At 63.3% G+C, this 47,639-nt stretch carries 50 protein-coding genes, 1 tRNA gene and 1 rRNA gene; 20 read left to right on the forward strand and 32 right to left on the reverse strand.

What is annotated here, in order from left to right; genetic code table 11:
- The 5 genes from AB4Y77_RS21375 to AB4Y77_RS21395 all read right to left on the reverse strand — a co-directional run.
- The coding region (locus AB4Y77_RS21375) for a hypothetical protein (RefSeq protein ID WP_442015274.1) at positions 1-185 on the reverse strand (185 nt) is incomplete at its 3' end.
- Positions 186-374: 189 nt separating this feature from the next.
- A complete protein-coding gene (locus tag AB4Y77_RS21380) occupies positions 375-722 on the reverse strand; it encodes a hypothetical protein (RefSeq protein ID WP_442015275.1) in 348 nt (115 codons plus the stop codon).
- A gap of 198 nt (positions 723-920) precedes the next feature.
- The gene (locus AB4Y77_RS21385; RefSeq protein WP_442015276.1) at positions 921-1,475 is read right to left on the reverse strand and encodes a hypothetical protein; all 555 of its coding nucleotides are present in this window, start codon (positions 1,473-1,475) and stop codon (positions 921-923) included.
- Positions 1,476-1,537: 62 nt separating this feature from the next.
- Complete coding sequence (locus AB4Y77_RS21390) at positions 1,538-3,556, reverse strand: alpha/beta hydrolase (RefSeq protein WP_442015277.1); 2,019 nt, start codon at positions 3,554-3,556, stop codon at positions 1,538-1,540.
- A gap of 126 nt (positions 3,557-3,682) precedes the next feature.
- Positions 3,683-3,755 (reverse strand) — tRNA-Lys (locus tag AB4Y77_RS21395).
- A 238-nt stretch (positions 3,756-3,993) separates the two neighbouring features.
- Between AB4Y77_RS21395 and AB4Y77_RS21400 the strand changes: the two genes are divergently transcribed.
- A complete protein-coding gene (locus tag AB4Y77_RS21400) occupies positions 3,994-4,653 on the forward strand; it encodes a hypothetical protein (RefSeq protein ID WP_442015278.1) in 660 nt (219 codons plus the stop codon).
- Positions 4,654-4,888: 235 nt separating this feature from the next.
- Here the strand turns inward: AB4Y77_RS21400 and AB4Y77_RS21405 are convergent, their stop codons facing one another.
- Positions 4,889-5,617 (reverse strand): hypothetical protein, encoded by a 729-nt coding sequence (locus AB4Y77_RS21405; protein WP_442015279.1) that lies wholly within the window; start codon positions 5,615-5,617, stop codon positions 4,889-4,891.
- A 213-nt stretch (positions 5,618-5,830) separates the two neighbouring features.
- Here AB4Y77_RS21405 and AB4Y77_RS21410 point away from each other — a divergent pair, with 213 nt between their 5' ends.
- Positions 5,831-6,448, forward strand: coding sequence for a DUF47 domain-containing protein (locus AB4Y77_RS21410; protein ID WP_089593243.1), 618 nt, complete (start codon positions 5,831-5,833; stop codon positions 6,446-6,448).
- 1 nt (position 6,449) lies between these two features.
- Positions 6,450-7,466: an inorganic phosphate transporter gene (locus tag AB4Y77_RS21415; protein ID WP_311211737.1), complete on the forward strand. Its 1,017-nt coding sequence runs from the start codon at positions 6,450-6,452 to the stop codon at positions 7,464-7,466.
- 173 nt (positions 7,467-7,639) lie between these two features.
- On the opposite strand, the gene pstB is transcribed toward AB4Y77_RS21415, so the two are convergent.
- From pstB to pstS, 4 genes are all read right to left on the reverse strand, one after another.
- Positions 7,640-8,419, reverse strand: a complete 780-nt coding sequence (gene pstB / locus AB4Y77_RS21420; RefSeq protein ID WP_011772968.1) for a phosphate ABC transporter ATP-binding protein PstB — start codon at positions 8,417-8,419, stop codon at positions 7,640-7,642.
- Positions 8,420-8,490: 71 nt separating this feature from the next.
- Positions 8,491-9,594 carry a phosphate ABC transporter permease PstA gene (gene pstA, locus AB4Y77_RS21425; protein WP_442015280.1) on the reverse strand — a complete coding sequence of 368 codons (1,104 nt, stop codon included), beginning with the start codon at positions 9,592-9,594 and terminating at the stop codon, positions 8,491-8,493.
- Positions 9,595-10,527 carry a phosphate ABC transporter permease subunit PstC gene (gene pstC, locus AB4Y77_RS21430; RefSeq protein ID WP_442015281.1) on the reverse strand — a complete coding sequence of 311 codons (933 nt, stop codon included), beginning with the start codon at positions 10,525-10,527 and terminating at the stop codon, positions 9,595-9,597.
- 138 nt (positions 10,528-10,665) lie between these two features.
- Positions 10,666-11,787, reverse strand: a complete 1,122-nt coding sequence (gene pstS / locus AB4Y77_RS21435; protein ID WP_311211739.1) for a phosphate ABC transporter substrate-binding protein PstS — start codon at positions 11,785-11,787, stop codon at positions 10,666-10,668.
- A gap of 247 nt (positions 11,788-12,034) precedes the next feature.
- Here pstS and AB4Y77_RS21440 point away from each other — a divergent pair, with 247 nt between their 5' ends.
- The 5 genes from AB4Y77_RS21440 to disA all read left to right on the forward strand — a co-directional run bounded on the left by AB4Y77_RS21440 (position 12,035) and on the right by disA (position 17,339).
- On the forward strand, positions 12,035-13,162 hold the full coding sequence (locus AB4Y77_RS21440) for an FUSC family protein (RefSeq protein WP_311211740.1): 1,128 nt from the start codon (positions 12,035-12,037) through the stop codon (positions 13,160-13,162).
- A gap of 39 nt (positions 13,163-13,201) precedes the next feature.
- On the forward strand, positions 13,202-13,900 hold the full coding sequence (locus AB4Y77_RS21445) for a phosphatase PAP2 family protein (RefSeq protein ID WP_442015282.1): 699 nt from the start codon (positions 13,202-13,204) through the stop codon (positions 13,898-13,900).
- A gap of 32 nt (positions 13,901-13,932) precedes the next feature.
- Entirely contained in the window at positions 13,933-15,306 is a 1,374-nt protein-coding gene (gene radA / locus AB4Y77_RS21450; RefSeq protein ID WP_442015283.1) for a DNA repair protein RadA, read from the forward strand.
- A gap of 54 nt (positions 15,307-15,360) precedes the next feature.
- On the forward strand, positions 15,361-15,984 hold the full coding sequence (locus tag AB4Y77_RS21455) for a Pr6Pr family membrane protein (protein WP_442015284.1): 624 nt from the start codon (positions 15,361-15,363) through the stop codon (positions 15,982-15,984).
- Between the two features lie 278 nt (positions 15,985-16,262).
- Complete coding sequence (gene disA, locus AB4Y77_RS21460; protein WP_024819020.1) at positions 16,263-17,339, forward strand: DNA integrity scanning diadenylate cyclase DisA; 1,077 nt, start codon at positions 16,263-16,265, stop codon at positions 17,337-17,339.
- A gap of 37 nt (positions 17,340-17,376) precedes the next feature.
- Here disA and AB4Y77_RS21465 read toward each other — a convergent pair whose 3' ends face one another.
- Positions 17,377-18,099: a hypothetical protein gene (locus AB4Y77_RS21465; protein WP_442015285.1), complete on the reverse strand. Its 723-nt coding sequence runs from the start codon at positions 18,097-18,099 to the stop codon at positions 17,377-17,379.
- Positions 18,100-18,214: 115 nt separating this feature from the next.
- On the opposite strand from AB4Y77_RS21465, the gene AB4Y77_RS21470 reads away from it, so the two are divergent.
- From AB4Y77_RS21470 to AB4Y77_RS21480, 3 genes are all read left to right on the forward strand, one after another.
- Positions 18,215-19,165: an A/G-specific adenine glycosylase gene (locus AB4Y77_RS21470; RefSeq protein WP_442015286.1), complete on the forward strand. Its 951-nt coding sequence runs from the start codon at positions 18,215-18,217 to the stop codon at positions 19,163-19,165.
- Positions 19,166-19,278: 113 nt separating this feature from the next.
- Positions 19,279-19,761 carry a hypothetical protein gene (locus AB4Y77_RS21475; RefSeq protein WP_442015287.1) on the forward strand — a complete coding sequence of 161 codons (483 nt, stop codon included), beginning with the start codon at positions 19,279-19,281 and terminating at the stop codon, positions 19,759-19,761.
- Positions 19,762-19,977: 216 nt separating this feature from the next.
- Complete coding sequence (locus AB4Y77_RS21480) at positions 19,978-21,354, forward strand: cation:dicarboxylate symporter family transporter (protein ID WP_442015288.1); 1,377 nt, start codon at positions 19,978-19,980, stop codon at positions 21,352-21,354.
- Here the strand turns inward: AB4Y77_RS21480 and AB4Y77_RS21485 are convergent.
- On the reverse strand, positions 21,314-22,156 hold the full coding sequence (locus AB4Y77_RS21485) for a helix-turn-helix domain-containing protein (protein WP_442015289.1): 843 nt from the start codon (positions 22,154-22,156) through the stop codon (positions 21,314-21,316). The genes AB4Y77_RS21480 and AB4Y77_RS21485 overlap by 41 nt on opposite strands.
- Before the next feature lie 78 nt (positions 22,157-22,234).
- On the opposite strand from AB4Y77_RS21485, the gene AB4Y77_RS21490 reads away from it, so the two are divergent.
- Positions 22,235-22,747, forward strand: a complete 513-nt coding sequence (locus tag AB4Y77_RS21490; protein WP_311211748.1) for a VOC family protein — start codon at positions 22,235-22,237, stop codon at positions 22,745-22,747.
- A gap of 45 nt (positions 22,748-22,792) precedes the next feature.
- Here AB4Y77_RS21490 and AB4Y77_RS21495 read toward each other — a convergent pair whose 3' ends face one another.
- The 7 genes from AB4Y77_RS21495 to AB4Y77_RS21525 all read right to left on the reverse strand — a co-directional run bounded on the left by AB4Y77_RS21495 (position 22,793) and on the right by AB4Y77_RS21525 (position 26,866).
- Positions 22,793-23,152, reverse strand: coding sequence for a VOC family protein (locus AB4Y77_RS21495; RefSeq protein WP_442015290.1), 360 nt, complete (start codon positions 23,150-23,152; stop codon positions 22,793-22,795).
- A gap of 4 nt (positions 23,153-23,156) precedes the next feature.
- Positions 23,157-23,417: a DUF4235 domain-containing protein gene (locus AB4Y77_RS21500; protein ID WP_311211749.1), complete on the reverse strand. Its 261-nt coding sequence runs from the start codon at positions 23,415-23,417 to the stop codon at positions 23,157-23,159.
- 105 nt (positions 23,418-23,522) lie between these two features.
- Positions 23,523-23,699, reverse strand: coding sequence for a CsbD family protein (locus AB4Y77_RS21505; protein WP_035760998.1), 177 nt, complete (start codon positions 23,697-23,699; stop codon positions 23,523-23,525).
- A 90-nt stretch (positions 23,700-23,789) separates the two neighbouring features.
- Complete coding sequence (dhaM, locus tag AB4Y77_RS21510) at positions 23,790-24,476, reverse strand: dihydroxyacetone kinase phosphoryl donor subunit DhaM (RefSeq protein WP_442015291.1); 687 nt, start codon at positions 24,474-24,476, stop codon at positions 23,790-23,792.
- Positions 24,473-25,135 (reverse strand): dihydroxyacetone kinase subunit DhaL, encoded by a 663-nt coding sequence (dhaL, locus tag AB4Y77_RS21515; RefSeq protein ID WP_442015292.1) that lies wholly within the window; start codon positions 25,133-25,135, stop codon positions 24,473-24,475. The genes dhaM and dhaL overlap by 4 nt, the downstream gene beginning before the upstream one ends.
- Before the next feature lie 2 nt (positions 25,136-25,137).
- Positions 25,138-26,139, reverse strand: a complete 1,002-nt coding sequence (gene dhaK, locus AB4Y77_RS21520; RefSeq protein WP_442015293.1) for a dihydroxyacetone kinase subunit DhaK — start codon at positions 26,137-26,139, stop codon at positions 25,138-25,140.
- A gap of 100 nt (positions 26,140-26,239) precedes the next feature.
- Entirely contained in the window at positions 26,240-26,866 is a 627-nt protein-coding gene (locus AB4Y77_RS21525; protein ID WP_442015294.1) for an isochorismatase family protein, read from the reverse strand.
- Positions 26,867-27,002: 136 nt separating this feature from the next.
- Here AB4Y77_RS21525 and AB4Y77_RS21530 point away from each other — a divergent pair, with 136 nt between their 5' ends.
- Entirely contained in the window at positions 27,003-27,962 is a 960-nt protein-coding gene (locus tag AB4Y77_RS21530) for a GlxA family transcriptional regulator (protein WP_442015295.1), read from the forward strand.
- Here AB4Y77_RS21530 and AB4Y77_RS21535 read toward each other — a convergent pair.
- Positions 27,959-28,348: a winged helix-turn-helix transcriptional regulator gene (locus tag AB4Y77_RS21535; RefSeq protein ID WP_311211755.1), complete on the reverse strand. Its 390-nt coding sequence runs from the start codon at positions 28,346-28,348 to the stop codon at positions 27,959-27,961. The two genes, AB4Y77_RS21530 and AB4Y77_RS21535, sit on opposite strands and share 4 nt — an antisense overlap.
- A gap of 91 nt (positions 28,349-28,439) precedes the next feature.
- Between AB4Y77_RS21535 and AB4Y77_RS21540 the strand changes: the two genes are divergently transcribed.
- Positions 28,440-28,850, forward strand: coding sequence for a nuclear transport factor 2 family protein (locus AB4Y77_RS21540; RefSeq protein ID WP_442015296.1), 411 nt, complete (start codon positions 28,440-28,442; stop codon positions 28,848-28,850).
- Between the two features lie 98 nt (positions 28,851-28,948).
- Here AB4Y77_RS21540 and AB4Y77_RS21545 read toward each other — a convergent pair whose 3' ends face one another.
- From AB4Y77_RS21545 to AB4Y77_RS21555, 3 genes are all read right to left on the reverse strand, one after another.
- The gene (locus AB4Y77_RS21545; RefSeq protein WP_311211757.1) at positions 28,949-29,137 is read right to left on the reverse strand and encodes a hypothetical protein; all 189 of its coding nucleotides are present in this window, start codon (positions 29,135-29,137) and stop codon (positions 28,949-28,951) included.
- A gap of 12 nt (positions 29,138-29,149) precedes the next feature.
- Positions 29,150-30,598, reverse strand: coding sequence for an FAD-binding oxidoreductase (locus AB4Y77_RS21550; protein ID WP_442015297.1), 1,449 nt, complete (start codon positions 30,596-30,598; stop codon positions 29,150-29,152).
- A gap of 169 nt (positions 30,599-30,767) precedes the next feature.
- Positions 30,768-31,277 (reverse strand): amino-acid N-acetyltransferase, encoded by a 510-nt coding sequence (locus AB4Y77_RS21555; RefSeq protein WP_311211759.1) that lies wholly within the window; start codon positions 31,275-31,277, stop codon positions 30,768-30,770.
- Between the two features lie 184 nt (positions 31,278-31,461).
- Here AB4Y77_RS21555 and AB4Y77_RS21560 point away from each other — a divergent pair, with 184 nt between their 5' ends.
- Entirely contained in the window at positions 31,462-32,712 is a 1,251-nt protein-coding gene (locus AB4Y77_RS21560; protein ID WP_442015298.1) for a Fic family protein, read from the forward strand.
- On the opposite strand, the gene AB4Y77_RS21565 is transcribed toward AB4Y77_RS21560, so the two are convergent.
- Together AB4Y77_RS21565 and AB4Y77_RS21570 are read right to left on the reverse strand one after the other, a co-directional pair.
- On the reverse strand, positions 32,709-34,811 hold the full coding sequence (locus AB4Y77_RS21565; protein ID WP_442015299.1) for a prolyl oligopeptidase family serine peptidase: 2,103 nt from the start codon (positions 34,809-34,811) through the stop codon (positions 32,709-32,711). The genes AB4Y77_RS21560 and AB4Y77_RS21565 overlap by 4 nt on opposite strands.
- Before the next feature lie 132 nt (positions 34,812-34,943).
- Entirely contained in the window at positions 34,944-36,161 is a 1,218-nt protein-coding gene (locus tag AB4Y77_RS21570; protein WP_442015300.1) for a glycosyltransferase, read from the reverse strand.
- 105 nt (positions 36,162-36,266) lie between these two features.
- Between AB4Y77_RS21570 and AB4Y77_RS21575 the strand changes: the two genes are divergently transcribed.
- Positions 36,267-36,962, forward strand: a complete 696-nt coding sequence (locus AB4Y77_RS21575) for a TetR/AcrR family transcriptional regulator (RefSeq protein ID WP_442015301.1) — start codon at positions 36,267-36,269, stop codon at positions 36,960-36,962.
- Between the two features lie 87 nt (positions 36,963-37,049).
- On the opposite strand, the gene AB4Y77_RS21580 is transcribed toward AB4Y77_RS21575, so the two are convergent.
- The 4 genes from AB4Y77_RS21580 to lysS all read right to left on the reverse strand — a co-directional run bounded on the left by AB4Y77_RS21580 (position 37,050) and on the right by lysS (position 42,072).
- Positions 37,050-39,542 (reverse strand): ATP-dependent Clp protease ATP-binding subunit, encoded by a 2,493-nt coding sequence (locus AB4Y77_RS21580; RefSeq protein ID WP_311211764.1) that lies wholly within the window; start codon positions 39,540-39,542, stop codon positions 37,050-37,052.
- Between the two features lie 368 nt (positions 39,543-39,910).
- Positions 39,911-40,237 carry a histone-like nucleoid-structuring protein Lsr2 gene (locus tag AB4Y77_RS21585; RefSeq protein ID WP_311211765.1) on the reverse strand — a complete coding sequence of 109 codons (327 nt, stop codon included), beginning with the start codon at positions 40,235-40,237 and terminating at the stop codon, positions 39,911-39,913.
- A gap of 129 nt (positions 40,238-40,366) precedes the next feature.
- Entirely contained in the window at positions 40,367-40,540 is a 174-nt protein-coding gene (locus AB4Y77_RS21590) for a hypothetical protein (RefSeq protein WP_311211766.1), read from the reverse strand.
- Between the two features lie 2 nt (positions 40,541-40,542).
- Positions 40,543-42,072 (reverse strand): lysine--tRNA ligase, encoded by a 1,530-nt coding sequence (gene lysS / locus AB4Y77_RS21595; RefSeq protein ID WP_311211767.1) that lies wholly within the window; start codon positions 42,070-42,072, stop codon positions 40,543-40,545.
- Positions 42,073-42,148: 76 nt separating this feature from the next.
- Between lysS and AB4Y77_RS21600 the strand changes: the two genes are divergently transcribed.
- The 3 genes from AB4Y77_RS21600 to AB4Y77_RS21610 all read left to right on the forward strand — a co-directional run bounded on the left by AB4Y77_RS21600 (position 42,149) and on the right by AB4Y77_RS21610 (position 44,823).
- Positions 42,149-43,045 carry an alpha/beta fold hydrolase gene (locus tag AB4Y77_RS21600; RefSeq protein WP_442015302.1) on the forward strand — a complete coding sequence of 299 codons (897 nt, stop codon included), beginning with the start codon at positions 42,149-42,151 and terminating at the stop codon, positions 43,043-43,045.
- A gap of 9 nt (positions 43,046-43,054) precedes the next feature.
- Positions 43,055-43,909 carry an alpha/beta fold hydrolase gene (locus tag AB4Y77_RS21605; RefSeq protein ID WP_442015303.1) on the forward strand — a complete coding sequence of 285 codons (855 nt, stop codon included), beginning with the start codon at positions 43,055-43,057 and terminating at the stop codon, positions 43,907-43,909.
- Positions 43,910-43,989: 80 nt separating this feature from the next.
- Positions 43,990-44,823 (forward strand): alpha/beta fold hydrolase, encoded by an 834-nt coding sequence (locus AB4Y77_RS21610; protein WP_442015304.1) that lies wholly within the window; start codon positions 43,990-43,992, stop codon positions 44,821-44,823.
- Here AB4Y77_RS21610 and AB4Y77_RS21615 read toward each other — a convergent pair.
- Both AB4Y77_RS21615 and AB4Y77_RS21620 read right to left on the reverse strand, forming a co-directional pair.
- Positions 44,820-45,665, reverse strand: coding sequence for an EamA family transporter (locus AB4Y77_RS21615; protein ID WP_442015305.1), 846 nt, complete (start codon positions 45,663-45,665; stop codon positions 44,820-44,822). The genes AB4Y77_RS21610 and AB4Y77_RS21615 overlap by 4 nt on opposite strands.
- An 8-nt stretch (positions 45,666-45,673) precedes the next feature.
- On the reverse strand, positions 45,674-46,558 hold the full coding sequence (locus AB4Y77_RS21620; protein WP_442015306.1) for an alkaline phosphatase family protein: 885 nt from the start codon (positions 46,556-46,558) through the stop codon (positions 45,674-45,676).
- A 65-nt stretch (positions 46,559-46,623) separates the two neighbouring features.
- Here AB4Y77_RS21620 and AB4Y77_RS21625 point away from each other — a divergent pair, with 65 nt between their 5' ends.
- Entirely contained in the window at positions 46,624-47,382 is a 759-nt protein-coding gene (locus tag AB4Y77_RS21625) for a LysR substrate-binding domain-containing protein (protein WP_442015307.1), read from the forward strand.
- Positions 47,383-47,553: 171 nt separating this feature from the next.
- Here the strand turns inward: AB4Y77_RS21625 and rrf are convergent.
- Positions 47,554-47,639: ribosomal RNA gene (gene rrf, locus AB4Y77_RS21630) — 5S ribosomal RNA — on the reverse strand; the annotation flags it as partial.

Consider the following 47,639-nt stretch of genomic DNA (forward strand, 5'->3'; position numbering starts at 1 on the left):
ACGCCGTCTTGCCCGTCGGAGGTTCTGCAATCCATGTTACGAGTGCCCTTATCGACCCATTTTTGGGGTCCGATGGCTTGTTGGGTTTCGGTTTTGAAGGCGTGGAGATCCGCGAGGGCTTGTTTGAGCTCTTCAACCTGGGCTTTGACAGTGTCGGGATCGCTGGAACTGTTTGAGCCGGTCATAGGGTTCTCCRTGGTGGGTGTGCAGGCGCTCAGCGCAAGGGCGGCGCAGAACAGTCCGGCGAGTATGCGGCTTGTCTTTATCCGGGACTTGGATTCATAGGACATGCGGCTCACTCTTCCGGAAACTGTTCCACAGCCCACAAGCCAGCACGAGGCGACATAGGCGGCTCCTTTGGCGCATCAGACAGCCTAATTAGCAGACGGAGAGGAGCCGGGGCTAGAAGGGGTCCCGTAAATTTCGGGATACAGCTCCTTGTAGATTTCGTGCTGGTCTCCGGCGACGCAGACAGTGTCCATTTCCAGGCCGGAGCCTTTGACATTCGCGGTGAAGGATATGAGGTTTCCGCCGTTCTGATTGGCGTAGAGGCGGATGAGACCAGGGTCCAACGGGTTGGTTTCGACGCGGGTGGTAAAGCCCTTCGATTCCCAGAACGCTCTGACCACGCTTACTGATGCTTCCAGGTCCACGGGGTCAGGCGTTTGGGTCAGGATGCTGTAGTTCACGCCGTCTTGCCCGTCGGAGGTTCTGCAATCCATGTTACGAGTGCCCTTATCGACCCATTTTTGGGGGTGCAACGGCCGCGCAGACTAACGCGGCGAGTATGCGGCTGGTCTTTATGCGGGCCTTGGGTTCATGGGGCATATGGTTCACTCTTCCGGAAACTGTTCCACAGCCCACAAGTCAGCACGAGGCAGGAAAAGGACACCCCCAGAAGCCAGCACCCCGTGTCAGCTCTACTTGGTACTCGGCGTGGGACTGGCACTCGCTTCCTGCCTGTCCAATTCCTTGTAAATTTCATGCTGATTCCCAGCGACGCAGGCGCTGTTCATCTCGAGGCTGAAGCCATTGGTGGTAGCCGTGAAGGATACGAGATGTCCGCCGTTCTTATTGGCATAGAGACGGATGTTTGCTGGGTCCTTTGGGTTTGATTCAACGCGGGTGGTGAAGCCTTTGGATTCCCAAAACGTCTTGACAACGTTGACCGACGATTCCATGTCGAGGGTTTCAAGCGTCTGACTCATGACGCTGTAGTTCACGCCCTCTTCTCCCTTAGGGGTGCTGCAGTCCATGTTTCGAAGGCTCTTATCCGCCCATGTCTGGGGCCCGACAGCGTTTTCAGTTTCGGTTTTGAAGGCGCGGAGATCCGAGAGAGCTTGCTTGAGTTCTTCGACCTGGGCATTGACAGTTGCAGGGTCACTGGAGCTACTTGAGCCGATCATGGGGTTCTCCGTGGTCGTGGGCGTGCAGGCGCTCAGCGCAAAGAGCATAACCAGCAAGCTGGCAAGCATACAGCGGGTCCTGCGAGGGGCCTTGGATTCATAGGACATGAGGATCACTCTTTCGGACTTGTTCATCGGCCAGCAAATCCGGCCGGTTGCGTGACAGGCCGCGCGCCCGGCAGGATGCGGTCTCCATTGCCGGTTGTTGTCAGGGCAGCTTCATACAGGGCCGTGGTGTCCTGATCGAGGTATCCGTAGCCGTCGCCGTCTTTTCTGTGAACCAGCGTGTTGTGTTCCGTGGCGCCTTGATAGTGGGTCCCGTCAATAGTGGCCTCTTCTGAGGAGAACACTTTCGCTCCGAAAGACTCGACACGAGGATCCTGGCGCAGGAAGCGGCCCATTTGGGCCAATCCGTCAYCACTGGCTTGGCTGGTGTAAACCTGACCGGCAGGAACATGGAGCTCGCTGGCGGTCCGAATCTCCTTTTCCACCCCGGCGGAGCCGAGCATCGTGAAGGAAGCGACGTTCAGTTCCGCGGCGGCAAGGGCGTTGGACGTCACGGTGGTGCCGTAGGAGTGGCCCAAGATGTTTAAGGTCTCCGGCGTCCTGTTGCCCAAGCTCTCCCTGACGGCGTTGAAGCCCTGGAGATCAGCGACGAAGCGGGTGGCACCGGCCCGGGCTGCATCGCCACTGTTCACGGTCGGAACAACGGGCGGTTCGTAGTTGATCCACGCCACCACGGCGAAAGATTCACCAACGTTGTCCTGGCTTTGCCGCAGTTGGAGGTTCGCGGCGTTCTTTGCCCAGTCGTTGAATCCGCTTTGAGGGGTAATGAGCATGCCGGACACAGCGTAGGTAACGTTGTCAGCCGTATCGGGATTACCCGCAGAGACCTGTGCCTTCGGTGAGCCGGGAGTCAGATCGAAACCCAGCAGGACAGCGTTGATTCCGCCCGCGTTCCTCAGTGCGTCGGTGATGCCATCCAGCGCTTTCTGCTGCGTTTGCAGCCGTGTCCAAGCCGGGTTGGTCATGGACATGCCTTGGCTGGCGGGCAGTAGTTGAGGCGTCCTGGCCAGTTCAGCGTTGATGCGGTCCTGCTCGGTGAAGAGGCGCTTGCGGTTGGCGAGGTTCCGGGCGGTCGCGGTGATTCCGTTCAGATTCCCGATGACTCCGGGGATGGCCTCGATCAGGAGCAACTGAGCCTCGCCGGGTTCAATTGCCCCGTCGACGATCGTGTGGCCGAGACCGCCCCACCACTCGGCTATCACCACGGGGTCCTGCCCTGGCTGTTCAAGCAGCCCCTGAAGTCGGTCCTTGTTGGCAGGTACGGCGAGCCAGGCTTTCAGTTGTGCGGCGTTCAGTGCCCCGATATCGTTCAAACCGACTTGCCCCGGTGGTGCGTACATTATGAGAGCGCTATTGAGCATGGTGTCGGCCATGGGCCCGCTGCCGGCTGCTTCGAATGCCGCGGCGATCTGCTCAAGCCACGTCGCGTCGGCGGCGTTCTCAGTCAGCAGTTCCTCGAACCCCGACACAAACGTGACACTGCCGCTATTCACCCACGAACACGCTGAGGTGAAACCGCTCCACGCGTTCCGGATTCTCCCCAGCTCCGCGTCCATGATGTTGGTGTAGGCGCGGGTTTGGGACACAAATTCGCGCAGCTTTCCAGGATCGGCGGAGCTGATAGCGCCCCCCGCTCCGCCGGCGAACCGGTCCCGGGCCCCCGCCGAAAACACCGCTGAAATCGTCGGAGCAGCCACCGGCCATTCCGCGGGCATCGGATCGCTCGCCACACCCTGGAAAGTTTGAAAGTGTTGTTCACGGAAATCGGCGCGTTGCTGCCAGGCAGCAAGTTCCTTCAGCCGGGACTTCTCTTCCCGTGCCTTGACCTTTGCTTGCGTGACGTCCTCCGCCAACGCCGCGAGGACACCGGCAAGCCGGCCACGGTCATCGGCCCGGACGGCCAAAGCGCTGGCGAACAAGGTCGCATAGCCGCCCTTGAAGTCCTCCATCGCATAACCTGTGGCGACACCCAGGAAGCTACCTTCGGAGCGCAGGGCCTGATCCGCGGAATCAGCAGCGCTGATCAAAGCGTCGGCGGCGCCGTCGTCGAACGCAATCTCCACCGCCGTATCAAAGATCCCCACGCCGAGCCTCCTCACGTGAATAGTTAATCCATCGAATAGCATAACTGACGGAACCAGAGTGTGGGACGTGACCGGGAAAATAAAAAACAGGCCGGAGACTCAAGGTCTCCGGCCTGTCTTGGAGGGTGGGCCCTGTGGGGATCGAACCCACGACCCACGGATTAAAAGTCCGATGCTCTACCAACTGAGCTAAAGGCCCCTCCAGCTGTAGAAACAGCCATGAATACTGTACCCCAACGTCACGGCAGACGAGGAACTCAAGGTGACGTACGCCGTCGTCACCTTCTTTGGGTCAACGCTCGACGGCGGCGCGCGGCAGCCGCGGCGTGTCGGGCCCTGGGCGGGGGCAAAGTGGGTGGTGAAGGCACAGCGCCGGCAAGGGCGCAGCCCGGCAACCGTTACTCGACCCCACCAGAGCACAGGAGTACGGTGAACTCATGAGCGAACAGCCAGGACCACGCGCGTACGGCGGAGCAAACAGGCACCACAAGCCCAAGCCTTTTGCTCCGATCGATTTTGAACCGTTCGCCGGCGGGGCAGACCCCGCGCGGGTTTCCGAGGCTGCCCACCTTGCTGCGCAGGCCTTGGTGAGGCGGGGCCGCGACAGCGACGACCCCAAAGTCACCCACCGCCTGGTGAAACTGGCCGACGAACAGGGCCTGGAAGCCATCGCCGAGATGTGGGCCGAAAGCCCCGCCCGCAGCCTTCCCGGCGCACTGTGGCGGCTCTACGCCCTCCGCGCCGCCACCATCCAGAACCCCGAGAAGATCTCCGTCTACTTCCGGGCCGGCCGCGATACCGCGCAGGTTTCCAACGTGGTGGCCGGCGCCGCGGAGCCGCCCGGAGCCGATGAAATGAAAACCATGGCTGACGCCATTTTGTCCGGCGCATTCGACGGCGAGTTCGACGTCGCGCTGGAACGTTCCGCCGCTTTCTGCCGCGTAGTAGCACTCGGCCAAGCCACCCTCGCCGACGGCGCAGAGCACAGCAATGAAGGCCACGCGAGCAAGCTGACCCGCAACTCGCACCAGCTGATGAAGACCGCCGAGGACCTTGAGCACGCCGCCAACGCGTGGCGCCTGGGCGAGCTGGACTAGCCGGAAAACAGGGCGAAACGTACCCACGCCGGCGCCGGACTGTCAATGTTGACTTAGACCGCCGGACGGTGAAAACTAAAACTGGTGTCGAACCGCGAAACCCCCGGGCTTCAACTTATAGCCGCTTCGAGCGGCCTACCGCCGAGAGGCGTATCCGGTTCGGCACCATTTTTATGCCCGAACGCAGTTTGCCCGGACCGGCGATAAATCCAGCCCAGGCAAACACGGGTCGGAGCTACTTCAGCGTGACCGTGGTGTCCGCTGTTTCCTTCTTGTCGTGATCGAGATCGCCGGCAGCGTCCTGGGGCGTCAAGGTCGCCTTGATCTCCGTTTCCTTACCGGCTGTGTAGGCGAAGTTCTCCGCAATGTTGAACGACTCCCCCGGCTTTAGCACGAACGGGGCCTTTTCCTTGAGCTTGGTCCCGCTGCTGGAAAGCCCATGCTTCTTGTAGCCGTCACTGCTGGAGTCCGACGGCATGCCGCCGAGGTATTTCCAGTCCGTGTACTTGGCCGAAGGGGTGACCARGGAGTGGCTCAGGGGAATGTCTGCCGACGAGGTGTTGGTGACCACGTAGTTCAGGTAAACCACAGGCGCACCCTTCTTCAGCAGGTTCTCCTTGGTTTCCTTGTCCACGAACATGCTGTCCTTGGACGCCACATCCGTGGCCACCTGGTAGATGTCCACGCTGAAGCTATCGCCCTTGAGGTTCCCGAGCTTGTCCCCTGCATCTGAGATAGGAAGCGCCCAGGCCGCCGCGGTGTAAGCACCGGACGAGGTCCCGGCTCCTTGGGAAGTGGCAGCGGACGGCGACGCCGACGTCGACGTCGACGTCGACGCCGAAGCGGACGCAGAAGGAGACGAGGACGACGACGATTCGGAACCACCCGTCGTTGAGCCCGCCGTGGTGGTGCCGCAGGCACTGAGCGCGAGCATTCCAGCTGCCGCGAGGCTGGTGATTTTCACAACATTATTGAGTCGCATAATTCCCCCATTGAGTGGATTAATCCGGAGCTTGCCCAGTCTTTCACAGTGCCGGAGGCGCTGCGATGGGGACATCTCCCCGCCTCGTCCCGTGTACTGAGCGGACGCCCCCAACGGACCGGTAAAGTTGGGACCGAAATGGGCTGCGTCAAGTCAAGCCGCCCGAGCCCATCAGTCCCCAGCCCGGAAAGCGATATGAAGCTGCGCCTTTTCCCCCAGGAACCTGCCGGGCTCGTCCTCCTCGCGCAGATGGCCAGTGTGATCGTGGCCGGCACCGGGACGCTCTCCGAAATTCTTGGAGCCCCCGCCAGCGAGCACGAGCGCCTCGCCGAAGAACTGCACGAGCACGAGTCCAAATCCTTGGACCTGCACTTCGCCCTGCTGACCCACATGCGCACCAGCTTTGTGAACCCGCTCCCCCGCGAGGACATGTACACCCTGTCCCGCCACCTCACCGAGGCCATGGAGAAACTCGACGCCGCCGGTGACCTGGTGGCCATCTACAAACTGGACCGGCTCCCCAAACGGGCAGCAGACCAACTGGAGATCATCAGCCGGCAGGCCGAGCTCACTGTTGATGCCATGCGGAAACTCGAGGACCTGGACGAGCTTGAGGACTACTGGATCGAGATCCTCCGGCTGGCCAAACGCGCAGAGCGGACCCACCGGATCTGGGTGGCCGAGATGCTCAAGGACATGAAGTCCACGCAATACGCGCGGCACCGGGACATCGCCAACCAGTTGGTGGAAGTTACCAAGGACATGCGGAAGGTCGCCACCCAGGTAGGCAGCATCATCGTCAAGGAATCATGACGTGACCATCGCCATCCTGGTCCTGGTAGTTGGCCTGGCTTCCGGGTTCGCATTCCTGAACGGCTTCCGCGACGTCTCCAACGCCGTCGCGCTGTCCACGCGGACCCGCGCACTCACTCCCTCAATTGCGGTGCTCCTGGCCGCCATCTTCAACTTTGTGGGTGCCATGCTCAGCGGCACTTTCATCCTTGCCTTCACCCAGTCCTGGATCACACTGCCGAGCGGCACCAGCGGCCTGACCATCCTCGCCTCGGCCCTCACGGCAGCCATCCTGTGGGGTGTGTACGCGTGGTGGCGCGGCATCCCGCTGTCCTCCACCAACTCACTGGTGGGCGGCCTGATTGGTGCAGGTGCAGCAAGCGTACTGGTGGGCGGCAACGCGGTAGGCGGCATGGACAACGTCCTACTGACCCAAGTGGCGCTGCCGTTGGTCTTGTCGCCTGTCATCGCGTTCGTGGCGGCGTACCTGTTGGTGTGGCCGGTGACGTGGGCCGCCCGCTACACGCAGCCAAACGTGGTCAACCGGCGGTTCCGCCGGGCGCAGGCCATCTCCGCCGCCGCCGTGGCGTTCGGCCACGGGCTCCAGGACGGCCAGCGCACAGCGGCGGTCATTCTGCTGGCCATGGTGGCTGCGGGATTGTCCGGCGGCAACGATGTGCCGCTCTGGATCCTGTTGGTCACAGCCATCATGCTGACCGCGGGGACCATGTTCGGCGGCTGGCGGATCTCCCACACTCTTGGCCACAAGCTGATCAGGGTGGATCCGCTGCGAGGCTTCGTATCGCAAACACTGACCTCCGTGATGCTGTTCATCGGCGCTATCGCCTTCCATCTGCCGCTCTCAACCACCCATACGCTGACGGCGTCCGTGCTGGGTGCGGGAGTCAACCAACGGTTCCACACCGTCAACAGGCGCTTGGTCCGGCGGATCCTGTTGTTCTGGGTTGCCACGCCCCTGATCACAGCCGCAGCCGCCTTCATCCTTGAGCTGGCGTTCTCGCCCCTCGCGGACCTCTAACCTTCACGCACGCACCCAACTAAGGGACAGCAAACGTCGCAATGAGCGCCCATTGCGACGTTTGCTGTCCCCCAGTTGGGTAAGAAAAAACGACGGCGACCGTACCCCCAAGGCGACGGTCGCCGTCGTTCTGTGCCGACTCCCCCCAAAGAAGCCGGAACCTGCAAGAACCCTTATCCGAAGCGGCCGGAGACGTAGTCTTCCGTTGCCTTCTGGCCGGGGTTGTTGAAGATGCTGGTGGTGTCAGCGAACTCGATCAGCTTGCCCGGCTTGCCGGTGCCTGCGATGTTGAAGAACGCGGTCTTGTCGGACACACGCGCCGCCTGCTGCATGTTGTGGGTCACGATCACCACGGTGTACTGGTCCTTGAGCTCGTTGATGAGGTCCTCAACGGCCAGGGTGGAGATGGGGTCCAGTGCGGAGCAGGGCTCATCCATGAGGATCACCTGGGGCTCGACGGCGATGGCGCGGGCAATGCACAGACGCTGCTGCTGGCCGCCGGAAAGGCCGGAGCCTGGCTTGTCCAAGCGGTCCTTGACCTCGTTCCACAGGTTGGCGCCCACCAGGGACTTCTCCACGAGTGCATCTGCTGCACCCTTGGAGATCTTCTTGTTGTTCAGCTTCACGCCCGCCAGCACGTTGTCGCGGATGGACATGGTGGGGAACGGGTTAGGACGCTGGAAGACCATGCCCACCTGGGTGCGGACGGTCACGGGGTCCACGCCAGGGCCGTAGAGGTTGTCGCCGTCCAGGAGGACTTCACCTTCGACGCGCGCGCCGGGGAGGACCTCGTGCATGCGGTTCAGCGTCCGCAGGAAGGTGGACTTGCCGCAGCCGGACGGGCCGATGAAGGCCGTCACGGACTTGGCCTGGATGTTGATGTTGACGTCCTCGACGGCCAGGAAGTTGCCGTAGTAGACATTCAGGTCTTTGACGTCGATGCGCTTAGACATGGTGTTCCTTTGTTCCTTGGGGGTTTGGAAGTGTGAAGGGTGGGCCGCATGAAGACGGGCGGCCGGCCCGGCTAGCGTCCCGTTTTGGGCGCAAACAGACGGGCGATGAGGCGGGCTCCGAGGTTCAGGAGCATCACCAGGATGATCAGCACCAGCGCGGCGCCCCAAGCACGCTGGTCAGAGGGACCAGGGTTGGACGGCGACGTCGGGTTGAGGATCTGCGTGTAAATGAACGTGGGCAGCGAGGCCATCCAGCCACCGAACACGTTGTTGTTGATGGTGGTGGCGAAACCGGCAGTCACCAGGATCGGTGCGGTTTCGCCGATGACGCGCGCGATCGCCAAGGTGACACCGGACGCGATGCCGGAGATCGCCGTCGGGATGACCACCTTGGTGATGGTGCGCCACTTACGGACGCCCAGCGCGTAGGACGCCTCGCGGAGCTCGTTCGGGACGATCTTGAGCATTTCCTCGCTGGAGCGAACCACAACAGGGATCATCAGGACTGAAAGCGCGACGGCGGCTACCGCACCGGTCTTGGTGCCGGGGCCAACGATGGCGAAGAAGAACGCTGCCGCGAAGAGGCCGGCCACGATCGACGGGATGCCGGTCATGACATCCACGAAGAACGTGATGGCGCGGGCCAGCGGACGGTCGTTGCCGTATTCCACCAGGTAGATCGAGGTGAGGAGGCCCACGGGGACGGAGATGACTGTGGCAAGGAGCGTGATCTGGATGGTGCCCAGCAGTGCGTGGTAGATGCCGCCGAGGACCGGGGCGCCTTCCTCTACTGCCTTGTTGTCGAACGCGCCGGTAACGCCATTCATGGACGTGCCCAGGAAGCCGGGAGTGATGAGGCCGGGGATGCCGTTGACCAGCACGGTAAAGATCACCGAAATCAAGGGCAGGAGTGCAACCAGGAACGAGCCGACCACCAGGCACGTGGCGAGCTTGTCCTTGGCTTTGCGGGCACCTTCAACAGCGCCGCTCCAGGAGACCAGGCCCACGGCGAACAGGATGGCGGAGACGATGCCCCACCCGAAGGCGTTGAAGCCGATGAGCGCCATGATGGCCGCGCCCACAATGAGCGCGACGGCCAGGACAATGTAGGGCGCGAACTTGGGCAGCTGGCCCTTGGTGAGCGCTGAGCGCTTGCGGACTACTGTGGCGGTCATTTAGTTGGCTCCCGAGAATTCTTTGTGCCGGGTGATGATCCAGCGGGCGATCATGTTCACGCCCAGGGTGATGACGAACAGCACCAAGCCGGCGGCGATCAGCGTATTGACCTTGAGGCCGCTGGCTTCGGGGAAGTTCAGGGCAATTTCCGCTGCGATGGTCTGGTTGCCGGACTGGATGAGGCTGGCTGTCAGGACACCGGAGGAGAGCACCAGGGCAACGGCCATGGTCTCGCCGAGTGCCCGGCCGAGCCCCAGCATGATGGCGCTGATAATGCCGGGGCGGCCGAAGGGCAGCACAGCCATCTTGATCATTTCCCAGCGGGTGGCTCCCAGTGCAAGCGCTGCTTCCTCGTGCAGCTTGGGGGTCTGCAGGAAGATTTCGCGGGACAGGGAGGTAATGATGGGCAGGACCATGACGGAGAGGACAATGCCGGCGGTCAGGATGGTCTTGCCGGTGGCCGATGCCGGTCCTTCGAAGATGGGGATCCAGCCGAGGTAGGTGGCCAGCCAGTCGTAGGCAGGCGAGATTTCCTTGGCCAGGAAAGAGGCACCCCAGGCGCCGTAAACAACGGAGGGGATGGCTGCGAGCAGGTCCACCACGTAGCCCAGGCCAGCGGCGAGCCGGCGGGGGGCGTAGTGCGAGATGAACAGTGCCACACCGATGGCCACGGGGGTGGCGATGACGAGTGCGATGACTGCGGCGATGAGGGTGCCCACCACGATCGGGGCAATGTAGGCGAAGAAGCCGTTGCCGCCCTGGATGTCTTCAGCGGGGGCGGTGAGCGCGGGGATTGCCTGCACCACAAGGAACAACGCGACTCCGAAGAGAACCGCAAGAATCAGGCACCCTGCGGCCATGGCGGCCCCGGAGAAAACCTTGTCCCCGGCGCGTCCTGCGCCTTGGGAGGTTGTCAGGGAGTTGGTGGTCACTTCACGTTCCTTCAGTCTGGAGTGAACTGGTCTTACATGGCTAAGTTCCCTGTCCCGCGCCGGTGCCGCGGCGGCCACCGGAGAGCGGGACAGGGAACTTCAGTGTTCAGCCGGGTTCAGGAAACCCGCGGGGAAACCCTAGGACTTGGCCTTGATGGTTTCGATAGCGGCCGTGGCCTTGTCCTGCAGCGTCTTGGAGAGCGGCGCGGACTTTGCGGCATCGGCTGCGGTCTTCTGTCCTTCGTCGGAAACGACGTAGCTTTCGAAGGCCTTGACCAGGTCAGCAACTTCCTTGGTCTCGTAGGTGGTGCAGACTACGTGGTACGAGACGAGGACTACGGGGTAGGCGCCCGATGCGGTGGTCTTGCGGTCCAGCTTGATGGCGACATCGTTGGCGGCGCGGCCGTCAACGGGCTTGCCGGCTTCGACGGCCTTGGCAGCAGCTTCGGCGGAGATCTTGACGAACTCCTCGCCCACCTTGATGGAGGCGGTGCCCAGCTTGCCGGAGACAGCAGAGTCGTCAGCGTAGGTCACCGCGCCGGGGGTGTCGGTGACGGTCTTGACGACGCCGGAGGTGCCCTTGGCGTTTTCGCCGGCCAGGGTTGCGGGCCAGATGCCGGCAGCCTTGTCCGTCCAGACCTCGGGAGCAGCTGCTGCGAGGTAGTCGGTGAAGTTGGTGGTGGTGCCGGAGTCGTCAGAGCGGTTCACCGGGGTGACCTTGAGGTCCGGCAGGGTGACGCCTTCGTTGAGGGCGGTGATGGCGGGATCGTTCCAGTTGGCGATTTCGCCGCGGAAGATCTTGGCGACCGTCGCGGCGTCGAGCTTCAATTCCTTGACGTCCGGAATGTTGAAGGCAACAGCGATCGGGGAGATGTACACCGGGATGTTGATGGCGCCGTCGGGGCCGCACTTGGCCTTGGAGCTCTCGAGCTCCTCGTCCTTCAGGTAGGCGTCCGAGCCGGCGAACTGTGCCGAGCCGTCGATGATGGCCTTGCGGCCTGCGCCGGAACCGTCCGGGGAGTACTGGACCGTGGCACCGGAGTTGGCGGTAGAGAAACCGGCCTTCCAAGCGTCCATGGCTGCCCCGGTGGAGGAGGCGCCGATGCCGGTCAGGGTGCCGGTCACCTTGGTGCCGGATGCTGAAGTCTGGGTGCCGCCAGTGGTGCCCGTTGCGTTGTCTGAACCGCAAGCAGTGAGCGCGAGAGCGCCGGCTGCGATGACCGCAATTGCCGCGTTGCGGCCGAAGTGAGTTGCCTTCACTTGGATGTGCCCCTTCCAGGGATTCTTCGATGCTGGCCGAACGGAGATTTCGGCGTGCGCGAGCTGAGGACCTTTTGTTCCTTTACTGAAGGTAAGGAGCGCAGGTAACGGGACCTGCGGTGAAAGGTGAACAGAAGGTGAACGACGGCGGACCATTGGGTAATGTGGCGCGCGCCACCTTGAGCGGCACCCGGCTTGCGGTTTGTGCCTTCGTCGGAACCCGAGCCGGGCAAATAGACTGGACGACATGGCTGCCGCGAAAGGATTTTCTGCAAGCAAGAGGTTCCTGCGCGCCAGAGTCCGGACAGGTTTGGTCCGCAGCCGGAATTCGTTGACGCCGGCCATCCAGATGACCGTGTGCGCCGTGGGTGCCTACGCTTTTGCTGAGTATGTGCTGGGCCACCAGGGCCCGCTGTTTGCCGCGACGTCTTCTTTGATTGCCCTCGGATTTTCCCGTGATCCTCGTCTTCGCCGGGTGATTGAGGTGGGCCTCGGCTGCACCCTGGGCATCGTGGTTGGCGACCTGCTGCTCCACTGGCTGGGGGCCGGGATCTGGCAGGCCGCCATCGTCCTGCTTTTTTCCATCCTGCTGGCCCGGTTCCTGGACAGCGGAACCATTTTCACCACCCAACTGGGCCTGCAGTCCTTGCTGGTGGTGCTGCTCCCGGCGCCGGCCGGGGGGCCCTTTACGCGCAGCCTCGACGCCGTGATCGGTGGCGTGTTTGCGCTGCTGGTGACCATCCTGGTGCCGAAGGATCCGCGCCGGGAGCCCAGGAAAGACGTCCAGAAAATCCTGCATGAACTCGCTGAGGTGCTGCGCGAATGCGGCAAGGCCCTGATCGAAAGCGACTCCACCATCGCCTGGCACGCCCTGATCCGCGGCCGCAACTGCCAGCCTTTGGTGGACCGGATGCGGCAGACGCTGCGCGCTTCGGGCGAGGTGGCAACCCTGGCACCCGCGCACCGGAGGCACCGCGACGAACTGGCCGGTCTGGAGCACTCCCTGGAGTACATCGACCTCGCGCTGCGTAACAGCCGCGTGTTTGCGCGGCGGCTCACCAGCGCCATCAACCATGCCGCACTGTCCGATGAAGCGATCGACAGTATCTCCGAAGTCCTGCAGGAAACCGCGGCGGCAATCGACGAGATGACCATCGGTTTGTCGGAGCAGAGCGAAGGAACACGACGGGTTCACCTGCGCCGTGCCCGAAACGAACTCTCCGACATCGCCGCCCGCCTGCACCCCAAGATGCTGGACGTCCAGCGACTTGAAGGCGAAACCGTGGTCATGCTGTTCCGGCCCCTCATGGTGGACCTGCTGGAAGCCAGCGGGATGGAACCGGATGAGGCCCGCGCGGTGCTTCCGGCGCTGTAGCCTCAGAGAAGTCCCAGACCCGTTTGGCAGAATGAACCGATGACCCCTGCCCTTTCCACGCGCTTCCGGGCTGCACCGACGCTCAAGCTTCGGCAGCGGCCCCTGTTCCTGTGGGCAGGCATCTTGCTGGTGGCCGGGGACGCCATCTTCTGGCTCATGTTCGCCGCCGTGTTGTCCCAGACCGGGCTGGCAACCATGGACGGCACGGTCCACAGCTTCATGGTGGATTCGCGCAACCCCTTGCTCACCGCCCTCCTTACGGCAGTAACCACCGTGACCTCACCTGTGTGGATAGCCATTATTGGTGTGGCGGTGTCCGCGGCATGGACGGTATGGAAGAAGGAACTCTGGCGACCGGCCGTCCTCTTAGGTGCCATGGCGTTTGCCGTCATCCTGTCCGCGGTGGTGAGACAGGATGTGGGGCGATCAGGCCCGCCGTCGTCCGATGTCCTCCTGGGCCCTGACGACGCACTTTCCTTTCCCTCCGGCCACACGCTCGGCGCCGGGATCTTCGCGCTTGTCCTCACCTACCTGATCGTCTCGCGTTCGGGCACGCGAACGACGGCGGTGCTCGCCTTCACTGGCGCCGCCTTGCTGACGCTGGTGGTTGCCTGCAGCCGGATCTACCTTGGGTACCACTGGCTCACGGACGTAGTTGCCTCTCTTGGGCTTGCGCTTGGCGTGACGGGCATTGCGGTGTTTGTGGACGCAGCGCGGCACGGCGGACGGCGCGGCTAATACTGTCAGTCCCCGCCACTACGCTTGAACCCATGGCTTCCAAGACGTCCCGCGCATCCAAAACACCCGCTTACAAGTGTGCCGAATGCGGCTGGACCGCCATCAAGTGGGTGGGCCGCTGCGGCGAGTGCCAGGCGTGGGGAACCGTTGAGGAGTACGGCGCCACGGTAGCGCGTACGACGGCGGCCGCTACAGTTTTGGAGCCGGCCCGCCGTATCGCTGAGGTGGACGGCACCACCGCGGCATTCCTGCCCACGGGAGTGGACGAATTGGACCGCGTCCTCGGAGGAGGGCTCGTCCCGGGTGCCGTCATCCTGCTCGCGGGGGAACCCGGCGTCGGGAAGTCCACGCTGCTGCTGGACGTCGCGGCGAAGTTCGCGCGCACCGGCCAGGACGTCCTCTACATCACCGGCGAAGAGTCTGCGGCGCAGGTCAAGCTCCGCGCGGAGCGGATCGACGCGGTAGCGCACACCCTTTATCTTTCTGCGGAAACCGATCTTGGCCAGTCACTGGGACAGGTGGAGAAGCTTGAACCCAAGCTGCTGATCGTGGACTCGGTACAAACGCTGAGCAGTGCCGACGTGGAGGGCAGCGCAGGCGGAGTCTCGCAGGTGCGTGAAGTTGCTGCGTCGATCATTGCCGCGGCCAAGCGGCGCAACATGACCACGTTGTTGGTAGGCCACGTGACCAAGGAAGGCACCATCGCCGGGCCGCGGCTGCTGGAACACCTGGTGGACGTCGTGTGCCAGTTTGAAGGCGAACGCCATTCCCGCCTGCGCCTGCTCCGGGCAGTGAAGAACCGCTATGGCGCCACGGACGACGTCGGCTGCTTTGACCTGAACGAGGCCGGTATCGAGGGACTGGCTGATCCCAGCGGGCTGTTCGTTTCGCGGACCCGTGAGCCCGTTTCAGGCACCTGCATCACGGTGACCATGGAGGGTCGCCGCCCGCTGCTGGCAGAGGTTCAATCCCTTCTGGCCGAGAGCGCCAACTCGCAGCCGCGCCGGGCTACCAGCGGGCTGGAAAGCTCCAGGGTGGCCATGCTGTTGGCAGTCCTTCAGCAACGTGCCGGCTGCATGCTGCACAAGGACGACTCCTATGTGGCAACAGTGGGCGGTGTGAAGCTCACGGAACCAGCAACGGACCTCGCTGTTGCCCTGGCTGTAGCGTCGGCCAAGGCCCGGAAGGCTCTCCCCCAGCGCCTGATTGCCTTTGGCGAGGTGGGCCTGGCTGGTGAAGTCCGCCCTGTTCCCGGCATCAACCAGCGCATCCAGGAAGCACACCGGCTCGGGTTCACGCACGCTATTGTTCCGGCCAGTCCTGCAGGTGCCGGCGTTATTCCGGACGGCTTCTCGGTGCGGGAGGTTGGCCATCTTGCCGAGGCACTGGAATTGCTGATCACGTAGCTGTTCCGGGGTGTCGGGGCCGTTCGAGGCATACGGTCGGCAAGGATGGGAAGCATGACCAAACGGAATGTGCTTATCGGGGGACGCTTTTTCTTTGGACTTTTGACGTTGGTGGCGGTGGGAACCCAGCTGACGGTCCATCTGGGCATGGGGTATGACCTCTGGAACTTCTTCAGCTATTTCACTAATTTGTCCAACATCTTCGCCGCACTGGTGCTGCTGATCAGCGGATACCGGGTACTGATCCGGAAGCGGCCTACAGAAGCTGACGATGTCACGCGCGGCACTGCCACCATCGCCATGGCCGTGGTGGGCCTGGTTTTTGGTGCTTTGCTGGCCGGCGAGGACCTCGGTTCGCTGTTGCCGTGGGTCAACTTTGTGGTCCACTACCTGATCCCTGTGGTGATGGTGGCTGACTGGCTCTTCCAACCGCCGCGGGCAACGCTGCAGCTCAAGCACGTTTGGTACTGGCTGCTCTACCCCGTTGGCTACCTGGTCTACAGCCTGGTCCGTGGCGCCTTCGTGAACTGGTATCCCTACTGGTTCATTGACCCGGCCCGCGCCGGCGGTTGGGGCGGCGTGGTGGTGTTTGCCCTCGCCATTTCCGTTGGCTTCCTGGTGGTGAGCCTGGCGATGCTGTGGCTGGGGAACAAGCTGAAGCGGCAAGTGGATTACTAGCTCATGGCATGCGGTTAACTACACCGACTTGCCATACTGGCCCACGTCCAAGGCGCAAACTTCCCAAAGTGCACCTGTAGGACAGGTCGTGAAAGACACCTGCCGAGGCCCTTCGAACATCACGAAATGACCCACTTTGGGGCTTGCTGGTGCGGTTAACGGTCCCCGGAAGCCCTATCATTGTGCTTGTCGTCATTGGGGCATTTTTTGTGAGTGCCCACTGACGCCGGATTCAGCTTGTCTGTGAGCCGAGGCTTGCACCTTCGAAGGGAAACCCTATGGCCCGGAGCCCGGAAGAGTCGCTTAAGGCGACCCTGGCCAGAGTCGCACCCGGAACCCCGTTGCGCGATGGCCTGGAACGCATCCTCCGCGGACGGACCGGCGCCCTGATTGTGTTGGGCTACGACCGCACCATCGACTCCATCTGCTCCGGCGGATTCGACATCGGCATCGACTTCTCCCCCACGCGCCTGCGTGAGCTGGCCAAAATGGACGGCGCCATCATCTGTGACAAGGACGCCAGCAACATCGTCCGCGCCGCAGTCCAACTGGTTCCTGACTCGAGCATCGAAACCCAGGAATCGGGCACCAGGCACCGCACCGCTGAGCGTGTAGCCATCCAGACCGGCGTTCCCGTGATCTCCGTCAGCCAGTCCATGCAGATCATCGCGCTCTACGTGAACGGGCTGCGCCACGTGCTGGAGGGCTCCGAAAAGGTCCTCGCCCGCGCCAACCAGGCCCTGGCAACGTTGGAACGGTACAGCGCCAGGCTGGACCAGGTCACCAGTTCCCTCTCCGCCCTGGAGATCGAAGCCCTGGTCACCGTCAGGGACGTCGCGGTCACCCTGCAGCGCCAGGAAATGGTCCGTCGCATCTCCGAGGAAATCGCCCAGTACGTTCTGGAACTTGGCGAAGACGGTCGTCTGCTGTCCCTTCAGGTGGAGGAACTGACCATGGGCCGCGGTCCAGGCAGCGACGTCATCATCCGCGACTACTCGGACCCCGACGCCACGCCTGAGGAGATCGAGGAAGCCGTCCAGGCACTCCTCAACCTGGGCCCCACCGAACTGATCGATCTCAGCCGCATCGCGCACATCATCGGTTTCGCCGGTGGGGTTGAGCAGTTGGACGCAGTGGTCCAGCCGCGCGGATACCGCCTGTTGTCCGGTTTGAAGTCAGTGCCCAAGGCCGTGGCCGACCGCCTGGTGGACTACTTCGGCGGGCTTCAGAACCTGATGGCCGCCACCATCGATGACCTTATGACCGTGGACGGCATCGGCGATCAGCGCGCCCGCACAGTGCGCGAGGGCTTGAGCCGCATGGCCGAGGCCAGCCTGCTGGACCGGTTCCTCTAAGCCGGCTGCCGCCGTCGAACGCTGGTACGGCCGCGTGCTAGTTCAGCTGGAAGACAGCCTTGGGGCTGGCCTTGTTTCCCAGCCGCGCCTCGAACGTGTAGTACGCGCCGCCACCGCCGGGCTTGGCGTTGATCGCTGCGCAGCCCTCCAGTGTCCGGTTGCGCTGCCACGGGAAGTTCGCCGTTTCGCTCTTGCCGGGCTGGATGGTTTTAATGAGGTCCTCGCCGCCGGTCTGGCAGTCCTTGGACGAGAAGATACGGTCCGCGCCGCTCATCACCAGGTATTCCATTTGGGATGTTCCCACGTTGACCTCGCACGGGGCGGTGCCGCCGTTGGTGATGGTCATGGTGAGCAGCGGCTTCTCTTCCCCACCATAAGCGGGCTTGTCGGTCTTGGCCGCGACGGTCATGAGGTTGAAGTCGCACACAGGCGTCGGCGAAGCAGACGGCGACGGTGTCCCTGACGGCGCGCTTCCCTGCGTCGGCGCCTGTGACGCTTGCGGGGTGCTGGCGGCCTGTGGCTCATTCTTTCCGGCGAGCGCGCCGGTGAGGGCCACCCCGCCTCCCACCAGAAGGGCGATCACCAGCAGCAGGGCGCCAAAAACAACCTGACGACGACGGCGGTACACGGCAGGGCTTGGTCGCCGCCTCTTCGTCGGGGTACCGCGGCCTGTTGTCCCGCTCCGGGATGAGCCACGGGCAGCACCCTTCGCCGGCGCTGAAGAGCGCGCGGTCGACTGCTGCTTACCGTTGGTGGCCATGGTTCTAGGCTAGGCTCGTGGCCCTCGGGGCACCTAACCTACACGCCGCAGGGACCTAATCCGGGACTGTGTGACGTCGGCCATGGGCTGGGATTCCACTACAGTGGAGGGCAGTATGACTCTTCCCGACGCCCACCAACTCACCGCGCTCCACAGTGCCCTGGACCTCTGGTTTGCCGACGCCGCCCGGGACCTTCCGTGGCGCGAGCCGGACTGCAGTGCATGGGGAATCCTGGTCAGCGAAGTCATGCTCCAGCAGACTCCAGTGGTTCGGGTGCTGCCCGTGTGGCGGGACTGGATGGACCGCTGGCCCACGCCGGGCCACCTTGCCGCGGAGCCGTCGGGCGAGGCCGTCCGTCATTGGGGCCGCCTCGGATATCCACGCCGTGCCTTGCGACTGCACTCGGCCGCCGTCGCCATCCGCGAGCAGCATGCCGGCAACGTTCCTGACACGTATGCCGAGCTTCTGGGTTTGCCGGGCGTGGGGAGTTACACAGCTGCCGCCGTCGCCGCCTTCGCTTTTGGACGGCGCGAAACCGTAGTGGACACCAACATCAGAAGGGTTCATGCCCGGCTCATCTCCGGAAACGCCCTGCCCGCTCCGGCGTTGACGGCCGGAGAAATGCGCCTGGCCGAGGCCCTCCTTCCCGTCGAACAGGAACTTTCCGTTCGCTGGAACGCCTCCGTCATGGAACTCGGAGCCATGGTGTGCACGGCCCGCAGCCCCAAGTGCGCCGACTGTCCTGTCCGCTCAAGCTGCGCCTGGCTCGCCGCGGGTGAGCCGCCGCCGTCGTACACGCCCAAGGGCCAGTCCTGGCACGGCACCGACCGGCAGGTCCGCGGCGCCGTGATGGCCGTCCTCCGCGAGGCCGCAACCCCCGTTCCGCGCCAGATGTTCGAGCAAGCACCGGCGGACCTCGGATTCGCGCCGTCGGGCATTGGAATCCCCCTCGCTGCTCTGCACCGGCTCAACTCGGCGCCGGAGCAACTCGAGCGCGCCCTGGATGGCCTGTTGGTGGACGGACTGGCAGAAATGCACGACGGCGGGTTGCGGCTTCCGGCCTAGCGCTCGGCTGGGCCGGTATCGGTTCGGCAACGGGAACGGGTGAGCAGTAACAATGCAGGTGCCTCTTTGGGATGCACTGGAGACGCCGACCCCACGCGGTCCTACCCTGAAGCATGGGCAAAATCGGAGTGGCATTGACCCTTGCCGGAACCGCAGCATTACTCCCGGGCTGCTATCCCGAAGCCGTAGCCTGCCCGGCCATTGGGCACATTCCAGGCGTCTCCCTGAGTGTTGCAGCGAGCTACGCAGACCAGGTGGGCGCGCTGCGGCTCAAGGCCTGCCAGGACGGCACCTGCACCGAAAAGGACCTGGACCTGCACCCGGGCGCTGTGGCCGTGGACCAAGGCTGCACGCCGGATGGCGTGTGCTCGGCGACGTCTTCCCCTGACGGGACGCTGGTGGGTTTCCTTGAGCTCCCGGCCCTCAGCGAAGGACCTCTGGAAGCGACGGTCAGCGGAACGTCTCCCGCTGGCACAGCCCTGCCCAACCGCATGCTGACCTTTACGCCCAAAGGCGATTTCCCGTACGGCGAGCAATGCGGAAGGGTCATTTCCGCCGCGGTGATCTTGGATGCTGACGGGCTGAAGCAAGGCTAGCGGCGGCTGAGTAGTCCCCCTGTCGCTCCATCCGGGCTCTCCGACGCCCTGAGTTGCCCACCACACATAAATCCCGATTCCACATCGTGAAAATCTAGTTCCGATATTAAACACAACAGGCCTCAGGAATTAGCAATTCGGAAACACGGCCCTCATAGCGTCTTGTGTGATCCCAGCCGCGACCGCAGCGCGGCCCTCGCACAGATAGGCGCCACTTTGAAGATCCCCGCACCCGCAGTCCCCATGAGCCCAGCGAAGAAGCCACTGTACAAATCCTTGTTCTTCCAGATTCTGGTGGCCGTGGTGCTGGGCATCGCCATAGGGTACCTATGGCCAAACGTAGGTTCTGCCCTTCGCCCACTGGGCGACGGCTTCATTCAGCTCATCAAAATGATCATCGCTCCGCTGATTTTCCTGGTCATCGTCACGGGTATCTCTGCGGTGGGGGACGTCAAGTCCGTCGGCCGCGTAGGCGTGAAGGCGCTGATCTACTTCACCGGCGCCACACTCTTCGCGCTGGCCTTTGGGCTGGTGGTTGCAAACCTTGTGCAGCCGGGCGCAGGGCTGAACATTGACCCGGCGACCTTGTCTGAGGATGCAGTGAACGCCAAGACCACCACCGCCCCACCCAAAGACGCAGGTCAGTTCCTGCTGGGCATCATCCCCACCAGCGTCGTAGGAGCCTTTGCGTCCAACACGCTGCTGCAGGTTCTGTGCTTCGCCATCTTCTTTGGCGCAGCAATTGTGGTGGTGGGCCGCGAGAAGTGCAAGCCCGTTGTCGACCTCATGGAGACGACATTGGAGCTCTTCTTCAAAATCATGTCCTGGGTCATGCGGGTTGCGCCGATTGGCGCCTTCGGTGCCATGGCCTTCATCATCGGCCAGTACGGGCTCAGCTCACTGAGCACCTACGCCCTCCTGGTTGCTGCATGCTACGGCTCAGCACTGGTCTTCATTGGCCTGCTGTTTGTGGTGGCGTGGGTCTACCCGCGCGTTCCCCTGTGGCAGTTCATCAAGTACTCCCGCGAAGAATTCATGCTAGCCCTGGGCACGGCCTCCACGGAATCCGTCCTCCCCCGCATCATGACCAAGCTGACCAATGCCGGTTGTTCCCGGGCAACCACAGGCCTGGTGGTGCCCACCGGGTACTCGTTCAATCTCGACGGCGCCGCGCTTTACCTTTCCATCTCCCTCCTTTTCCTTGCCCAGGCCTTTGGCCACAATCTGGACCTGGGTCAGCAACTGGCAGCGCTCGGCATCCTGATGCTCACCTCAAAGGGGATGGCCGGCGTTCCAGGGTCCGCGTTCCTTGCCCTCTCCGCGACGGCCGGGGCGCTCGGAATCTTCCCGGTAGCCGGAGTTGCACTGCTGCTGGGAGCAGACCGATTGATGGACTCCATGCGCGTAGTGGTCAACCTGCTGGGCAACTGCGTCGCGACGTTCGTGGTGTCCAAGTGGGAGGGACAATTCGATCGCGACGCCATGCTGGCGGCTTTCCGCGGGGAGGACACGACGCCGGAAATCACCGACGCGGCGTCCGAGCATTCGGCGCTCAAGACTCCCCAGCTGACCTCCGGTACGTACTCGGGGTGAAGCCAAGATACTTCTGGAAGTCGTTTGTCAGGTGCGCGTGATCGGAATAGCCAAGTTCGACGGCGATCGCCGCAAGGTCCGCTGTTGGATCGGACCGGGTACGCTCGGCGGCGTCCTGAAGCCTCCGGCGACGTATGAGTGCTGCGGGGCTGAGTCCTATGTACTTCCTGGCCAACCTCTGCAGCGTTCGCGGTGAGACAGACAACCGAGTGGCCGCATCCTCAAGCAAGAGCACCTCAGGGTCGGAAGCGATGACATCCATCATCCGGTTCGCGAGGAGGGCTTCCTCCGAGAGCACTACGTCCAGTGAAACCAGCCACGCAACAAAGGCCTCCACTGCCCGCCTTCGGTGAGTGCCGTCGTCGTGCGTTGTGTCGGTTGGAGGCGTTGTGGCACCGCGGGGCACTGTGGCGCCGCAAGCCGGGGCCATCGCGTCCGAAACCGCAGCGTGCAACTCCATCAGTTCCACTGCCGATTCCTTGTCCCGCAAGGTTCCGGGGTCGTCGGTAAACAACGGCACGGCCGCCGGGCGGAGCAGCGCGCCCACGGCCCAGCCAGAGCCGGTCAGGTCGCGGTGTGCGGCGCGGGTGGTGGGTCCGGAAAAGACGACATCCGCAGACTGGACCACCAGGTTGGAGGCAGGGTAGGCGATGAGGTGTTGACGGGAGGTCCGGCCGGCTTCGATGTCCCACTCGGGGATCCAGAACCACTGCACCAGGTCCGCTACTGATGCCGGTGCGGTAACACGGTTGAAGGTGGGTAGGCGCGCGGGGTACAGAATGCCCTTGAAGGAACCCTCCATAAGCCCCTCCCCGGATCGGCGTGAACCTGTCGCGAATCTCCAAGCGCCCGGCACCCGGAGGCACGTAGCGTCGTATCCATGACAGATACTACAAGCACAGAATCAACCACGGCCGCCCACGGGGAGCACACCACCCACGGCATTCCCAACGGTCTCACCAGCCTCACGCCGTTCCTCTCGGTGCCGGACGCCAAGGCGGCCATCGCCTTCTACCGGGACGTGTTCGGGGCCCGCGTGGTGGGCGAGACCGAGATGGGCGGGGTAGTGGTCCACGCCGAACTCGATTTTGGAAACGGCCACCTCCAGCTGGGCGAACCCAACCCCGAATATCACTTGGTCCAAGCGCCGTCAGGCGAGGACGACTGCTATTCCCTGGGCCTCTACTGCTCCGACGCGGACAGCCTGGTCCGCAAAGCAGAGCAAGCCGGCGCCGCCATCCGGGAGCCTTTGACCACCTTCGTATCAGGTGACCGCTATGCGAGCATCCGGGATCCGTTCGGCGTCCGTTGGTCCATCATGACGCGCGTCGAGGACCTCTCCGAGGAAGAGAGCAACCGTCGCGTCGAGGAATGGGCGGCGCAGCAAGGCTAAGGGCCGGGAGCCGCCGCAGGGTTCAGGCCCAGCGGCGGCCAGGCCTTAGCTGAGGCAGAGACAGAACGGGTGGCCGGCCGGATCAAGGAACACCCTGAACGTCTCACCGGGCTGGTGCTCGGCCTTGGTGGCACCCAACGAGAGCGCAACTTCTTCGCCCTTGTCCAGGTCTTCCACCACCATGTCCAGGTGCATTTGCTGCGGAATGGTCTGCCCGGGCCACACCGGCGCCTGGTACACCTCCACTTGCTGGAAGGAGATGCAGTTGCTGCCGTCGCCGGGGCGGATATCGAACCAGTCGCCTTTGTCCTCGACTTCCCAGCCGAAGAGCTCGCCATAGAAGGCAGCCAGGACGGCCGGGTCGGGACAATCGATGACGACACTTGGGAACTTAGCTATAGCCATGTTTTTAGACCTCGTCAGCCGTTTTCTTTATGCGGGCCAGGACACTCTTGGTGCCCCGCTGGGTGAGAACGTGAACCACGGCGGCGACGCCGGCCGAGACAACCGCGAAGACCAGCACACCCGGAAGTGAGTCATTGAGGTCTGTGCTGTCCTTGGGGGCAGGCTTGCCGGTCTTTTTCTCCCAGAGGCCTTCCAGCGTCTTGTTTGCCAGCGCGCCGGCGCCAAGTCCAATTGCCAGGCCGAAAATTTTCACCAGTATGTTCACGTAGATCCTCCATCAGGTTTGGCGCCGACGGACGACGCCCCACACAACAATCGCCTCGTAAAACAAGGCAGGGCCGCTGCAACCGCAGCGGCCCTGTCCGGATACCTAGTCTTTCTTGAAGGCGTCCTTCAGCTTCTCGCCGGCGCCTTTGAGGTCGGCCTTGGTCTGGTCGCCCTTGCCTTCTGCTTCAAGACGCTCGTTGTCCGTCAGCTTTCCGGCAGCTTCCTTGGCCTTGCCACCAAGCTTCTCGCCAGCGTTCTCCATTTTGTCGTCAGCACCCATGATTCGCACCTCTTCCTTGTAGTGAACCTGTACCTCTACAACATCACTAATCAGCATACTTAGCAATATTTGGAAGCAAATCCGTTAGAACTAGAGCTCCCCGAACCCTTCTTCCACCAACCGTCGGACGTAGTCAACAGCTCTCTGTGCGTCCTTGCCGCGGGCTTCGATACGAAGCGTGGAACCTTGCCCGGCGGCGAGCGCCATGAGCGCCATGATGGACATGCCATCGACGCCGTTGACGGTCACCTCTGCCTCCAACCCGGACAGGCCGCCTGCGATCTTAGCGGCGGGCCGGGCGTGCATGCCCAAGGGGTTGATGAGGGTGAAGTCGCCGCTGGCGTCCGGCTCGCCCGCACCTGGGGCCCCGACAGCTTCAGCCGGCTCCGCGGGCCGGTAACCCGCATCTTCCGCGGCCTTGCGGACATCCGCGACGCCGGCCCCTCCTTGGGCGGCCACGGCTGCGGCCACAAGCCCCTCAACCAAGGGGGCGTCCGCGAGGAGCACCGCATCAGGGTCGCTCGCAAACTCCATGGCGGACTCAGCCGTCATGACGGCCGAGCCCAGATCGGTCATGACCACCACGCCGTCACCACCGGAATCAACCAGGGACTGCTCGACGGCGGCCAGCACCTTCTCCAGGCTGGTTCCGATCCGATCGTCGTCGGTGCCCCCGGCGGCGACCAATTCGACGTCGGGCGCCATCTGCGAAGCGAGTTCCACCGCCCCCTCGGCAATCTTGCTGCTGTGCGAAACCACCACGATCCCAACCGTCATACGGCGTCTGTTCCTGTGTCGCCGGTGGAGCCGGCAGCAGCCGCGGCGGCCGCACGGAGAAGCAGCGCCGTTGAGGCCGCCCCGGGGTCCCGGTGCCCGGCACTGCGCTCCCCCAGGTAGCTGGCCCGCCCTTTACGCGCCACCAAGGGATCCGTTGCCATCGCCCCGGTCTCAGCCGCTTCGGCAGCCGCCTCCAGGACGCCCACCGGATCTGCGCCACCGTCGGCTGCCTTGCGGGCAGCCTCCACTGCGGGTGTCCACGCGTCGATCATGGTCTTGTCCCCAAGCTCGGCCTTGCCGCGCGCCACCACGCCATCACGAGCGGCGGCCAGAGCAGCCGCCAGAGTCTCGGCGTCGATCTCGGCGGCATCGCCCAGCGAGGCAGCTGCCCGCAGGTATGCCGTCCCGTACAGCGGCCCGGCAGCGCCTCCCACCTTGGACATGAGGGCCATCGCGGCGGCCTTGAGCGCGGCTCCGGGAGTTGCCGGTGGCGCCTCGTCGAGTTTCTGGAGGACGGCCTGGAACCCGCGGTCCATGTTTTCGCCGTGGTCGGAGTCGCCGATCGGCCGATCCAGTTCGATCAGTTCCATGCGGTGCTCTTCCATGGCTTTGGCGGAAAGTTTCAACCAGTCCGTGGCCCAGTCAACGGTCAACCCCATCTTCAGGCTCCCCAGCGCAAGGCTGCAGTGTGGACGGGAGCATCCCATAGCCGTGTCATCTCGTCATCGAGGCGCAGGACCGAGACCGAACAGCCCTGCATCTCCAGGGATGTCACGTAGTTGCCCACCAGCGAGCGCTCGACGGTGGCACCACGTTCGGCCAGGACCTGGGCTGCACGCCGGTAGACGATGTAGAGCTCGCTTTGCGGGGTTCCGCCCATGCCGTTCACGAACAGCAACACTTTGTCCCCGGACGCCAGGGCAAGATCCTCCAGCACAGGCTCCAGCAGGCGGTCGGTGATGGCATCGGCTGGCTCCATGGCGATCTTGTGCCGGCCCGGTTCGCCGTGAATGCCTATACCGATCTCGATCTCGTTGTCTTCCAGCTCGAAGCTCGGCGTGCCTGCGTGCGGCACAGTGCAGCCGGACAGAGCCACGCCCATGGTCCGTACGTTGGCCGCCACCCGCTCGGCGATGGCCGTGACGGTGTCAAGGTCGTCGCCACGCTGAGCCGACGCCCCTGCGATCTTTTCCACCAGGACCGTTCCGCCCACCCCACGCCGGCCCGCCGTGTACAGCGAATCCTCCACCGCGACGTCGTCGTTCACCAGGACCGAACGCACGTGCACGCCTTCGGCCTGCGCCATCTCGGCGGCGGTTTCAAAGTTCAGGACGTCGCCGGTGTAGTTCTTCACGATATGAACGACGCCGGCGCCTGAGTCCACCGCGACGGTCGCCGGAATAATCTGGTCAGGTGTTGGCGAGGTGAAGACGGCGCCGGGCACAGCGGCGTCGAGCATGCCGAGTCCCACAAAACCTGCGTGCAGGGGCTCGTGACCGCTGCCTCCGCCGGAGACCAAGGCAACCTTGCCCGCCACCGGAGCGCCCTTTCGGATGACATATTTGGGCTCGGGATGGACGTCCACAATGTCGGCATGGGCCATGCCGAACCCTTCTACGGACTCGTCCACCACTGCGCGTGGATCATTAATGAGCTTTTTCATGGGATGCTCCTGGGCGTGCTGCGGCTGGTGCTCTGACCCTACTACCGGCGGCCCGGCCCACGGTAGGCCCTGGGCTCCCTTGATCCGGAGAGGTCTCCGGTCAGCGCAGGGCTCCGGCCACTGCCGAACTGCCCAGATCGCTCTTCTCCAGGGCGCTGCCCGCCTTCAGGGCATCCACCCAGGCGTCAGTGCTGCTGACTGCCGCCCAGTTCGAGTTCAGCAACGCCATCAGGGTGGTGTGGACTGTTTCCGCATCAGCGAATCCTGCGGCATTGGCCAGGTTGATGGCGCCGGTCGCATCGGAGAGGACTTCGGTGCTGAAACCAATAAATTCGGCTTCCACGGCTGAGGCCAGGATGCAGTTGTTGGTCATGTACCCCACCAAGGTGACGGTGTCGACGTCGTGCTCCCGCAGCCATTCGGTCAGGTCCGTCCCGGCATAAACCGAGCCGTACTCCTTGACGACGTCCTTCCAGGAGTCCCTTCGTCGGGCCTCGACGTCAGGGTGGAGGTCGTACTCCGCGGTTCCCGGCGCGAAAACCGGCGCACCTTCTCCAGCGCTGTGCTGGATGGCAGCAACCGGGATGCCGGCGGCCGTCGCGGCGTCAATGGCCTTGCCTATCATCCCAATGGATTCCTGGTGCGGCGGGAACTGGATCTCGAGGGGTCCGCTGAAGTACTGCTGCTGGACGTCGACCAGGACAAGGGCGCGGCGGGGAATGCTCATGGTGCTCTCTTTCGGTGAAGTGGAATGCCCAGGCAGGTTTGCGGCACCATTCCATCATCGGCGCCTTCGGAAGCGTCCACCAGTGGCATGAATGCCCTTGTACGATTGATTCAGGCCAAACCGGAAAGGGGACCTTGTGCGCATCGCGGTGTATGCCTTCCACGACGTCACGATGTTCCACCTTGCTGTCCCCCAAATGGTCTTCGACGAGGTCTCGCGCCAAGGGCTCGCCGAGTGGACCACCCTGCTTTTCGCGGATCAGGCGGGCCACATCCGCACTGCGGAGGGCTATCAGTTGGGAGAAATCCTTGGCCCCGAATCGGCGGCCGAAGCCGACGTCATCGTGGTGCCCTCATGGTTTGATGACGGCCGCGAGCCCAGCGAGCAGCTCCGCAACGTACTTCAACAGGCACATCAGCGCGGCGTCATCATACTTGGCCTCTGCCTGGGCACCATCCCTGTTGCCGATGCCGGCCTGCTGGGCGGACGGTCCGCCGTCACCCATTGGGCGGCCTTCAGTTCGCTCTCAGCACGCCACCCGGACGTCTTCCTGGATCAGACGGTGCTGTACATCGATCACGGCGACGTACTGACCTCGGCTGGGACCGCCTCCGGGCTGGACGCCTGCCTGCACCTGGTCAGGACCCGCCTGGGATCCGCAGCAGCCAACCAGGTGGCCCGCAGCCTGGTCATCGCTCCGCACCGCGAGGGCGGGCAGGCGCAGTACATTGAGCACCCCCTGCCGCCACGTTCCTCGGAAGACCCCATGGCACGTTTGCTCGAGTGGGCCCTTGGGCATCTGGGCGAGGATCTGTCCATCGAGACGCTGGCCAACCAGGCCCACATGAGTCGCCGAACGTTCATTCGCGCCTTCAGGTCCTCTACGGGCGCCACACCCTCAGCGTGGGTGCGTTCCCAGCGGCTGGATGCAGCCAGGCACCTCTTGGAAAGCTCCAGCCTGTCCATAGACCAGGTGGCAGCCGAATGCGGCTTTGGCAGCGCAGTGACCCTCCGGCAGAACTTTGCCCGGGCCTTTTCCACCACGCCCACGGACTATCGACGCCGCTTCGACGCCCAACCCACGCTCGTACCCTAGGTCAGCGCCCCCGGCGTTGGACGGTCGTCATAGGCGTCCCGCGCAGACATCACGTCCTCGATGTGCTGTTCTGCCCAGCGCCCCAGGGCCGTGAGGGGTTCGCGGAGCGTGCCACCCAGAGGGGTCAGCTCGTACTCCACGCGGGGAGGCATCTGGTCATAGGCCGTGCGGCTCACGATTCCGTCCCTCTCCAGGTCCCGCAAGGTATCCGCGAGGACCTTTCCACTAATGCCATCCACGGCTTCCCGCAGCCCGCCAAACCGTAAGGGACCGTCACTCAGTGCAATCACGATCATTGCGGTCCATTTGTTGGCGATCTTCGCCAGGGACGTTCGGGAGGGGCACGTGGACACCATGACGTTCCAGGCCGGCGCGTTCATTCTCATCAAACTCCTCGGCACCATCCTTTAGTTACGTTGATGTAACAGGTTACCGAATGTAACCATGATTGAGTAACCCCAGCCCAAAGGAGAAATCATGAACCACCAGGAACCAGCGGCCGTAGCCGCCTCGTACTTCGATGCACTCGGCCGCGGCGACGTTTCCGCGGCAATGGCCTTGTTCAACCCGGATGTGGTGTGGCACCAGCCTGGCTCCAACCGCTTTTCCGGCGACCATGCAGGAATCGACGCGGTAGGCGCCCTGGTCGGTGGAATGATGCAGGCCAGCGAGGGAACCTTCCAGCTCACCGTCACCGGCAACCCCATGGTCAATGGCCAACTGGTAGCCGTTCCCGTTCACTTCTCGGGCAAACGCACCGACGCTTCGATGGACATGGCCGGGACGGATCTGCTGACAGTGAGCAACGGAAAGATCACCGAAGTGCGGCTCTTCTCAGCGGACGGAGCAGCGGAAGACGCATTCTGGGGACTTCCCGAAGCCCTGTAACACCGGCTGGGCACCCCTGAGGGCCACAGAGCGGCGGGTGAGCAGCGGGAAGGGGCAGCTTCTGGGAGCTGCCCCTTCCGCCCTGCCCCGCGGGCCTGCTACTGCTCAGACGGCGGTGCTGTCACCGCCTCGGATTCCTGCCTGGCATGGAACTCGGGCCAGAAGGCCGAGTACAGGTCCGGGTCCGAATGCCTGTCCCCGGACCATGGCGCTTCGTGCGGCCATGATCCGTGCGGGATGTCGATCTGGAAGGCGGAGAAGTCGGGGAACGTGACGCGGTTGTTCATCGCCCTCAGCCCCTAGTTGTTCAGCACGGCGTCGCCGCCGGCTGACACAACGTCTTCAAGCAGCACCGTCTGGTCAATGACCGGGAGCCCCACCACATGCCCGAAGCTGAACATGTTCTGCGGGTCCAACTCAGCCTTCGCCTTCCGGAGCCGTTCCAACGCCGTTGCCCGCCATGGCCGTTCCCGGTCTTCGGCATCCACAAAGTGGCCATGGAGGTTCACGAAGGTTCCGGCATTGGCTGCAGGGCGAAGGTCTTCATGGACGGCATCGAAAACTGCCGGCAACATCGAAACCATCGGCGGGACGGCAATGGCACCCATGAAGAAGCTGAATGCAGCATCGCGACCACCCACAATGTCGTCACCATCTGCGCTCTTGGCCAAAGCACCGCCGAGCAACCGGAGTTCGGCCAGCAGCACGGGACTTTCGACGCCGGGACCAAAGTGCCGCAGAAGCGTTTCGGCTTCCGAGGTATCCAGCCTGTCCAACAGGAACCCGTGTTCCAGCACAGGAACTGGTTGGTCCGGGTCCTGGTGGATGGAGTCGAAGGCAGTGGCGTCAAGCGGACCAGTGGCATCCATCATGAACGGTGCACTCCGGCGCATCGGCTCCACGAGTTCTGCCGCCGCCGCCAGATCACCCTGGTAGGCATAACGGAGGTGGATCACAAACTTTCCGCGCAGAGGTTCCGGCACCATCTCCATATCCGGCAGCCGCAGGAAGGCAAGTGACGCCGAGGCCTCCAGAGGCAGGGCAGGCGCCCAACCCCTGAACGCCTGCAGGACTTCAGGAGCATGCTCCCCGTCAAAGTAGATTCCGCCGGCGTAGAGGTCGGAGCCCGGGAACAGGTGGAACTCCATGGCCGTGACGATTCCCAGATTGCCCTTGCCGCCGCGCAGGAGGAAGAACAACTCCGAATTCTCGTCCTTGGTTACCCTTCGCAGGGTTCCATCCGCCGTGACGATTTCAAAGGCAATCACGTGGTCAGAAGCGAATCCGTATTTGCGGCCCAGGATCGGCAGCCCACCGCCCAGCGTGTAACCCACCACGCCAACATCAGTGGTTGAACCGCAGAGCCCCATGAGGCCGAAGGTCCCGGCGAGATCCACCACGGCCTTCCAACGGACACCCGCACCCACGCGGGCTGTCTTCTCCAGGGGATCAATACTGAGCTCGAGCATTCGTCGGGTGCTGATCAGCAAGCCACCCTCGATCGCATTGGTGGCACCGTGCCCGGTTGACTGGACGGACACGGGCACACCGCGTTCCGCTGCCCAGCGTATCGCCGCCGAGACGTCCTCTGCGTCGAGGGCTCCGAAGGCGAGATCGGGCTGGTGCTGTGTGGATAAATTGAAGGCCGCTACTTCAGCGGCGAAGCCGGGATCGGCAGGCGTGAACACTGGACCGCGCACGCTGAGTTGGAGTTCTGAAACATCTGAAAGGGACGCGTGGGACTGCATGATCTTCTCTCAATTGACCGATGTGGTGGAAGCTTCCCCAGCAAGCCTTGATCAGTTTATCCATCAATTTTAGATAAGGAAAGAGGTTTAAATCACTCATAATCGGGCGCGCTTGAAAGACGCGCCATTTTCCTGCAGGACCGCGGCGCGGGGAGAAGGGGAAGCAGGCCTAGAGCTGCTTGATCATGCGGGTATTGCCCAAGGTGTTCGGCTTCACCCGAGCCAGGTCCAGGAACTCGGCCACGCCTTCGTCATGTGAGCGCAGCAGCTCGGAGTACACCTGGGGATCCACGGCCGATTGGTCGGCCATGACTTCAAACCCGTGGCGCTTAAAGAAGTCCACCTCGAACGTCAGGCAGAATACGCGGCTCACACCAAGCGCGCGCGCTTCCTCAAGGAGATTCTCCACCAGGACATGCCCCACGCCCCGCCCCCGCCAGGAATCAGCAGCCGCAAGAGTGCGGATCTCGGCCAGGTCCTCCCACATCACGTGGAGCGCGCCGCAGCCAATGACTTCCCCGCCGTCAGACTCGGCGATCCGGAATTCCTGCAGGCTCTCGTAATAAGCCACGGTCTCCTTGGCCATGAGGATCCGCTCCTCCGCCAAGGGCGCCACCAGTCTCTTGATCGCCGCTACATCGCTGGTGCGGGCAGGACGGAGGCTGAAGGTCGAATTCACTCCCCCATCCTAGCGAGGAGTAGATGCGCAGCCCATTGACTCCTCCTGCAGGCGGAACTTCCCAACATTTCAGGGCCCATCTGTTGGTAATACAGCCCCCGGCCCACGGTTCGGCGAAAGTTTAGATGGGAGGGACCGGATAGTTACCAACACTTCTTCGACTAAGTGTTGGTAAAGTTATCGAATGCCAACACCTGCCACCGTGCGCATCCCGGTCGACCCGGTCTCATTCGAGACCTTCGATTGGCAGCCACGCGCGCCGGAGATGTATTCGCGTGCCGAAGTGGCGCGGCAGACCGGCCCCTACGAGGCGGCCGTCACGGCGTCGATCGCGGGCTGGGCCCCCCACATCTCCGGCGAGGATTCCGCCGACGTCGAAGATGCCACCCGTCAGTTGGTCGAATTCGACAAGCACGCCCAGCACACACTTGGCACTAACAATCCTGCCCTCGGACCGATGACGGCTATCCTGCTTCGCACCGAGTCGGCCTCCAGCTCGCAAATCGAACAACTGACGACATCCGCGAAGCAACTAGCCCTCGCCGAGATCGGCGAKGGCGACAAAGCCAACGCACTCACCGTCATAGGCAACGTCCGCGCCATGGAGGCGGCCCTCCGGCTCGCTGACGACATCAGCGGGAGGTCCATTCTCGCGATGCACAAGGCGCTCATGCTCCAACAGCCTGGCTTCGACCCAGCCGAAGCTGGCCATTTCCGCGTCGGGCAGGTGTGGGTGGGTCCCGGTGAGGCCGGCCCGAGGACTATCGACTTCGTTGCCCCGCACCATGACCGCATCCACGGAGCGATCGATGACCTGGTCAAATTCATCAGCCGCCAGGATATTTCGGTGCTGGTCCAGGTCGCTGTCAGCCACGCCCAGTTCGAAACGATCCACCCATTCCCCGACGGGAATGGCAGGACTGGGCGTGCACTGGCGCAATCGATCCTCCGCAACAAGGGACTCGTTGGCTCGACTGCGGTGCCGATCTCAGCGGGTTTTCTTGTCGACACCCAGCGCTACTTCGCAGCGCTGGGCTCGTTCCGTGATGGCGATGCGGGCCCGATCGTCCGGGAGTTCGCCCGGGCCAGCCGGATCGCCGCGACCACCGGATCAAAGCTCGTCGATGACCTCGTTGCGCAACTCGAGTCGTCCCGCATCAAGATGTCACGCTTGCGCGCGGACGCCGCAGCGTGGAAGGTGCTGCCGGCTCTCATCGGCCAGCCCGCGATGAACACGAAATACCTCACCACCGAGCTTGGGCTGGGTGAGATGGCGGCGCTTCGTGCACTGGACTCCCTCACAGACCTTGGCGTACTCGTCGAGGTGTCAGGCCGCGGCCGTCATCGGGTATGGCAGCACCGGGGCATCTTCGACGTCCTCGACGCCTACGCCGCCGGGATCCGCCGGATGTCCGCCGGCGAACGAATCGCCTAGACCCCCAACTCCTCCGGCAAAGCAACGTCTTCGCCCAGCACCTGCTTCGCCAGGAAGTGCTCCACCACTCCGTACCAGATCTTCGCGTGCTGCGGCTGGAGCACCCAGTGGTTTTCGTCGGGGAAGTAGAGGAAGCGGTGCGGGCTCTGGCCGTTGTCGTCAGCGGGCAATTGCGAGGAGGACAGGAGTTCGTACCAAAGACGCAGACCCTCGCCGATCGGAACCCGGTAGTCCTTGTCGCCATGGATTACCAGCATGGGTGTTTTGATGTTGCCGACGTTCAGGTGCGGCGAGTTCTCCATGGCCATTTCCACGGTCATTTCCTTCAGCCAGTACTGGGCGGCGTCAGTGGTGGGGCCGAACTGGTCCAGCGCCCACAAACTGGCGTGGGTAACAATGGCTTTGAACCGGTCTGTTTGGCCGGCCACCCAGTTGGCCATGTAGCCGCCGAACGATCCCCCCATCGCAGCCGTCCGAGACTCGTCAATGTCCGGGCGCCCCACCACCGCGTCGGTGATGGCCATGAGGTCGGTGAAGGGCTTCTTGCCCCACTCGCCCCAGCCGCGCTGGATGAATTCCTGGCCGTAGCCTGTGGAGAGCGCGGGGTCGGGCAGCAGCACGGCGTAACCCTTGGCGACGAGCAGCCAGGGGTTCCAGCGCCACGTCCAGGCGTTCCACGAACCCAGCGGGCCGCCGTGGATCCACAGCAGGAGCGGCGCGGGGTTGTCGCCGGAGGCCCCTTCGGGGAGCGCAAGGTAGGCGGGCACTCGTGAACCGTCGTCCGCCGTCGTTTCCACGCGCTCCAGATGTCCCTTGTAGACGGGCCGCTCGGCGGGTGCCTGCAGTCTGGTCACTTCTCCAGTGGCGATGTCGATCCGGACCGCTTCGGCGGGGAATTCGTACGAGCTCCGCAGGGCAAACGCCGCAGTCCCGTCGGGAGAAATCACGACGTCGGAATAGGCGGAAGCGTCCTGCGTCACCCGGGTGACCCCACCGTCAGCGACGTTGATCCGGAAAACCGGCGACGCGCCGTCGTCGTCCGCTTTGGCCAGGACGGCGCTGCCATCCGGAAGCCAGGCAAGGACGGTGGCCCAGCGATCCCAGTGGTGCGCCAGCGGCTCGAGGTCCGTGGTTTCGCCGCCGCTGACGTTGAGCAGGTGCAGCTTCACCTGGGGCGCCTGCGTGGGCGTGGTGTCGCTTTCACTTTCTACCACGAGCGTGCCGTTGTCCGGGCTGACGGGTCCCGGGAAATAGCTCATGCCTTCGTGGTCCAGCAGCACCTTGACATTCCCGGTGGCGACGTCGATGGCGGCCAGCACCTCGCGGCTGTCGGCCTTGGCGAGCGCCTTGGTCATGCTGGTGTAAATGGTCTTCCCGTCCGGGCTCACCACTGTTTTTGACTCACGCAGAGAACCGCCTGCACCGACTGTCAGGTTGCGGAGCTTGAGCGGAGCTGCGGCGTCCACCGTTGACGGTTTGCCGGGTTCCGGCCCGTCACCCTCCTCGACGGCAAAGATCCGCGGCTCCGCGGGGCCGAGGTCGGCATCCCAGTAGCGGACCGGGTAGCCGCTGTGCAGGATGGCGGAGACCTTGTTGTCCTTGCGGGCCTTTCGGCGCTCGTCGTCGTTGTCCTCGTCGGTGGATCCCGCCAGGACCTCGGCGCTGACGAACGTGGCGTCCGCATCCTTCGCGGCCATGACGGAACTGATGCCTCCCGAGCGCGAGTGCACCACGCGGGCTTCTCCACCGTCGGCAGGGAGGAGCCAGAGGGCGTTCACCGGGTCAGCGTCCGGGCTCTCCGGATCCGGGCGCGCCGAGGTGAAGTAGAGGTCGCCGTTTGCCGCGAACGCCGCGCCCGCCTCACCCTTGGAACTGCGGGTGATACGGCGTGCGTGCTTCTGGCCGGTGGGATCGATCTCCCAGAGGGCTGAAGCGAACTCGGTTCCCTTGCCGTTCAGCGTCGAAACGGTGGTGACCAAGCGCTTGCCATCGGGACTGAGGGTAAGGCCGCTGACCCGCGGGATGGCGAGGTAGTGGTCCATGTGGTGGAAGGGAGTTTCGGGCTGCTCGCCCGGGGTGTGAGTGTCAGCAGAGTCCATGATCCGATTCAACACGCATTGTGCTCCCGATCACAGGGTGGTTCACTCACAGTGAAACAGTACTTTCACATATCCCGCACCCAACTAGGTCGCAGTACAGCGCGTTATGAGCGCTCTAAACGCGCTGTACTGCTACTTGGATGGGAGAGTCCGCAGAGCCTCGACCACCGGCACAGTCCCGTCTTCCTTCGCGATGGCGGCCGCCAGGACCCGCGCTTGCTGCGCGTACGACGGCGTTGCCACGGCTTTCGAAATGGCGTCACCAAGGCGCTCCGGAGTCAGCTTCTTGTACGGAAGCGGTTGGGGACCGGCGCCCAGGGTTGCGATCCGCGAGGCCCAGAGGGGCTGGTCCGTATACACGGGGACACCTACCGACGGCACGCCCGCACGCAAGCCGGCGGCAGTGGTTCCGGCGCCGGCATGGTGAACAACAGCAGCCATGCGGGGGAACAGCCACTCGTGCGGGACACTCCCAACACCCATGGCATCATCGCCCAACACGCCCTCCGCGCCCTGCACAACGGCCCGAACTCCGGCGCGACGCGTGGCCTCGAGGATGAAGCCGGGGTCAAGGTGCGCGCTGCTGCCGAAACCAACGAAGACGGGCGCTGGACCGTCTGCGAGAAAGTCCACCAGGTCCGCGGAGGGCTGCCAGCCTGAATGCTCCGGAGGCCACCAATAGCCGGCCATCACCAATCCCGCATGCCAATCCGCGGGCCGCGGCAGAACGGTGGGACTAATGCCGTGAAGAATGGTTGCCCGGGCCTTCCTCCGACGACGCTCGCCCGCTGCCCGGCTTTCCTTGCGCAGGCCCAGCTGCTTGCGAAGGCGGGCACTGGGAGCATCGTACGGCGCCGGCCCCGCAGCCGCCCGCTCGCCAATGATCCTGTTCCCCAGCGCACCCAGGCTTCGAGCCGAATTCATCAGCACGGGCGGATAAGCCGCACTCGGTTCCGTTGGCTGTAAATGGGCGCCAATGGCCGGGATGCCAAAGGCCTCAGCAATGTCATAGGCATAGGGTGCCACCGAGTTGGCCATGATCACATCGGCTCCGGCCTCGGCGGCAGCCAAGGTTCCCTTGGCCGCGTTGTCCATATACTCGCCAAGCTTCCGCCAGAACGTCAGCACGCCTCCGGGTGCTGCCTTTGCGCCAGGGGCAGGCTGCTTGATGAGTTCCACCAGGTCCCCCGGCAGCGGCCTGAACTCGCATCCGGACTCAACAACCAGGGGGGCATAGGCAGGATTGGCCGCAATGGCAACCTCGTAGCCCAGCCCCTGTAAGCGATGCCCGAGACCAGCCATGGGCGCCACATCCCCGCGCGTTCCGGGAGTCACCATAAGTACCCGCATGCCGTTCCTCACCTTCGCTAATTGCGATCACCGTTCGCAATTAAGAATATAGTGGAATGGGAACAGGACCAAATCACTTCAACAGGATGAAAGGGCGGTACTGGATTGGCTGCTCACGATCCCACGGACGTCTGGCGGCGCCCCGAGCGTGCAACCGTCGGGCCCAAACCCGAACATTCCCGCAACGGAATTGCGACGGCGGCCCTCCGCATCGCGGACGACGAAGGCCTCCCTGCGGTGTCCATTCGAAGGGTAGCCGCCAGCATAGGTGCCGGCGCCGCCTCCCTTTACCGCTACGTGAAATCCCACGACGAACTTGTGGAACTGATGATGGATACAGTCGCCGGCGAGTACCACCTTGAGGCCGGAGGCGAGCACCCACGGGAGAAACTTCTGAACCTTGCCCACCAGGGAAGGGACATCATGCACCGACACCCCTGGCTGGCCCCCTTGCTGTTGACCCGCCCGTCAATGGGCCCCAATTCACTCCGATACCTCGAAGCTGCCGTATCCGCCCTGTCAACGGTGGACCTTCCAGGTCCGGCGAAGCTGCAAACCGTGGCCATGCTGTCAGCTATCACGTCAGCATTCGTACAAAACGAACTGGCTTCCGCACCCGGCTCCGGAGCAGTCGACGGCGCCGCTGCCGGCCGCGTTCCCTACCTCGTCGAAGCCCTTCACAGCGGCGACTACCCGCATTTGGCGGCGGCGATGGCTGGACAGGCACACTCCGGCCACTCCGACGAACAATTCGCCGGCATCGTGGCCAACTACCTGGCCGGAGCAGGCGTCCCGGACTAGTGCGCCACCTTTCCTTGGCCCGCGCAACACAAAAGCCCCACCAACTCCTTGCGGAGCGGGTGGGGCTTCTGGGATAAAGCGTTGGCCTTACGCGGTCGGAGCGATCTCCGGGATACGCGGCTTGGCGTTGCCTTCGAACGTGAACTTGGCGTCGTCACCTTCGCCGTCAACGTCCACCACTACGATGTCGCCGGCGTGGATCTCGCCGAACAGGATCTTCTCGGACAGCTGGTCCTCGATCTCGCGCTGGATGGTGCGGCGCAGCGGCCGGGCACCCATAGCGGGATCGTAACCACGCGTGGCCAGGAGAACCTTGGCAGCGGGGGTGAGCTCGATGCCCATGTCCTTGTCCTTGAGGCGGCGCTCCAGGCGGTTCACGAACAGGTCCACGATCTCGATGATCTCGTCCTGCGTCAGCTGCGGGAACACCACGACGTCGTCAACACGGTTGAGGAACTCGGGGCGGAAGTGCTGCTTGAGCTCTTCGGTAACCCGTGCCCGCATCCGGTTGTAACCGGTCTGGGTGTCCGTGCCGGACTGGAAGCCCGTCGCCACGCTCTTGGAGATATCGCGGGTACCAAGGTTGGTGGTCATGATGATCACGGTGTTCTTGAAGTCCACCACGCGGCCCTGGGAGTCGGTCAGGCGGCCGTCTTCCAGAATCTGCAGCAGCGAGTTGAAGAGATCGGCGTGGGCCTTCTCCACTTCGTCGAACAGAACCACGGAGAACGGACGACGACGGACCTTCTCCGTCAACTGGCCGCCTTCTTCGTAGCCGACGTAGCCCGGAGGTGCACCGAAGAGACGCGAAACCGTGTGCTTCTCGGAGTACTCGGACATGTCCAGCGTGATGAGTGCGTCCTCTTCACCGAACAGGAACTCGGCAAGGGCCTTGGCGAGTTCGGTCTTACCGACGCCCGTGGGGCCGGCAAAGATGAACGAGCCACCGGGGCGCTTGGGATCCTTCAGGCCTGCACGGGTGCGGCGGATGGCCTGGGACAGTGCCTTGATGGCCTCGTCCTGGCCGACGACGCGCTTGTGCAGTTCGTCTTCCATCTTGAGCAGGCGCGAGGACTCTTCCTCGGTGAGCTTGAAGACCGGGATACCCGTGGAGTTCGCCAGAACTTCCGCGATCAGGTCCTCGTCAACCTCGGAGATGTCGTCCATCCCGCCGGACTTCCAGGTGCGCTCCTTCTCAGCGCGTTCGGCAATGAGCTTCTGCTCCTTGTCGCGCAGCGAGGCCGCACCCTCAAAGTCCTGGGAGTCGATGGCGGATTCCTTCTCCATCTTCACATCGGCAATGCGCTCGTCCATGGCCTTGAGCTCCGGCGGAGCCGTCATGCGGCGGATGCGCAGGCGTGCGCCGGCTTCATCGATGAGGTCGATCGCCTTGTCCGGCAGGAAGCGGTCCGAGATGTAGCGTTCGGCCAGCTGAGCCGCTGAGGCGAGGGCGCCGTCGGTAATCGTCACGCGGTGGTGTGCCTCGTAACGATCGCGAAGTCCCTTGAGGATCTCGATCGCGTGCGCAACCGAGGGTTCCTTGACCTGGATCGGCTGGAAGCGGCGCTCAAGCGCGGCGTCCTTTTCGATGTGCTTGCGGTACTCGTCAAGGGTGGTGGCACCGATCGTCTGGAGTTCACCACGGGCGAGCATCGGCTTCAGGATGGACGCAGCATCAATGGCGCCTTCGGCAGCACCTGCACCGACGAGGGTGTGGATCTCGTCAATGAAGAGGATGATGTCGCCGCGGGTGCGGATTTCCTTGAGGACCTTCTTCAGGCGCTCTTCGAAGTCACCGCGGTAGCGGGAGCCTGCAACCAGGGAACCGAGGTCAAGCGTGTACAGCTGCTTGTCCTTGATGGTCTCCGGGACATCCCCGCGGACGATCGCCTGGGCGAGGCCTTCGACGACGGCAGTCTTACCAACGCCGGGCTCACCAATCAGCACCGGGTTGTTCTTGGTGCGGCGGGAGAGGACCTGCATGACGCGTTCCATCTCCTGCTCGCGGCCGATCACAGGATCGAGCTTGTTTTCGCGGGCAGCCTGCGTGAGGTTGCGTCCGAACTGGTCAAGCACCACCGAACCGGCAGGGGTACCTTCCGGCTGGCCCTGGCCGGAGCCGCTGCCTGCGGTCTCCTTGCCCTGGTACCCGGAGAGCAGCTGGATGACCTGCTGGCGGACCCGGTTCAGGTCTGCACCAAGCTTCACCAGCACCTGTGCGGCCACACCTTCGCCTTCGCGAATGAGGCCGAGCAGGATGTGCTCAGTACCGATGTAGTTGTGGCCGAGCTGCAGTGCTTCACGGAGGGAAAGCTCAAGCACCTTCTTGGCACGCGGCGTAAAGGGGATGTGACCGGACGGGGCTTGCTGGCCCTGGCCGATGATCTCCTGTACTTGCTCGCGAACGCCATCGAGCGAAATGCTCAGGGACTCGAGCGCCTTGGCAGCAACGCCTTCACCCTCGTGGATCAGACCCAAGAGGATGTGCTCGGTACCGATGTAATTGTGGTTGAGCATCCGTGCCTCTTCTTGGGCAAGGACGACCACGCGACGGGCACGGTCCGTAAATCTCTCAAACATTTCGCCACACTCCTAGCTACGACGTACTTTGATGCTACGTGCCGGAGCAACACTTTTGGAGCGTGTTCGCCACAGGGGAAACATGACGCCGCGGAGGAATAAATCGGACACTTCCCCTTGACCGCGGCGGGCGACGGTGACATCCTGCCTGCCGGCCCGGGCAACCTGCCGCCGGGCCGCCCGGGATTAATCCGCGGCGGCGTAAGAGGGGTGCTTTCCCGCTCCCCCAATAGCACCGGCAAGCGGGCGACCAGCACCGGGAAGATTCACGGCATATTTCGCCGTCAGGCCATGGTGCCGCCCTACAAATCCGGCTCCTTAAACAACCAATGCCCCGGCAGTGACTGCCGGGGCATTGAAGCGGTGAATCAGGAATTGGCCTTTTGGTAGGCTTCCTGAATTTCAGCCTGAATACGTCCGCGGCTGTTGACCGTGTAACCGTTATCCCGGGCCCACTGCCGGATCTGTGCGGAATCCTGGTTGCGGGCCGGAGTAGCGCGACCCCGCGTCCCGCGGCCGGAAGAGGTCTTCCGGGCCTTTGCGACAAACGGTTCCAGGGCTTTCCGCAGCGATGATGCGTTTGCTGTGGACAGGTCCATTTCGTAGCTCACACCGTCCAGGCCGAAGCGGACAGTTTCGTCCGCAGCCCCTTCATCCAGGTCATCGACGAGGATGATTTTTACTTTCTGTGCCATGAGTTGCCTCTCTTTTGGAGGGATGGATAATCAGAAATTCCCCGGGTTCCTTTGTCGATTATCGTTCACGGCAAGCACGCACGTCAAAGCACAATTGGATTCCTGTGAAAGTGGAACCCATTTAGGAGCCTATTTAGTGGCTGGACCTTCAGATGCCGGGCCGGCATTTTTTGAATTCGCTTCGGCCTGGGCACGCGCTTCTGCCTGACGCTCGGATTTGTCTGCATTGAAGATCGACTTCATGGCAAACCAGAAGATCAAACCTACAACGATGGACGGCGCTAGGACTGCGATGTACTCCATGATCAGTGTCCTTCAGGCTTCAGCAAGGGGAACAGAATGGTTTCGCGAATTCCGGCCCCGGTGAACAACATGACCAAACGGTCAATGCCGAGCCCGATGCCGCCCATGGGCGGCGCGCCGTATTCGAGGGCGCGGAGGAAGTCCTCGTCCAGTTGCATCGCTTCCTCATCACCAGCGGCGGAGCGGCGTGACTGCTCCGTCAGGCGTTCACGCTGGATGACGGGATCAATGAGTTCAGAGAAGGCTGTACCGCGCTCCATGCCGCCGATGATCAGGTCCCAAGCCTCAATGAGGCGCCCGTCTTCACGATGTGGCCGGGCAAGCGGCTGGGCCGAGGGCGGGTAGTCATAAACAAAGGTCGGGTTCAGCAGGGTGGGTTCCACAATCTCACCGAACAGCTCAACCACAATCTTCTCGGCGTCCCACTTGGGGTCCACCTTGACGTCATGCTTGGCAGCAATTGCCAGCAGTTCCTCCACCGTAGTGTCCGGAGTAATTTCCACACCCACAGCTTCGGAAATACCCGGGTAAACCGAGACCCAGGCCCATTCGCCGTCGAGGTTGATTTCGCCTGCATCCGTTTGGATGGTGCGTGTCCCAACGACGTCCGCCACGTTGAGGATAATTTCCTTCATGCGCTCGGCCATGACGAACTGATCCGCCCAGGCTTCGTAGCATTCCAGGGTGGTGAATTCGGGGCTGTGTGTGGAGTCCACGCCTTCATTGCGGAAAACACGGCCCATGTCATAAACGCGGTCGATGCCACCGACAACGGCGCGCTTGAGGAAGAGCTCGGTTGCGATGCGTAGTGTCATCTTCTGGTCGAACGCGTTCATGTGCGTTTCGAACGGGCGTGCGGTGGCGCCGCCGTGGACCAGCTGCAGGATGGGGGTTTCCACCTCCACGTAGCCATGGCGGTCCAGGGTGTCGCGCACCGAGCGGGTGATGGCGGCGCGCTTGTAGACCATCTCGCGGGCTTCGTCGCGGACCATGAGGTCTACGTAGCGCTGGCGGACGCGGGTTTCCTCGTTCAGTTCTGCGTGCAGTACCGGGAGGGGGCGCAGTGCCTTGGACGCCATGGACCAGGAGTCGGCCATGACGGACAGCTCACCGCGGCGGGAGGAGATGACCTCGCCCTTGATGAACACGTGGTCGCCCAGGTCAACCAGGGCCTTCCACTCGGCGAGCGCTTCCTCGCCGACGTTGGCAAGGCTCAGCATGGCCTGCAGCCGGACGCCCTTGCCGTCCACGCCGCCCTCCTGGAGGGTGGCGAAGCACAGCTTGCCGGTGTTGCGCACGAACACGACGCGCCCGGTGACGCCAACAGTGTCGCCGGTGGTTTCATCGGCTTCCAGGTGTGCGTACTTCTCACGGATTTCGCCGAGGGAATGGGTCCGTTCAACACCCACCGGATAGGCCTCTGTGCCGCGCTCGATCAGCTTGGCGCGCTTTTCCATACGGATGCGCATCTGCTCGCTGGCATCGATGGGCTCTGCGGAGGTGTTCAGGGCTGGGGTGTTTGCGGAAGTCACAGTCCTTAAGTTTACCGGTCATTACGGGCGTTCACTTCCGGGCCCCAAGATCACGCAAACGCATAGAATCGGGGCTGTGGAGACATGGACAGTTGAAACGGTCGACGGCGGCGGGCAGCTCGAGGTGCACACCTTCCGGCCCGCGTCAGCAGCCTCAATTCCCGGCTCGAAGGCACCAGCTGAACCGGCCGGCGTCGTGCTTGTTCATGGCACTTTGGTGACGGACTCGCTGTACTGGCCTTTCGCGCGGACTCTCAGCGTCATGCTGGGGCGTCCTGTGCACAGCTATAACAGACGCGGTCGAGGGCATTCCGCGCCGCAGCCGCCCGGTTATTCGGTGGAGACAGAGATCGCGGACCTTCAAGCCGTGATGCAGAAGACCGGTTCCACTGACGTTGTGGCGCACAGCTACGGCGGCTTCGTGGCGCTGCAAGCCGCGAGGCGGGCCAGGATCAACAAACTGGTCACTTACGACGCCGCGGTTTCCCTGTCCGGCAACCTCAGCAGCCGGTGGCGGCCCGAGCTTGAGGAAGCGGTCACTGCCGGTCAACTGGATCACGCGTGGGCGCATCTGGTGCAGGGGTTGGGAACTGCCGGGCCAATTTCCTATCTGCCCATGGGGGCGCTGCGCACGCTCAGTGTCTTGTCGGCCCGGACCCGCCTGGGCTTGGAGATGCGCTCCCTGCTTCCCACGGCAGTCACCGAAATGCGCGCCGTCCTGGACGCCGATGCCCACCTTCACGACTTCATGGAACTCTCCACGCCCACGTTGATGCTCAGCGGCGGTTGGAGTCCGTCGTACTTCGCAGAGACCGGCCGCGCCCTGGCCGGGGCCGTGCCGGTGATCGACTTTGCTGTGGTGCCGCTGCAGTTCCACGAAGGGCCGTTGCGGCCGGGCAAGCGGCTCGCCGCCCGCATAGCGCGGTTCCTCTCCGGGACCCGGCTCCACGGCGAACTTTCAGATGCCACCTAGGATGATCCGGTGAGGGAACGCGATATACAGACGCACGACGGCGGACGGCTCGCCTTGTACAGCTACGGCACCGAAGACGCACCCGGGGAGCGCCGGGTAGTCCTCATCGGTGGTGCGTTCCTCACGGCACTCATTTATCGGCCCTTCTCCGTCGCTTTGGCCAAAGGCCTCGGTGACGGTTGGGCCGTGGACGTGTACGACCGCCGGGGCCGGGGCAAATCCACCGAGCAACCGCACAACTACTCCATGGCTACGGAGATCGCCGATGTCCGCACCATCATGGACACCACCGGCGCCCGGAACATCTTTGGCCACAGCCTGGGTGGGTCCGTGGCCTTGAACGCCGCCCAGGCCTTTGCGGGCACGCACCACCAGCCGGACAAGCTCGCTGTTTACGACGCCGCGGTGAACATCGATGGCAGTATGGACACCGGTTGGCTGGCCGGCTTCGCGGATTCGGTCGACAAAGGTGACGTTGGCCGGGCGCTGGCCCGGATGAAGCGCGGAATGCAGCCAGGAACTGCCCTTGCCCGGGTTCCTGAGCCGATTCTGGCGGGACTCATGGCTGTGGTGTCGGGAACCAAAGTGAACAGGCTTTTCCGCGAACTCATGCCTTCAGGCGTTGGCGAGCTCAAAGCTGCCTTTGACGCCGCTGATACTCCGACCGATTTCTCCGTCCTGCCTTCCAGCACGCACTTCATGGTGGGCAAGAAGAGCCCCCAGTTCTACAAGGTCACCGCAGCGCGGCTGAACAGGGCGGTTCCCGGCAGCACGTTGGAAGTTTCGCCCAAGGGATTCCATGGGTCCATTCCTGCAGCGGTCAACGAACTCGTCTCGGATATCTCGGACTACTTCAAACGCTGACTGCTTTTCCACACTGACTGCTTTTCCACATAAGGGCCGGCATGCTGCCTGCATTCAGGTGGCTCGGTTAGGCTCAAGTCATGACGCGCGACATCATCATGACCCACGACGGCGGACACCTCGAAGTACTCACCACGGGCGGTGGGGTGGCAGCGGCAGGTTCCGGTGTCGTCGTCGTTCCTGCCTCCATGGTGACGGCTGCCGATTACTCGCGTTTCGCGCAGAAACTGAGCGAAGCCCTGGGCCGGCCCGTCCATACTTTCAACCGACGTGGACGCGGCGATTCATCACCGCAGGCCGAGGACTACACGCTCGAGGCCGACATCCGGGACTTGGACGCCGTCATGAAGCACACGTCGAGTACCGACGTCTTTGGGCACAGCTTTGGCGGCGCCGTAGCGCTGCACGCTGCGCGGACCCTGCCGGTAGAGAGGCTTGCCGTCTACGACCCTGCTGTGTCGGTCAACCACAGCGTCAAGGCCGACTGGACACCTGATTACGAACGCGCGACGGCGGCGGGAGACTATGACCGCGCCCTCGCCGTCCTGATCAAGGGCGTGGAAACCGGCGGCGCCTTCGCGCGCATGCCACTGTCCATGCTGACCCTGGCCAACAAGCTGGCCGCCGGTACGCCTTTGGGCAAGCAGATGCGCGAACTGATGACCTGCGGTGTCCGGGAAATTAAGGCCGTCATCGCTGCCGACATGCCCGCCGAGCCGTTCCTGGCCCTTCCGCTGGAGACGCTGATCGTGGTGGGCGAAAAGAGCCCCGCCTACTTCGGTGTTGCGTGCGGTCAGATCCATGACGTCCTCTCCGGATCCAGCTACAGCATCCTCCCTGGCTCGGGGCACGACGGTCCCATCAAGGCTCCGGACAAGCTGATCTCTGAGTTGTCGGAGTTCTTCTCGGGCTAACCGAGCTGGACGGCGGCGATGCCGGCCACCGCGATCGCCGTCAAACCCAACCGGAGCCGGCTGAACTTTTCATTGAAGAACACCGCGCCGATGACTCCAGCCAACAGGACACTGGTCTCGCGCAGCGCCGACACTAAGGCAAGCGGTGCCAGGCTCTGCGCCCAGACCACAATTCCGTAGGCCAGCATGGACACCAGTCCTCCGATGAATCCCGGCTTCCAGTACCGTGCCACTCGTCGCGGGAAAGAACGGCTCTCGGAGGCCATGCGCCAGCAGACCAAGGGAATCACCAGGCCCTGCAGCAGGAAAAGCCACGAGACATAGGCCATCGGTTGCCCGGAAACCCGGACTCCTACACCGTCCACCAAGGTGTAGGCCGCGATGGCCACACCCGTGAGTACGGCGAAGAAGGTGCCCTTGCCGTTCTTGCCGGCACTGGCCGTTGGGCTGTGTTTTGTGAGGGCCAGGCTCAGCAACGACCCAGCGACGACTGCCACTCCCGCCAGCTGCCAGAAGCTCAAGTTCTCTGCCAGGAAAGTGGTGGCGATCCCCGTAACCAAGAGGACAGCGAGGCCGCGGGCCAACGGATAAACCTGGGAGAAATCGCCGTGCTTGTAGGACGTGGTCAGCAGGATGAGATAGCAGGTCTGCAAGGCGGCCGATGCCACCACATAGGGCCACGACTGCTGCGGGGGAACTCCGAAGACCACTGCCCCCACCAGGCCCGATGCCAGATAGGCCAAGGCAATCATGGTGGACGAGGCTAGTCGGTCCGGAATCGCCTTGGCCAAGGCATTCCACACGCTGTGCAGGACCGCTGCCAGGAGGACTGCCCCCGTCACCGCAAGTGTCAACGTGGAGCTGCCGTCGTTGCGGGTTGCTCCTGCGGGTCACGACGGGCGCCGAACACGAGCCCGTCCGTGTCTCCTGCCGCCACACCAAATGTAGCGAGTACCTGGGAAAAGATGTCGGCATGGTCCACTGCCACGACGTCCCTGGGCACCCTTTCGCCGCAGGCAGCGATCCAGGCTGTGCGCTCGGCCTCGGTCTCACCCCCATGGCCACCGGCATCGACGTGTCCGTGATCAGTCACCACTATGACTGTCCAAAATTCGGCATCACGACGAGGCCTCGACTCAATCGCTTCCAATAGCCTTTTCAGGCGGGAATCGCAGCGCTGAATGGCTGAAATGTAGCCGATACCCGTGCCGTTGTTATGGGCTTCGACGTCGGCCTCGCCAAAGTACACAAAGGATGCCGCAAGGTCCTCGCGCTCCAACCGTCCGGCTGCATAATCCGCGACGGCGTCGTCGGCACTTACCCAACTGCCGCCGTCGTTCGCTTCTTCAGGGTCCTCCTCCGGCACCCAGCCACGGGAAGAGAAGAGAGGCCCGCACGCGGTGGCTGCCGCCACAGGGAACCAGCTCGCGGCAATCATGGTGCGCGACTCCGGACGGGCCGCACGAAGCACCGCAGTGAAGTCTTGGTAGGCAGCGAGCTCCAGCGGATGGACACGGTTCCCGGTGACGTTGTGCCGGTCTGCATAAACCCCGGTGGCCACCGTGGCCCACACTGGACCGGAAATCGTGGCATTCTTCCTGTGAACGTGGACGGGGAGCAGAAAGCCGTTCCGTGCGATCTGGTCCAGGGCTGGAGTGGCCGCGGACATCAGCGAGTCGTAACGGACGCCATCGATTCCGACTACCAGGACGTGGGATTCATTCTTCACAGCCATGACGGTACGTGGCTGTGACCACAACTCATAGGAGCAGCCGCTCATATCTATAGGAGACTTAGGCCATGCCTATGAATCTCACGCATCTGCGGGCCTTTCACCTCGTAGCCACCCACGGCAGTTACGTCGCTGCGGCCGCAGCTGCGAACGTGAGCCAACCAACGCTGTCCGAGCAGGTCCGCCTTTTGGAACGGCTTCATGGGGTCCAGCTCCTGCAGCGGGCAGGGCGGTCCGTAGAGCTGACGCCCGTGGGAGGAAAGCTGCTGGAAGTTACGGCCAGGTTGTTCGCCGCCGAGCTCGAAGCCCAAAGCGTCCTGGCCAAAGCCCGCAACGTCATGCAAGGAGAACTTCGGTTCGGCACCGACGCACCCATCAACGCAGTGGGAGTGCTCAGCACCTTCCGGCGACTGAACCCCGGAGTCAGCATCCAACTCGTCAGCGGAAATTCCGCCGATATACGCAGACAGGTCCTGGCTGGAACTGTGGACGTCGGCATCATCGCCGACGAAACGCCGCATCCTGACTTGATTGCACGCCAGCTCGGAACGCAGGACCTGGTGGCCTTTGTTCGGCAGGACCACGCCTTGGCACACGGCAAGGTGATCCGCCTCCGGGATTTGGTAGTGCACCCGTTGATCATCAGGGAGATCGGCTCGGTGACGCGCAGATCCATCGAGACGGCGCTCTCGACAGCCCGTCTCCAGCCAGCCGAAGTGCTGGAGACGGACAGCAGAGAAGCCGTCCACGCGGCAGTGATGGCCGGCCTCGGCAGGTGTAGTGGCGGAGGACGAGTTCAACGACGATCCTCGGCTGGTGTTGCTTGATTTTGTTGATCCGATACCGCCGATAGTGGAGTACCTGGTGTATCGACGGGACAAGCAGCGGAGCCATGTGGTGGATGCGGTGTTGGGGTGTGTGGGTGGTGGCTGATGTTGTGTTGTGGTGGTTAAAGGGGAAGAGCCCCGACCTGTGGTCGGGGCTCTTGCCTAATGTGTGTCCGGCGGTGTCCTACTCTCCCACACCCTCCCGGGTGCAGTACCATCGGCGCTGTGGGTCTTAGCTTCCGGGTTCGGAATGGGAC

Origin of the sequence: Paenarthrobacter sp. YAF11_1 (assembly GCF_052113445.1) — a bacterium.
Lineage (GTDB): Bacteria > Actinomycetota > Actinomycetes > Actinomycetales > Micrococcaceae > Arthrobacter.

Excerpts from the sequence above, each read along its gene's own strand:
- AB4Y77_RS21380 (WP_442015275.1), bottom strand. The coding sequence starts at position 722 with ATGGATTGCAGAACCTCCGACGGGCAAGACGGCGTGAACTACAGCATC.
- AB4Y77_RS21385 (WP_442015276.1), bottom strand. The coding sequence starts at position 1,475 with ATGCTTGCCAGCTTGCTGGTTATGCTCTTTGCGCTGAGCGCCTGCACG.
- AB4Y77_RS21400 (WP_442015278.1), top strand. The coding sequence starts at position 3,994 with ATGAGCGAACAGCCAGGACCACGCGCGTACGGCGGAGCAAACAGGCAC.
- AB4Y77_RS21410 (WP_089593243.1), top strand. The coding sequence starts at position 5,831 with ATGAAGCTGCGCCTTTTCCCCCAGGAACCTGCCGGGCTCGTCCTCCTC.
- pstB (WP_011772968.1), bottom strand. The coding sequence starts at position 8,419 with ATGTCTAAGCGCATCGACGTCAAAGACCTGAATGTCTACTACGGCAAC.
- pstA (WP_442015280.1), bottom strand. The coding sequence starts at position 9,594 with ATGACCGCCACAGTAGTCCGCAAGCGCTCAGCGCTCACCAAGGGCCAG.
- AB4Y77_RS21440 (WP_311211740.1), top strand. The coding sequence starts at position 12,035 with ATGGCTGCCGCGAAAGGATTTTCTGCAAGCAAGAGGTTCCTGCGCGCC.
- AB4Y77_RS21445 (WP_442015282.1), top strand. The coding sequence starts at position 13,202 with ATGACCCCTGCCCTTTCCACGCGCTTCCGGGCTGCACCGACGCTCAAG.
- radA (WP_442015283.1), top strand. The coding sequence starts at position 13,933 with ATGGCTTCCAAGACGTCCCGCGCATCCAAAACACCCGCTTACAAGTGT.
- AB4Y77_RS21455 (WP_442015284.1), top strand. The coding sequence starts at position 15,361 with ATGACCAAACGGAATGTGCTTATCGGGGGACGCTTTTTCTTTGGACTT.
- disA (WP_024819020.1), top strand. The coding sequence starts at position 16,263 with ATGGCCCGGAGCCCGGAAGAGTCGCTTAAGGCGACCCTGGCCAGAGTC.
- AB4Y77_RS21465 (WP_442015285.1), bottom strand. The coding sequence starts at position 18,099 with ATGGCCACCAACGGTAAGCAGCAGTCGACCGCGCGCTCTTCAGCGCCG.
- AB4Y77_RS21470 (WP_442015286.1), top strand. The coding sequence starts at position 18,215 with ATGACTCTTCCCGACGCCCACCAACTCACCGCGCTCCACAGTGCCCTG.
- AB4Y77_RS21475 (WP_442015287.1), top strand. The coding sequence starts at position 19,279 with ATGGGCAAAATCGGAGTGGCATTGACCCTTGCCGGAACCGCAGCATTA.
- AB4Y77_RS21485 (WP_442015289.1), bottom strand. The coding sequence starts at position 22,156 with ATGGAGGGTTCCTTCAAGGGCATTCTGTACCCCGCGCGCCTACCCACC.
- AB4Y77_RS21490 (WP_311211748.1), top strand. The coding sequence starts at position 22,235 with ATGACAGATACTACAAGCACAGAATCAACCACGGCCGCCCACGGGGAG.
- AB4Y77_RS21495 (WP_442015290.1), bottom strand. The coding sequence starts at position 23,152 with ATGGCTATAGCTAAGTTCCCAAGTGTCGTCATCGATTGTCCCGACCCG.
- AB4Y77_RS21505 (WP_035760998.1), bottom strand. The coding sequence starts at position 23,699 with ATGGGTGCTGACGACAAAATGGAGAACGCTGGCGAGAAGCTTGGTGGC.
- dhaM (WP_442015291.1), bottom strand. The coding sequence starts at position 24,476 with ATGACGGTTGGGATCGTGGTGGTTTCGCACAGCAGCAAGATTGCCGAG.
- dhaL (WP_442015292.1), bottom strand. The coding sequence starts at position 25,135 with ATGGGGTTGACCGTTGACTGGGCCACGGACTGGTTGAAACTTTCCGCC.
- dhaK (WP_442015293.1), bottom strand. The coding sequence starts at position 26,139 with ATGAAAAAGCTCATTAATGATCCACGCGCAGTGGTGGACGAGTCCGTA.
- AB4Y77_RS21525 (WP_442015294.1), bottom strand. The coding sequence starts at position 26,866 with ATGAGCATTCCCCGCCGCGCCCTTGTCCTGGTCGACGTCCAGCAGCAG.
- AB4Y77_RS21535 (WP_311211755.1), bottom strand. The coding sequence starts at position 28,348 with ATGAGAATGAACGCGCCGGCCTGGAACGTCATGGTGTCCACGTGCCCC.
- AB4Y77_RS21540 (WP_442015296.1), top strand. The coding sequence starts at position 28,440 with ATGAACCACCAGGAACCAGCGGCCGTAGCCGCCTCGTACTTCGATGCA.
- AB4Y77_RS21545 (WP_311211757.1), bottom strand. The coding sequence starts at position 29,137 with ATGAACAACCGCGTCACGTTCCCCGACTTCTCCGCCTTCCAGATCGAC.
- AB4Y77_RS21550 (WP_442015297.1), bottom strand. The coding sequence starts at position 30,598 with ATGCAGTCCCACGCGTCCCTTTCAGATGTTTCAGAACTCCAACTCAGC.
- AB4Y77_RS21565 (WP_442015299.1), bottom strand. The coding sequence starts at position 34,811 with ATGGACTCTGCTGACACTCACACCCCGGGCGAGCAGCCCGAAACTCCC.
- AB4Y77_RS21570 (WP_442015300.1), bottom strand. The coding sequence starts at position 36,161 with ATGCGGGTACTTATGGTGACTCCCGGAACGCGCGGGGATGTGGCGCCC.
- AB4Y77_RS21580 (WP_311211764.1), bottom strand. The coding sequence starts at position 39,542 with ATGTTTGAGAGATTTACGGACCGTGCCCGTCGCGTGGTCGTCCTTGCC.
- AB4Y77_RS21585 (WP_311211765.1), bottom strand. The coding sequence starts at position 40,237 with ATGGCACAGAAAGTAAAAATCATCCTCGTCGATGACCTGGATGAAGGG.
- AB4Y77_RS21590 (WP_311211766.1), bottom strand. The coding sequence starts at position 40,540 with ATGGAGTACATCGCAGTCCTAGCGCCGTCCATCGTTGTAGGTTTGATC.
- AB4Y77_RS21610 (WP_442015304.1), top strand. The coding sequence starts at position 43,990 with ATGACGCGCGACATCATCATGACCCACGACGGCGGACACCTCGAAGTA.
- AB4Y77_RS21620 (WP_442015306.1), bottom strand. The coding sequence starts at position 46,558 with ATGGCTGTGAAGAATGAATCCCACGTCCTGGTAGTCGGAATCGATGGC.
- AB4Y77_RS21625 (WP_442015307.1), top strand. The coding sequence starts at position 46,624 with ATGCCTATGAATCTCACGCATCTGCGGGCCTTTCACCTCGTAGCCACC.